At 48.3% G+C, this 57,671-nt stretch carries 51 protein-coding genes, 1 pseudogene and 1 other annotated feature (2 of these 53 only partly in view); of the genes and pseudogenes, 3 read left to right on the forward strand and 49 right to left on the reverse strand.

Annotated elements, in window-relative coordinates; translation table 11 throughout:
* The 24 genes and pseudogenes from FYJ39_RS09870 to FYJ39_RS09985 all read right to left on the reverse strand — a co-directional run.
* On the reverse strand, positions 1–812 hold the 5' portion of the coding sequence (locus FYJ39_RS09870; RefSeq protein ID WP_154472297.1) for an ABC transporter permease. Its footprint begins 118 nt before the window's first position; the window shows 812 of its 930 coding nt (coding positions 1–812); the start codon lies at positions 810–812; its stop codon lies beyond the left edge, outside the window.
* Positions 813–876: 64 nt separating this feature from the next.
* A complete protein-coding gene (locus FYJ39_RS09875) occupies positions 877–1,824 on the reverse strand; it encodes an ABC transporter permease (protein ID WP_154472298.1) in 948 nt (315 codons plus the stop codon).
* A 1-nt stretch (position 1,825) separates the two neighbouring features.
* Positions 1,826–2,839, reverse strand: a complete 1,014-nt coding sequence (locus FYJ39_RS09880; RefSeq protein WP_154472299.1) for an ABC transporter ATP-binding protein — start codon at positions 2,837–2,839, stop codon at positions 1,826–1,828.
* Positions 2,832–3,812 carry an ABC transporter ATP-binding protein gene (locus FYJ39_RS09885; RefSeq protein WP_154472300.1) on the reverse strand — a complete coding sequence of 327 codons (981 nt, stop codon included), beginning with the start codon at positions 3,810–3,812 and terminating at the stop codon, positions 2,832–2,834. Before FYJ39_RS09885 ends, FYJ39_RS09880 begins: the two co-directional genes overlap by 8 nt.
* A 110-nt stretch (positions 3,813–3,922) precedes the next feature.
* Positions 3,923–5,575 carry an ABC transporter substrate-binding protein gene (locus FYJ39_RS09890; RefSeq protein ID WP_154472301.1) on the reverse strand — a complete coding sequence of 551 codons (1,653 nt, stop codon included), beginning with the start codon at positions 5,573–5,575 and terminating at the stop codon, positions 3,923–3,925.
* Between the two features lie 103 nt (positions 5,576–5,678).
* Complete coding sequence (locus tag FYJ39_RS09895) at positions 5,679–6,413, reverse strand: precorrin-2 C(20)-methyltransferase (RefSeq protein WP_154472302.1); 735 nt, start codon at positions 6,411–6,413, stop codon at positions 5,679–5,681.
* Between the two features lie 182 nt (positions 6,414–6,595).
* Complete coding sequence (gene rpsR / locus FYJ39_RS09900) at positions 6,596–6,865, reverse strand: 30S ribosomal protein S18 (RefSeq protein WP_154472303.1); 270 nt, start codon at positions 6,863–6,865, stop codon at positions 6,596–6,598.
* Positions 6,866–6,903: 38 nt separating this feature from the next.
* A complete protein-coding gene (locus FYJ39_RS09905) occupies positions 6,904–7,365 on the reverse strand; it encodes a single-stranded DNA-binding protein (RefSeq protein WP_154472304.1) in 462 nt (153 codons plus the stop codon).
* Positions 7,366–7,411: 46 nt separating this feature from the next.
* The gene (rpsF, locus tag FYJ39_RS09910; RefSeq protein WP_154472305.1) at positions 7,412–7,699 is read right to left on the reverse strand and encodes a 30S ribosomal protein S6; all 288 of its coding nucleotides are present in this window, start codon (positions 7,697–7,699) and stop codon (positions 7,412–7,414) included.
* 129 nt (positions 7,700–7,828) lie between these two features.
* A complete protein-coding gene (locus FYJ39_RS09915; RefSeq protein ID WP_154472306.1) occupies positions 7,829–8,026 on the reverse strand; it encodes a DUF951 domain-containing protein in 198 nt (65 codons plus the stop codon).
* Between the two features lie 74 nt (positions 8,027–8,100).
* Entirely contained in the window at positions 8,101–9,090 is a 990-nt protein-coding gene (locus tag FYJ39_RS09920; protein WP_154472307.1) for an aldo/keto reductase, read from the reverse strand.
* Between the two features lie 40 nt (positions 9,091–9,130).
* Positions 9,131–9,856 carry an NAD-dependent protein deacylase gene (locus tag FYJ39_RS09925; protein ID WP_154472308.1) on the reverse strand — a complete coding sequence of 242 codons (726 nt, stop codon included), beginning with the start codon at positions 9,854–9,856 and terminating at the stop codon, positions 9,131–9,133.
* Positions 9,857–9,890: 34 nt separating this feature from the next.
* On the reverse strand, positions 9,891–11,030 hold the full coding sequence (locus FYJ39_RS09930; RefSeq protein ID WP_154472309.1) for a GNAT family N-acetyltransferase: 1,140 nt from the start codon (positions 11,028–11,030) through the stop codon (positions 9,891–9,893).
* Positions 11,027–11,938, reverse strand: coding sequence for a DUF2156 domain-containing protein (locus FYJ39_RS09935; RefSeq protein ID WP_154472310.1), 912 nt, complete (start codon positions 11,936–11,938; stop codon positions 11,027–11,029). Before FYJ39_RS09935 ends, FYJ39_RS09930 begins: the two co-directional genes overlap by 4 nt.
* A 138-nt stretch (positions 11,939–12,076) precedes the next feature.
* Positions 12,077–13,240, reverse strand: coding sequence for a glycerate kinase family protein (locus FYJ39_RS09940; RefSeq protein ID WP_154472311.1), 1,164 nt, complete (start codon positions 13,238–13,240; stop codon positions 12,077–12,079).
* A 418-nt stretch (positions 13,241–13,658) separates the two neighbouring features.
* Positions 13,659–15,272, reverse strand: a complete 1,614-nt coding sequence (locus tag FYJ39_RS09945; RefSeq protein WP_154472312.1) for a DUF3794 and LysM peptidoglycan-binding domain-containing protein — start codon at positions 15,270–15,272, stop codon at positions 13,659–13,661.
* A gap of 130 nt (positions 15,273–15,402) precedes the next feature.
* A complete protein-coding gene (cysE, locus tag FYJ39_RS09950) occupies positions 15,403–16,104 on the reverse strand; it encodes a serine O-acetyltransferase (RefSeq protein ID WP_154472313.1) in 702 nt (233 codons plus the stop codon).
* Positions 16,105–16,234: 130 nt separating this feature from the next.
* Positions 16,235–16,663 (reverse strand): protease complex subunit PrcB family protein, encoded by a 429-nt coding sequence (locus tag FYJ39_RS09955; protein WP_154472314.1) that lies wholly within the window; start codon positions 16,661–16,663, stop codon positions 16,235–16,237.
* A gap of 69 nt (positions 16,664–16,732) precedes the next feature.
* Positions 16,733–17,761 (reverse strand): branched-chain amino acid aminotransferase, encoded by a 1,029-nt coding sequence (locus FYJ39_RS09960; protein ID WP_353954572.1) that lies wholly within the window; start codon positions 17,759–17,761, stop codon positions 16,733–16,735.
* A 418-nt stretch (positions 17,762–18,179) separates the two neighbouring features.
* Positions 18,180–18,363, reverse strand: a pseudogene (locus FYJ39_RS09965) (IS5/IS1182 family transposase); the annotation flags it as partial.
* 278 nt (positions 18,364–18,641) lie between these two features.
* Entirely contained in the window at positions 18,642–18,920 is a 279-nt protein-coding gene (gene spoIIID / locus FYJ39_RS09970; RefSeq protein WP_154472316.1) for a sporulation transcriptional regulator SpoIIID, read from the reverse strand.
* 133 nt (positions 18,921–19,053) lie between these two features.
* Positions 19,054–20,460, reverse strand: a complete 1,407-nt coding sequence (locus tag FYJ39_RS09975; RefSeq protein ID WP_154472317.1) for a deoxyguanosinetriphosphate triphosphohydrolase — start codon at positions 20,458–20,460, stop codon at positions 19,054–19,056.
* 113 nt (positions 20,461–20,573) lie between these two features.
* Positions 20,574–21,908 carry an MATE family efflux transporter gene (locus tag FYJ39_RS09980; protein ID WP_154472318.1) on the reverse strand — a complete coding sequence of 445 codons (1,335 nt, stop codon included), beginning with the start codon at positions 21,906–21,908 and terminating at the stop codon, positions 20,574–20,576.
* 57 nt (positions 21,909–21,965) lie between these two features.
* Complete coding sequence (locus FYJ39_RS09985; protein ID WP_154472319.1) at positions 21,966–22,778, reverse strand: arginase family protein; 813 nt, start codon at positions 22,776–22,778, stop codon at positions 21,966–21,968.
* Positions 22,779–22,933: 155 nt separating this feature from the next.
* Here FYJ39_RS09985 and FYJ39_RS09990 point away from each other — a divergent pair, with 155 nt between their 5' ends.
* Positions 22,934–23,563 carry a flavin reductase gene (locus tag FYJ39_RS09990; protein ID WP_154472320.1) on the forward strand — a complete coding sequence of 210 codons (630 nt, stop codon included), beginning with the start codon at positions 22,934–22,936 and terminating at the stop codon, positions 23,561–23,563.
* 481 nt (positions 23,564–24,044) lie between these two features.
* Here FYJ39_RS09990 and FYJ39_RS09995 read toward each other — a convergent pair whose 3' ends face one another.
* The 6 genes from FYJ39_RS09995 to FYJ39_RS10020 all read right to left on the reverse strand — a co-directional run bounded on the left by FYJ39_RS09995 (position 24,045) and on the right by FYJ39_RS10020 (position 32,537).
* Positions 24,045–24,419, reverse strand: coding sequence for a RidA family protein (locus FYJ39_RS09995; RefSeq protein ID WP_154472321.1), 375 nt, complete (start codon positions 24,417–24,419; stop codon positions 24,045–24,047).
* A gap of 178 nt (positions 24,420–24,597) precedes the next feature.
* Positions 24,598–25,908 (reverse strand): CCA tRNA nucleotidyltransferase, encoded by a 1,311-nt coding sequence (locus FYJ39_RS10000; protein ID WP_154472322.1) that lies wholly within the window; start codon positions 25,906–25,908, stop codon positions 24,598–24,600.
* Between the two features lie 21 nt (positions 25,909–25,929).
* A complete protein-coding gene (gene proS, locus FYJ39_RS10005) occupies positions 25,930–27,369 on the reverse strand; it encodes a proline--tRNA ligase (protein ID WP_154472323.1) in 1,440 nt (479 codons plus the stop codon).
* Between the two features lie 105 nt (positions 27,370–27,474).
* Positions 27,475–27,689 (reverse strand) — a binding site (T-box leader).
* 183 nt (positions 27,690–27,872) lie between these two features.
* Positions 27,873–28,940, reverse strand: a complete 1,068-nt coding sequence (locus tag FYJ39_RS10010) for an AI-2E family transporter (protein ID WP_154472324.1) — start codon at positions 28,938–28,940, stop codon at positions 27,873–27,875.
* A gap of 228 nt (positions 28,941–29,168) precedes the next feature.
* Complete coding sequence (locus FYJ39_RS10015) at positions 29,169–29,756, reverse strand: cytidylate kinase-like family protein (RefSeq protein ID WP_154472325.1); 588 nt, start codon at positions 29,754–29,756, stop codon at positions 29,169–29,171.
* Between the two features lie 171 nt (positions 29,757–29,927).
* Positions 29,928–32,537: a cation-translocating P-type ATPase gene (locus tag FYJ39_RS10020; protein WP_154472326.1), complete on the reverse strand. Its 2,610-nt coding sequence runs from the start codon at positions 32,535–32,537 to the stop codon at positions 29,928–29,930.
* A 492-nt stretch (positions 32,538–33,029) separates the two neighbouring features.
* Between FYJ39_RS10020 and FYJ39_RS10025 the strand changes: the two genes are divergently transcribed.
* Positions 33,030–34,586: an ABC-F family ATP-binding cassette domain-containing protein gene (locus FYJ39_RS10025; protein ID WP_154472327.1), complete on the forward strand. Its 1,557-nt coding sequence runs from the start codon at positions 33,030–33,032 to the stop codon at positions 34,584–34,586.
* A 238-nt stretch (positions 34,587–34,824) separates the two neighbouring features.
* Here FYJ39_RS10025 and FYJ39_RS10030 read toward each other — a convergent pair whose 3' ends face one another.
* Positions 34,825–36,015, reverse strand: a complete 1,191-nt coding sequence (locus FYJ39_RS10030) for a phosphopentomutase (RefSeq protein ID WP_154472328.1) — start codon at positions 36,013–36,015, stop codon at positions 34,825–34,827.
* A 218-nt stretch (positions 36,016–36,233) separates the two neighbouring features.
* Positions 36,234–36,995, reverse strand: coding sequence for an RluA family pseudouridine synthase (locus FYJ39_RS10035; protein ID WP_154472329.1), 762 nt, complete (start codon positions 36,993–36,995; stop codon positions 36,234–36,236).
* Between the two features lie 381 nt (positions 36,996–37,376).
* Here FYJ39_RS10035 and trhA point away from each other — a divergent pair, with 381 nt between their 5' ends.
* On the forward strand, positions 37,377–38,048 hold the full coding sequence (trhA, locus tag FYJ39_RS10040; protein ID WP_154472330.1) for a PAQR family membrane homeostasis protein TrhA: 672 nt from the start codon (positions 37,377–37,379) through the stop codon (positions 38,046–38,048).
* An 85-nt stretch (positions 38,049–38,133) separates the two neighbouring features.
* On the opposite strand, the gene FYJ39_RS10045 is transcribed toward trhA, so the two are convergent.
* The 17 genes from FYJ39_RS10045 to FYJ39_RS10125 form a co-directional block, all read right to left on the reverse strand.
* Entirely contained in the window at positions 38,134–38,400 is a 267-nt protein-coding gene (locus tag FYJ39_RS10045) for a GIY-YIG nuclease family protein (RefSeq protein WP_154472331.1), read from the reverse strand.
* Between the two features lie 212 nt (positions 38,401–38,612).
* Complete coding sequence (locus FYJ39_RS10050) at positions 38,613–39,596, reverse strand: ABC transporter permease (protein WP_154472332.1); 984 nt, start codon at positions 39,594–39,596, stop codon at positions 38,613–38,615.
* A complete protein-coding gene (locus FYJ39_RS10055; RefSeq protein WP_154472333.1) occupies positions 39,574–40,536 on the reverse strand; it encodes an ABC transporter ATP-binding protein in 963 nt (320 codons plus the stop codon). Before FYJ39_RS10055 ends, FYJ39_RS10050 begins: the two co-directional genes overlap by 23 nt.
* Positions 40,536–43,052, reverse strand: a complete 2,517-nt coding sequence (locus tag FYJ39_RS10060) for a hypothetical protein (protein ID WP_235919788.1) — start codon at positions 43,050–43,052, stop codon at positions 40,536–40,538. Before FYJ39_RS10060 ends, FYJ39_RS10055 begins: the two co-directional genes overlap by 1 nt.
* Before the next feature lie 38 nt (positions 43,053–43,090).
* A complete protein-coding gene (locus FYJ39_RS10065) occupies positions 43,091–44,227 on the reverse strand; it encodes a sensor histidine kinase (protein ID WP_154472335.1) in 1,137 nt (378 codons plus the stop codon).
* Positions 44,217–44,921, reverse strand: coding sequence for a response regulator transcription factor (locus FYJ39_RS10070; protein ID WP_154472336.1), 705 nt, complete (start codon positions 44,919–44,921; stop codon positions 44,217–44,219). The genes FYJ39_RS10065 and FYJ39_RS10070 overlap by 11 nt, the downstream gene beginning before the upstream one ends.
* 332 nt (positions 44,922–45,253) lie before the next feature.
* Positions 45,254–47,479 carry an RNA degradosome polyphosphate kinase gene (locus tag FYJ39_RS10075; protein WP_154472337.1) on the reverse strand — a complete coding sequence of 742 codons (2,226 nt, stop codon included), beginning with the start codon at positions 47,477–47,479 and terminating at the stop codon, positions 45,254–45,256.
* A gap of 2 nt (positions 47,480–47,481) precedes the next feature.
* A complete protein-coding gene (locus FYJ39_RS10080; protein ID WP_287847534.1) occupies positions 47,482–49,047 on the reverse strand; it encodes a Ppx/GppA phosphatase family protein in 1,566 nt (521 codons plus the stop codon).
* A 181-nt stretch (positions 49,048–49,228) separates the two neighbouring features.
* A complete protein-coding gene (locus FYJ39_RS10085; RefSeq protein ID WP_154472338.1) occupies positions 49,229–50,497 on the reverse strand; it encodes an ATP-binding protein in 1,269 nt (422 codons plus the stop codon).
* Positions 50,498–50,510: 13 nt separating this feature from the next.
* Positions 50,511–51,647: a bifunctional chorismate mutase/prephenate dehydratase gene (locus tag FYJ39_RS10090; protein WP_154472339.1), complete on the reverse strand. Its 1,137-nt coding sequence runs from the start codon at positions 51,645–51,647 to the stop codon at positions 50,511–50,513.
* A gap of 49 nt (positions 51,648–51,696) precedes the next feature.
* Positions 51,697–52,443, reverse strand: coding sequence for a lysophospholipid acyltransferase family protein (locus tag FYJ39_RS10095; protein ID WP_154472340.1), 747 nt, complete (start codon positions 52,441–52,443; stop codon positions 51,697–51,699).
* A 151-nt stretch (positions 52,444–52,594) separates the two neighbouring features.
* Positions 52,595–53,143, reverse strand: a complete 549-nt coding sequence (locus FYJ39_RS10100) for a putative ABC transporter permease (RefSeq protein ID WP_353954583.1) — start codon at positions 53,141–53,143, stop codon at positions 52,595–52,597.
* An 89-nt stretch (positions 53,144–53,232) separates the two neighbouring features.
* Positions 53,233–54,765: a cardiolipin synthase gene (cls, locus tag FYJ39_RS10105; protein WP_154472341.1), complete on the reverse strand. Its 1,533-nt coding sequence runs from the start codon at positions 54,763–54,765 to the stop codon at positions 53,233–53,235.
* Between the two features lie 33 nt (positions 54,766–54,798).
* Positions 54,799–55,245, reverse strand: coding sequence for a type IV pilin protein (locus tag FYJ39_RS10110; RefSeq protein WP_154472342.1), 447 nt, complete (start codon positions 55,243–55,245; stop codon positions 54,799–54,801).
* A 46-nt stretch (positions 55,246–55,291) separates the two neighbouring features.
* The gene (locus tag FYJ39_RS10115) at positions 55,292–55,651 is read right to left on the reverse strand and encodes a type IV pilin protein (protein WP_154472343.1); all 360 of its coding nucleotides are present in this window, start codon (positions 55,649–55,651) and stop codon (positions 55,292–55,294) included.
* Between the two features lie 34 nt (positions 55,652–55,685).
* The gene (locus tag FYJ39_RS10120) at positions 55,686–57,377 is read right to left on the reverse strand and encodes a GspE/PulE family protein (RefSeq protein ID WP_154472344.1); all 1,692 of its coding nucleotides are present in this window, start codon (positions 57,375–57,377) and stop codon (positions 55,686–55,688) included.
* Positions 57,378–57,393: 16 nt separating this feature from the next.
* Positions 57,394–57,671, reverse strand: partial view of a hypothetical protein gene (locus FYJ39_RS10125; protein ID WP_154472345.1) — the 3' portion only. It continues 442 nt past the right edge of the window; 278 of the gene's 720 nt are visible here — the last part of the coding sequence; the start codon falls outside the window, past its right edge; it ends in the stop codon at positions 57,394–57,396.

A 57,671-nucleotide genomic window follows, 5' to 3' on the forward strand; every position in this document is an offset into this window, starting at 1 on the left:
ATCAAGAGCCCCGGAGGAATCCACAGCCAGGGCTGCCTGGTGAGGATAGTCAGGGACTGGGCGCTGCCCAGCATGTTACCCAGGCTGGCCGCAGGCGGCTGCACTCCCATACCCAGGAAGCTTAAGGAAGCCTCGTCCAGCATGGAAAGCGCCATAACGGAAGTGGCATACACCAGGATGGGCGCAACCGTATTAGGCAGGATCTCAGAAAAAAGAATATACCTGGACGGCATGCCCGCCACAATGCTGCTCTTTACAAAATTTGTCTCTCTCAGGCTTAAAACATTCCCCCTAACCAGACGGGCAATGCCTGGCCAGTCTACAAGTCCAAGTATCAGAATGATACTCCAAAGTCCAGGCTCAAAAATTGCCGCCGCCACCAAAACCAGAAGGATATAAGGAAATGACATGACCATATCTGTAAACCGCATGATGGCTATATCCAGCCACCCTCCGAAGTAGCCGCCCATCAATCCCAGAACCACTCCGATTGCTGTGGAGATCAGGGTCGATAGTGCACCTACCATCAGAGAGACGCGGGTGGCATAGAGGAGCCGGCTTAACATATCCCGGCCTATCTGATCCGTTCCCAGCAGGAACTTGAGGCTTGGGGCCGCGCCGAAGGGCCCCACAATCTCCTCCGGATCGTAGGGTGCGATAAGCGGAGCTAAAAGGGAGGCCAGACAGATAACAGCCAGCGCCCCCAGTCCCGCCAGAGCCAGACGATGGCGGCAAAACCTGCGCCATACCGTCTGACAATAGCGTTCCGTTTCTATGGTATTTTTATACAAAAGTTCTCTCTTTATTTTCATTGTAAATTTTACTCCTCTGGGCCGGGTCTGCCTGCCGGCATATGGGCGAAGCTCCCCACGCTTTCTATTGGAACTCGATGGCTGGATTTATGATAGCATAGAATATATCAGTCACCAGATTTGCCAGAAGCACTACAACGGCAGACAGCAGGCAGACGCCCATAATCACCGGATAATCCCTGTTTAAAATAGCGCTCATGGTCAAAAGCCCCAGTCCCGGCCAGGAAAAAAGCTGCTCCACGATCACAGCTCCGCCAAACAGCGTTGGAATCTGCATTCCGATTACAGTCACAATGGGCACTAGGGCATTTTTAAGTGCATGCCTGTAAATAACCCTCCGGCTGCCAATGCCTTTGGCCCGGGCTGTACGAAGGTAGTCCGCCTGGAGAATTTCCAGCATGGCGCTGCGGATGTAACGAATATTGGCTCCCGCCATGGATACAGACAGTACCAACACAGGCATCACCATGTGAGCTGCCACATCCGCCGCCCCTCCTGAGGTTCCAAGCGTCGTCATGCCTCCTGAGGGCAGCCACCCTAAATTGACGGTAAATAGATACACCAGCAGCAGGGACAGAAAAAAGCCGGGTATACTGCTTCCAAAAAAGGAGGCCGTTACCACCGCATAATCCCCCTTGGAATACTGGTGGATAGCGCTGTAGATTCCTGCAGGAACAGACATCAGCAGGCTTATAATCAGAGATACTCCCATAAGCAGGAGGGTAGGGCCAATATGGCTTCCTATCATACCGCTAACCGCCTGGTAGGATTTGATGGAATAACCCATATTTCCCTGGAACAGCTGACCCAGCCATATAAAATACTGGATGTAAAAGGGCTTATCCAGACCCATGGCAGCCTCCTTGGCCGCTACGGCAGCCTGGGAGATTCTGGCTCCCTGGAGCATCTCAAGAGGGCTTCCTGCAAAGCACATAATGGCATAGTCGATAATGGTAATGCCAATAAGGGTCGGAATGGCTATGAGAAGCCGTTTTATTATATACTTTACCATATCATCCTTCCCCTCCCTGAAGCTCTTTATAACGGATACAGGCCGTCAGATGCCGGCTTCCCGGCTCAGCTGGCTTTAACTCCATGTCTGCCTGGAGGCAGGCTTGCCTGCGGTAAGAGCATCTGGGATAAAAGAGGCAGCCCTGGCTGCTGCCGCTTATGAACTGGGCCTCCCCCTCCAGAGCCTTGCTGCTTCTCCTTCTTACCGCTCTTGGTTCTGCCACAGGAACCGCAGCAACCAAAGCCTTGGAATACGGATGCAACGGATTCTCAAAAAGCTCTCGATTGTCTGCCAGTTCTACGATCTTACCCAAATACATGACTGCAATTCGGTGGCTTACATAGTTGACTGCTCCCAGGCCGTGGCCTATGAAAATACAGGTCAGATCCAGCTCCTTTTGAAGGGATCGGAGCAGGTTTAATATCTGAGCCTGGACAGACACGTCCAGAGCGCTTACAGGCTCGTCGCAAACCAACAGGCTGGGATTCAGGGACAATGCTCTTGCAATTCCGATCCTCTGCCTCTGACCTCCAGAAAGCTCATGTGGGTATCGCCCCATGGCGGCATAGGGAAGGCCCACCATATCCAAAAGTCTCTTCACCTTTTGACTGGCTGTATGCCTGTCTGCCAGCTTGTGGTATAGCATGGGCTCTGAAAGGATTTCAAATATATGCTTTCTTGGGTTTAAAGAGGAATAGGAATCCTGAAAAACCATCTGAATCTGGGTGCGGATCGGCCTCCTGGCAGTGGAGGACATCGCAGTAAAGTCCATTCCCTCATACAGCACCCGGCCTGCTGTGGGGCGCTCCAGTCCTACAATCTGACGGCCAAGGGTGGACTTACCGCAGCCGGATTCTCCTACCAGTCCCAAGGTTTCTCCCCTGTAAAGCTGAAAGGTTACGCCGTCCACAGCAGCCACCCGGCCTCTTTTTCTTCCCAATATTCCTTTTTTAACAACATAATGCTTTTTCAAGCGCTCCACCTTAAGAAGCGGCATTTCTAAGACTTTATCCATTCAGCTCCACCTCCTTTGCCCTGCAGCAGCGGACCTTATGTTCAGGCCCCAGTTCCATCTCAGGCTGGGGAGCCCTACAGACCTCCCGGCAAAAGGGACAGCGGCCCGCAAACCGGCAGCCCTTTATTTTATCATATCGCTCCGGCGCCATTCCCTGGATAGACGACAGCACCCGCTCCCTGTCATCACCGATTCCGGGAACAGCCCCCAGCAAAGCCTTGGTATAGGGATGAGAGGGGTGATCAAAAATCTCCAATACAGAGGCTTGCTCTATCAGCTGGCCTGCGTACATCACCAGAACCCGATCCGCCATCTGAGCTACAAGACCCATGTCGTGGGTGATGAGCAGCACCGCCATCCCCACCTCTCTTCTAAGCTCCAGCAGCAGCTCCATGATCTGAGCCTGAATGGTTACATCCAAGGCGGTAGTAGGTTCATCTGCCACCAGAAGGGAGGGGTGGCAGGACAGCGCCATGGCAATCATCACTCTCTGACGCATGCCGCCCGAAAGCAGATGAGGGTACTTCTTCATAACAGCAGAAGCATCAGAAAGGCCTGCCTTTCTGAGAAGCTCCGCAGCTCTTTTCCGGGCCTCCTGTCTGGAAAGCCCCATATGAACGCGGATGCTTTCCTGCATCTGACTTCCAATGGTAAAGACAGGATTCAAAGAGCTTAAAGGGTCCTGAAATATCATTGTAAGCCGATCGCCCCTTATTTGATCCAGCTCCTTTTCCGTCATTGACAGAAGATCCCTGCCTTCAAACAGGACTCTCCCTTTTGTGACTGAACCTCCCCGGCCCAAAAGTCCCATAATAGACAGAGAGGTGACGCTTTTACCGCAGCCTGACTCCCCTACGATGCAAACCACCTCTCCCGGATCTACATGAAAGCTCACATCCTCCACACTTATACTTTTTCCTCCGTCACCGGTAAAGGTGACCTCCAGTCCCTTTACGTCTAGGATATGCGACATATGTTCCCCCATTTCTTCTAAATCCTGTATATACAAGGATTCCCAGAGAGCATTTGCCCTCCGGGATTTGGCTGCGCAGTTTTTATTTTTCCGTTTAGATCAGGCTGTATTTACTGGGCCATATCCCACTGCTCCACATGATTAAAGAAGCCGTATACGCTTGGCTCTGCCCCTGTAAGACGTTTATTCACAGCCGCAAGACTCTTTATTACATAGGCTGAAAACATAGGAACGTCCTCCTGTACCCTCCTGTCCACCACAGAATACAGCTTTCTCAGCTCCTCCCTGTCTGCAGAGAGCTGTACCTTAGCCAGAGCATCCCTGACCTCCTGGCTTTCGTAGCCGGTCCAGCTTCCCTCTCCGCCTAACAGCCAGGCCATATCCGCATATGGATCTACCGGAGGATATGTGTATTGAACAGCCAGAACATCGAAATCTCCTGAGCCCGCCCTGCTCATAAGAGTATTAATATCCATCGTCTGGATATCCGCCTTAATTCCCGCTGCCGCCCACTGAGCCGCAATCACAGAGGCCGCATTTACAAAGGCGCTGTCTCCGGAATCAATGCAGAATTTAATGGTGCGGCTGGTGTCCCACCCGCTTTCTGCAATCAGAGCTTTCGCCTTCTCAGGAGCGTATGGAAGGGGCTGGAGGGAAGGGTCAAAATAAGGACTGGCTGAGGACAGAAATCCATCTACCACCTCGCCGCTGCCCTTTAACAGCTGCTGCAGCAGCTGCTGTCTGTCAATGGCGTATACCATAGCCTGCCGCACCCTGGGGTCAGTAATATGCTCTGTCTTAACAAACACAGAAAGATTGGTAATAGGCGCCCCAAAGGAGGTCCTTACATGCTCCAGAGACTGGATGCTTTCATAATCTTCCAACGGAATGGCGCTCATGGTATTTTGAGTAATATCAATCTCTCCTGATTTAAGGCCCGCATATAACTGGCTGCCTTCTACGATTTTGATGTTAAGCCGGTCAATCCTGGGCGCGCCTCTCCAGTAGTTTCTGTTAGCCTCATAGGACACAAAGTGATCCCGGTCAAACTCCGTAACCTGGTAAGGGCCGCTCACAACATCCGGCCTATTAAACCATGGATTGGATGTAAGCTCCTCCTCGCTGATATTCTCAATTACATGCTTGGGCAGTGTCATCAGGTAACGGGCGTAGGAGTTCTGAAAGGTGATCAGAGACATAGGGGCTTTTGTTGTAAAGCGTACGGTCTTATTATCCACCTTTGTAATGCCGCTTATATGATCAGCGCCGGCCTCTACAAATCCGTCGTCTCCCACTCCTTCAAATACATAGTACATCATAGCGGTATTGGCTACCACAGGACTGCACAAGCGGAGAGCCGTATACACCACGTCATCCGCTGTAACAGGAGTGCCGTCCGACCAGCTGGCCCTGTCGTCGATGTGCACCAGGAAATTCCTTTCGTCCTCAGCCTGAATGGAATCTGCCAGCATGGGTTCAAAATTCATGTCCTTGTCCAGCTCTATAAGAGGCAGAAACATCAGGCCAGTAGCATATTTGTTTATTTCCACTCCATCCATAAGCAAAGGATTCAGAGTGTTCAGCGAACTGGTCACGCCGATGTTGACAATTTTATTTCCTAAAGCTCCGGCCTCCGCCTGCTCCTTAACAGAAGCACCTGCTGTTTTAGCTGTTCTGCCCCCGCAGCCTGCCAGCGATAATGCTATCATTGCAGGCAGGGCCCTTGACAGAAGCCGTTTTACCATTTGCTTTCTCTTTTTCATTCCTTCTCCTCCTCATTATCAACGGTAGTATAAACAGGACAATCTTCCGTCCTCTTGATGACCAGTTCCTTTGCCTGCGAATCGGATATTGACAACATAAATGTCAATCTCTTTCTTTTACAATTAAGAGGGTATAATATCCAGCTTCTTCGTCTAATTCCGCCGCTGAAGGGTACACCTTCTCCCCCTTCATTCCACAGCGCTGCACCCCCTTCGCTTCAAAGCCCTGTTCCGTCAAAAGCTTTTTCACCTGCGAAAGGCGGCTACCTGCCTTCATCAGAACCTTTGTGCCAGGGCAAGCCAGAGCCTCCTCTATCCGGTAAGAGGAAGGGAGGATATGCAGCTGTTGGGAACCGCTGACCAGAGGCTCCCCCAGTCTGGCTGCCGCCGCGCAGAAGGAAGGGACACCGCTGATAAGCTCAACCTGATAGCCCCCTTCCTTTACCAGCCTCGCCGCATACAGAGAACTGGCATAAATGGTGGTATCTCCAAGGGTCAGCCAGGCCACGGATATTCCCTGACTCAGATACTCTATAATGCGGTCTGCAGCCTGTCTGTGACTTGCAGACAGAACCTCCTTATCCTTTGTCATAGGCATAGACAAAAACAGATGCTCCTTGCCCTCTATTCCCTTCACAACGGGCGCCGCTATCTGATAAGCTGCGCAGTTCTCCCTAAGACTCTTTGTATCCTTCTTTCCACAGCTTTTATCACGCCTTGTAAAGTCCACAGAAAGAGCCACTACGGGACACTGCTCCGTCACCTGTACGGCCTTTAATGTCATAAGCATGGGATCCCCCGGGCCCGTACTTACACAGTATAAGCTTCCTCTTTCCATTGGTTCTCTCTCCTTGGACATAATGGTTAATTGTATCATACCTTGGCCTGAATAACAAGAATGCACTGCGTTCTCCCCTATTGAAAAATCCCCCCGCATCCAGCATGCGAAGGGATTCCTGTTTCAGTACCGTTTGAGTAAAACTGCCTCTTTCTACACGCCAGCCTTTATAAAGCAAAGGCTTACTCCATTGTATAAGGCATCAGGGCAATGTGGCGCGCCCGCTTGATGGCTACTGTTAAAGCTCTCTGATGCTTTGCGCAGTTGCCTGTGATACGGCGGGGAAGGATCTTGCCTCTCTCGGATACGTATCGCTTTAACTTGTTTACATCCTTGTAGTCGATCACGCCGTTTTTATCGCCGCAGAATACGCAAACCTTTTTTCTTCTGCGGATTCCGCCCGGTCTTCTCATCTTAGCGCCATCTGGTCTATCTGTTTTATTAAATGCCATTGGTGTTGTCCTCCTTTATTATTCAACCACGGAACATCCTAATTGAATGGAAGCCCTTCGTCCTCCACTCCGTCCGGAATGTTCATAAACCCATCACCAATCGCACTGGTAGGAGCCGGTCTCTGAGAGGGGGCTGACTGTCCGTAGCCGCCCATATCAGATGCTGCGCCCTTACTGTCTGCGAATTCCTGATCATCCAGGATGACCTCGGTGGTGTATACTTTCTGACCTTCTTTATTTACATAGCTACCTGTCTGAATTCTCCCGGACACAAGGACACGCATACCCTGGCGGAAATATTTCTCCGCAAATTCAGCCGCGCGGTCAAATGCAACACAGGTAATAAAGTCAGCCTGCTGTTCCATAGAACCCTCCTGGCCTCTGCGGCCTCTTCTGTCCACTGCAAGGGTATACCTGGCAATGGCCATGGAACGCTCTCCCTGTGAATATCTGACTTCCGGGTCTCTTGTCAATCTTCCCATTAAGATAACTCTGTTCATACGGTCACTCTTCCTTTTCATCCCCGCTTAAGGGGCTGGGCATCTCTTATGCTTCTAGCTTCACGCATAAGTATCTGATAACTGGTTCCATAATACGAATGTGCGCCTCTACTTCGTTCGGACACACGGAATCAGACTCGAACTGGATAAAGTAGTAGAAGGCTTCATGCATCTTCTGTATCTCATATGCAAGTCTTTTCTTCCCCCACTCATCTACGTTGGTTACGGTTCCGCCGAAACGGGTGATATAACCCTTTACCTTTTCGAGCGCTGCCGCGCGCTGCTCGTCGTCAAGCTTCACATTCAGAACAACGGTTAATTCGTACTTGTTCATCTTGTTTTACCTCCTTGTGGTCTCTGGCCCCCGCTTTCAGTGACAGGAGCAAGGATTTAATATGTCACGAATTATTATTCTACCAAAGAAACCGGACAAATGCAAGGGATTTTTGATTATTATTTGTCCTTAAATTCCCTTCTTCCTCAATCCCCTAGCATTCTTCTCCACCAACTTTCGCGAAACCATAATCTGATGGCCGCAGCCTGTACATTTCAGCCGGAAGTCTGCCCCCACGCGAAGGATTTCCCATTCGCTGCTTCCGCAGGGATGAGGCTTTTTTAATTTGACAACGTCTCCGATTTCATAGCACTGCTTTTCGTTCATCGCTTCATTACTCCCATTTGATCAGCCCCGGCTGATGCTTCGGGGCAGGTTAGAGCTTCCAATACTTATGGCTGTCAGGACAAAATCCTGTCAATCTGATCCAGCTCTTCCTGGCTGAAATCCAGGCCTTTAAGAGCAGCCGTATTGTCCATCAGCTGCTCTGGACTGCTGGCGCCGATCAGGACGCTGGTTACCTCTTTGCGGCGCAGCGCCCAGGCAAGGGCCATCTGGGCCAAGGACTGCCCCCGGCTTTCAGCCAGGCTATTCAAAGCTTTGATTTTCACCAGCCGTTCCGGTGACAGATAGCGCGCTCCTACGGTGGTTCCCGTTCTGGAAGCTCTGGAGCCCTGGGGAATACCATAAAGGTATTTGCCGGTCAGCGCTCCCTGTGCCAGCGGGCTGAAGCAGATACATCCGACTCCCTCTCTGTCCAGGACATCCAAAAGTCCATCCTCCACCCAACGCTCCAGCATATTGTAACGGGGCTGGTGAAGCAGACAGGGCGTGCCGTTGGCTGCCAGAATTTTAATCGCTTTCTCCGCTTCATCTGCCTGATAATTGGAAATGCCTATATACAGGGCCTTCCCCTGCTTTACAAGGTCGGAAAGAGCGCCCATGGTCTCTTCCAGGGGTGTCTCCGGATCCGGACGGTGGTGGTAATACACATCCACATAATCCAGCCCCATACGCCTAAGACTGGCGTCCAAACTGCCTATGAGATATTTTCTGGAGCCCCAGTTTCCATAGGGTCCAGGCCAAAAGTCAAAGCCGGCCTTGGTAGATATAAAAAGCTCCTCCCTATACTGCCCCAGATCCGATTTCAGAACAGAGCCGAAGTTTTCCTCTGCCAGTCCCAGATTGGGCGCTCCATAGTTGTTGGCCAAATCAAAGTGGGTAATTCCCAGGTCAAAGGCCTTAAAAAGAATGGCTTTTTGCTCCTCCAAGGTCTTATCTGTCCCAAAATTCTGCCACAGCCCAAGAGAAATCCTGGGCAGGAAGATACCGCTTCTCCCGCTTCTCTTATATTCCATTTTCTCATATCTGTCACTTGCTGCCTGATACATTCACGTTCCCTTCCTTCTGCATTGCTGTCATTATTGTGGATCAGATTCCGGCTACGGTCTCAAGAACCGCCCCAATGCTGCCGCTTATCACCAAATCTGCCTGGGAGTCTTTCGAGGTAGCCTCCTTATTGATTAAAACTAGCCTGTTCCCCCTGTAATAATCAATCAGTCCCGCCGCAGGATAGACCACAAGTGAGGTTCCACCGACTATCAGCATATCCGCATTTCTTATATATGCTACAGCCTTTCTTATAATCCGGTCGTCCAGCCCCTCCTGGTAAAGCACCACATCCGGCTTAATCATTCCGCCGCAGCTGCACCGGGGTATACCTTCACTTTTTACCACATAGTCCAGATCATAGAATGCTTTGCACCTGGTACAGTAGTTCCTATGTACGGAGCCGTGAAGCTCCAGCACCTCTTTGCTTCCCGCCATCTGGTGAAGGCCGTCAATGTTTTGAGTTATCACCGCCCTTAGCTTCCCCTTCGCCTCCAGCCTTGCCAGCGCCCTGTGGGCTGCATTTGGCCTGGCATTGACATAGAGCATACGATCCTTGTAAAAGCGGTAGAACTCTTCAGGATAGCGGATATAAAAGCTATGGCTGATAATGGTCTCCGGCGGATACTTATACTGCTGGCTATAAAGCCCGTCCACACTTCTAAAATCAGGAATTCCGCTTTCTGTAGACACACCTGCGCCTCCGAAAAATACAATGCTGCCGCACTCCAAAATCCAGTCCCTTAGCTGCCGCAGCTTCTCCTCCATATCCGCATTCCCTCCTTTCTCCAGCAAATGAGCCCTACACAACCTCATCTAGGAAAAGCCTCTCAATCGGCTCTACAAACCTGCACCACCAGGGCGGAGCTTCTTGCTGTGCTCCCGCCAGATTCTCCAGCCTTTCATATCCAAAAAGCCAGGATGCAAGAGCAGCCACGTCTATATCAAGCACCTCTGTAGAAAACAGAGGACTGCCTGCAAGCCCTACAGGCTCCGGCGTCAGACAAGAGCCCTTTCCATTCAGCTTCCATCTCCAAAGCCCCTGATTTCCAGGAATCAGTTTATCCCGGATTCTTATGAGCACCTCCATCTCACTACACGGAGCCTCCTCATTAAGACTAATGGCCTCCATCATCCGGGCCGCGTTCGTAATTCGGGCCATGATGGCCGGCCGGAGGGAGCCGCTCCTTCCTTCGGTCTTATCTGCCTTTGCCGGTTCCAACCAATCCGGTTCCATAGAATACAGGAATCTCTGCTCCCTTTTTCCGATTCCCCAGAAGGCCTGAAGGGCTTTCAGCTCTCCATTTCCATCATACCAACCATACACCCGGCCTGCCTCGCTGTCAAGCTCCTCTTCCAGCCGCTCCATATACTCCCTGTCTCTTACTGCATAGACCTGAAAACGTTCATCCAGCCACCGGTTCACCCAGGAGGCCAGGCAATCCCGCGTCTTTCCCTCAGATCTGAACGCAGCCGTACCCGACCCTTCGCTTAACTGAAGCTTTAGCCTCCTTGTTTCCTCCGGCAACCTCTCCTTTATCTGCCAGAGAGGCTGATTAAACACAAACCGAAATCCAAAGGGCAGGTAAATCCCTTCTGAAGCAGGCATAAGATAGCAAAAGGGAGCTCCCTCATCATGCAGATCCAGCAGCAGCCTCCCAAGCATATCTCTCATATGCCCCTGGCGCCGGCTGTCTGCGGCTGTGGCTACTCCCACGATATAATTCAGCTCCCAAAGCCGGCCCTTCACCATCACATGGTAGGGATTGAGATGAGCCATGGATAGAAGCCTTCCCTCTTCATCCTCCTTCACCAGCACCCGGTTGTCTGCGGTTTTCCTCTTATAATAGTAGTCTATAAAGCCTTGTGAATCTTCAGGAAATGCCTCCTGCCAGAGCCATCTGCTTGTCTGCTTTTCTTCCCCTGTCAAATATCGTATCATCGTTTCCTCACCGAATATTTCCTTGCAAATCCAATGGGATTGTAGCTCATCTTAGCCTTTCTCAATCCCTCCATTCCCAAATCATCCTCCCGGTTCACCAAAGCTGCATCAGGGAATTCATGAATTAAAAACTGCTGGTTTATAAATTGATACAGCCCTTTGATGGATTGATTCGCCTTTTCAATATGAATCACCGCCATATTTTCCAGTTCATTTAAGCTGCCTATGGTAAAGGCCTCCAGCTTTTTATCCACATATACGCCTGCCATGGGCACACGGAGGCTGGAGCAGTTTTTTAAAATATCGTGAATCCCCGCAACCTCATAATCCAGAGAAGCGTCCATGGCGTTGGCGTCAACCTTATTCTGCCTCCATTCCTCCATAAATCTCCAGACCTCATGGCGGTCAGAGCAGCAAAGCCTGCGGTACTCATATCTGCCCTCATATTCCCTTAAAAATCCGTTTAAATGGTTCTTTTTTTTATGAAGCTTTTTCCCTGACAAAGTGCGCATGGCCTCTCCGTCATAAAGATAATCCTTTAAGTCCGCCTGCTCCTCCACCTCATATACCTTTGGGTCCAGCTTCAAATACTCCACAGCCTCTTCATCTGCCAGGGCAATATAAAAGGGCTTGTGAAGAACCTGTTCAAAATACTCCACCAGCTGATTAAAAAAGTAGGGCAGATCCTCTTCCTTGCACATAGGCATGGCTGTGGAGACCTGTCCATCCTTTTCCATCAGGCACAAAGCCGCCCGGTTTTCACTGACCGCACACTGGACCTGGTAGTAATCCTTCCACAAAAAGCAATCCAGAAACACGCTGTCGCAGGCCTTATTAGGCCGCAGGCCATAAAAAGGCCGCAGCTTGTCAATATCCTCAGCTACTACAGGCTTAAACTCTAAATTCATGGTATACCTCTTTTCTTTAGGATCATACTGCATATGCATAGTATACCATAATTTCAATTTCTATAACAGTTTTTTTCAACCTCTCATACGACAATCCCATGAATGAACCAGCCGTACGCAGGATACTGACAAAGCATTTCATACCTCATCCCTTTCTCCATTTGCTCCCAGCCCCATTCCCACATGCAATAGCCGGAACATTCGAACAGCGCCATTGTAATATAGCTCCTCTGCATTGTGCAATGCTTCCTCCAGACCCATTACTCCGTTAATCGTTGTGACCATAGAGCAGATTCCATAATCAAATATCTGCTCAGCGCCATCCCCCATGGAGCCTACCAATGCTATGACGGGAATCCCATGGCTTTTGCAGCGGCAGCCAACTCCCTGTATCACTTTTCCAAAGCAGGACTGCCAGTCGGTCTGTCCTTCCCCGGTAATCACCAGAGAAACTCCCTCCAGCTGTTTATCAAAGTCAATCAGATCCAGCACCGTTTCAATGCCGGACTTTAGCACGGCACGGCAGAACACCAGCAATGCGGCTCCAAGTCCTCCGGCTGCACCAGAGCCAGGTATTTTATCTGGATTAATTCCCAACTCCCGGATTAGCACATCCCGGTAATTTTGCATGCCTGCTTCTAACTCATCCAGCGCCTTGGGGGAGCCGCCCTTTTGTTTGCCAAAGGTATAGGTAGCTCCATTTTTGCCGCACAGCGGATTATTCACATCACACATAACGGTGAATTTCGCCTGAGCAATGCGTTTATCCATGCCCGAACAGTCGATATGAACTACTCTTGCCAGATCCGCTCCTCTGCCCTCCAGCTCGATTCCATCCGCGTCCAGAAAGCGTACCCCCAATGCGCGCATACACCCCATGCCTCCGTCATTGGTAGCAGAACCTCCAATGGCAATCGATATATCAGTAAAGCCATGATCCAGGGCATCTTTTAAAAGCTCTCCCGTGCCATAGGTAGTTGTATTTCTCGGTTCCCGCAGCTCCAAGGGAACCATGGGCAGCCCGGAGGCTGCCGCCATTTCCAGAATCGCCCGCCTTTCATCCAGCTTTCCGTAATACGCCTCCCGTCTCTCCATTAACGGGCCGTGCACCGGCACCTGGAGCCGTTTCCCCTGGTTGGCAGCTATCACCGCGTCAATGGTTCCCTCCCCTCCGTCTGCCACCAAAACTCCGGCACATTCACAAGAACCGAACACCTCCCTGGCTGCTTTCGTCAGCAATTCAATGGTCTGCCTGCTTGAAAGCGTTCCCTTAAAAGAATCCGACGCAAATAACAATTTCATAGAAAGAACCCCTTTCTTCTCATAACAATTTTCAGCACATCAACGGAACAGGATTGGCAGGATAAATAGTATCTTCTTAAGAAACGATTTTAGGTCTTATCAATATGTGATTGAATTCATTTTCCTAAAAGCAGCATAAAAAGCAGCAGGCATCCAGCCGATTTGGAAGCCTGCTGTTATAATAATGACTAATACGGCAAAATGTATCAAACAAACAAAGCAATTATAGATAAATACCTAAAACTTATGGCGAATCCTCCTATCTACTACAATAAAAGGGTTAACTGTCACTCATAACATGGCCCTGTTTATACAATCAAGTTATCATAAATTACAATACATGTCAACATTGTATAAATATACTTTGCACAACTCCCTATCTGGGCGCGCTCTGACATTTTGAGTAAAGAAAAAGCGGCTAAAATCCCTGGGCAATCTCCTTCACCAAAAGCAGCCTCTGTCCCTTCTTAACCTGATCGTCTGCCAGTTCATTGGTGGAAATAATCGTACCCACTGTGGTGTGAAATTTCTTCGCAATACTCCAAAGGCTGTCATCAGGCTGTACAATATAGCCCACAATTCCAGGCAGCTCCTGCAGCCTCTGAAAATCCATAGGCTTTACCACAGCTCCGGTTATAACCTGCTCACACACAGGCTGGAGCACCAGGAAATCCAGAGCAACCACAGCCTTTACCTCCACCATATCGCCGCCCATCATCACTGCGCTCAGCTGCTCCAGGCCCGCGTCCAGCTGGTAAATGCTGTCCTCCCTGATACCTCTGGCTTCAGCTACGCAGTGAAACGGCACCTGCTCCACCCAGGACTGGACCGGGGAGGTATCATCGCTGGTTAGATACAGAAGGCTAACCTCCAAAACGCCGTCAATTTCCAGACAGTCCTGACCAATTCCCACATCATCTAGCTTTATAGCCCCTGCATTGTGGCAAATCTGAAGTATACGCTCTGCCTGAGGCAGCTTAAGCTTTTCAGAGATCTTAGACTTGCATACATTCCTGGTAAGAATCTGATCAAAGCAAGCCTCCGTCTGAGTCAGCTCAATCTCCCTCATATTGGAGTACATATCGCTTAAAAGCTCCACCTCCTGCTCCTCGTAAAGCTTGATATCCAACTCCAGGACAGCCTCCACATCCATTTCCCGCATCTCGCCATCATAATCCGGCTTAGCCTGAATATCCTTGTGGGCCAGGCGAACAATAACCATGGGGATCTGCTCCTCCTTTACGTCATTCATCTCCATTTCACCAGAAAAGGAAAGCGTATCCTCTAACCACTGAACCGGCATATTTTCATCCTCAGCCATATAAATCACAAACACGGTCATTTCTCCATCCAGATGAAGGCGGCCGTCCAGGGGCTTTACGCTAACATCCCGAAGCCGCATCTCCCGCCAAAGAAGCTGCCCCATATTAGGCTTTCCGCCTGTGAGACTGAGTTCTTCCTTGATCCGGTATGTATCCTTCCTGCGCACTGCAATGGAAGCCGCATTTGCCGTACGCTTCAAAGTTTCCACCTGGATAGCTCCGCCGGCGTCTCCCTCCGAGAGGCCGGCCCCTGCCGCCGGGCTTCCCCCTTCCATGTCCACATCCACCGCAGCCTCCGCATCCCTGAGAGTTTCCACCCGAACCTGAAGAGTAATGATGGACTGAACCCCCAGCTTTCTGGAATTGATCATTTCTGTATTCAGATCCTCCAGCATCCAGTTTAAGCCAACGTAGTCTTTCTCCTCCAAATTGGGGACGTTCACAGTTTCCTCAAAAGGAATGCTGCCCCCCAAGGTCTGAAGCCCGCCTGCCTCCCTGCGGTAAAGCACCTGGAACTCAAGCCTTCCCTTCACAGCCACCTTATCTCCCTGATTCTTTACACTCTCTATCTGGACCTCCCCTGTGTCCAGCATCACCTGCTCCATATCATCCATGGTATCCGGCACAATAAAATCGTCATCCAGCGTTATCTGGGTGGCTACATTTCCCTTCCACTGGTTCATATGTATCTGCTTCTTTATTAATTCCATAAAAACACCTGCCATCTCTCATAATCCTTTAGAAGAATTTATGCGGACAGCAGGCTCTTTATGCGTATATCTTATAATTCACATGTATTCACTACATCCAGCTATCTGATGAAATTTTTATTACCAGGCATCAAGACTTCTCTGCTTCTCCAGCCTGTACAGCCGTCTCTGGCCCAGCTCCGGCTTCCGATGCCTTCTGGGAATCCAGAGCTTCCTTTAAGTATGAAATCTCCCTCTCCATCTGTGCCATACGCTCCTTCATGCTTTCATACTCCTCCAGAGTCAGAGTTCTCTTATTCTTAGGCAGTGAAACTCCATCCTTTTTTACCGGGCGGGCCGGAATGCCGACAGCAGTCACGTTATCCTCCAGAGGCTTTAAGAGAACTGCATTGGCTGCAATATAACAATTATCGCCCACCTCAAAGGCTCCCAGAATCTTAGCTCCCGCGCCAACCATTACATTATTTCCCAGGGTAGGATGACGTTTCCCCTTCTGAGTTCCCACACCCCCCAGAGTCACCCCCTGGTAAATCGTACAATTATCACCAACCACCGCAGTCTCGCCGATAACCACACCGGCACCATGATCAATCAAAATCCCATGTCCCAGCTGAGCTCCTGGATGAATCTCAATCATCGTAAAGAACCTGGCAACCTGCGATATAAGCCTTGCTATAAAAAACATCCTATGCCTGTAAAACCAGTGCGCAAAACGATGCCATATGAGGGCATGAACCCCTTGGTACAAAAGCAGCGCCTCCAGGACATTACGTGCCGCCGGATCTCTCTCTTTCACTGCTTTAACATCCAGCCAAATATCCTTGAATATCATATATTCTCCCCTTTACTTTAACAAGTTAATACAACAATACTGTAGCACCACACTATCCCAAAATATTTTATATAGTATAGCATATGATATTCAATCCTGCAATAACACAGCCGCAGCCTGCTGTGAATAGTTATTGAAATACCACCGGATTTTCCAAATACTCCGTTTTAATTACTATATAAGGAAAGGACTGCTCTTTTCCTGCGTTCTCTCCCTTCTCCGGTCCCTTAAGCTCTGTGTTGATAACGACGGAATTTTCTGTCAGATACAAATCATTGACACTGATGCTGTACCCTCCGGTAGGCTGTACACCATATCCTACGGCAATAAAAAGATTCTGATCATCACTGTATGTAAGCTTAAAGGGCTGCTGCTGTTTCTCAGCAATGAGCTTCTTTAGTTCCTCCGGAATATCCATATTCCCTGCTACTGTAAAGTCCAAATCCCTCACCTTATCTTTGCTTTCCTTGGAAGCCGAACAGCCCATAAGCGTCCATCCCATCATAGCCATTAGCATGGCAAGGGTCAACCACACCTTTCCCTTATAAATAATTTTCATGAAAAAACCTCCCGAACTATATGATGCAATTACTATCAATATATTCCAAGAGGCGCTGATTATTCTTCCTTATACAATTTTACGAATCCAGCCTTCAGGGGCCTTTATAGTTCCCATTTGAATCCCTGTCAGGGTATCATAAAGCTTTCTGGTAACATCACCCATCTCCTCCATGCCGCTTGGGAAGCAAATCTCGTTTCCATGATCCACAATCTTCCCCACAGGAGAGATAACTGCCGCAGTGCCGCAAAGCCCGCACTCCGCAAACTCTGAAAGCTCTGAAAGCTTAACCGGACGCTCCTTTACCTTAAGCCCCAGATAATGCTCCGCCACATACATCAGGGATCGTCTCGTAATGGAGGGCAGGATGGAGGAAGATTGAGGAGTAACCACTTCCCCAGTCCTGGTAACAAACAGGAAGTTGGCTCCTCCCGTCTCCTCCACACAGCTTCTGGTTGCCGGATCCACAAATACGTTCTCATCATAGCCGGCAGAATGGGCTGTTACAGAAGCATATAAGCTCATGGCATAATTCAGGCCCGCCTTTACATGCCCTGTTCCCCTGGGAGCTGCCCGGTCAAAATCGCTAACGCATAAGGTAAGGGGCTTGGCCCCTCCTTTAAAGTAAGGGCCTACCGGTGTACAGAACAGCCTGAACTGATACTCCTCCGAAGGTTTCACTCCAATGACAGGGCCAGAAGCGAACATATATGGCCGCAGATAAAGAGTAGCTCCGCTTCCAAAGGGAGGCACCCAGGCCGCATTGGCCTTTACCACCTGATCCACTGCCTCTAAAAACCGCTCCTTGGGAAAGGCTGGCATTTTAAGCTGTTCTGCCGAATCCATCATGCGCTCCGCATTCAGATCTGGACGAAAGGTTACGATGCTTCCATCCTCTGTTGTATAGGCTTTCAGTCCTTCAAAGCACTCCTGACAATATTGCAGAATCCCTGCACATTCATTAATCACTACATTGGAATCTGAGGTTAGGCAGCCCTCGTCCCATGCTCCGCCTTTGTAATTTGAAACATAACGCTTGTCTGTAGCCATATACGTAAATCCAATATTGCCCCAGTCCAGGTCTTTCTTTTCCATGATCGTTTCCTCCGTTCCAGCCGATATAAAAGTAATCTGGACACAATTATAATCCCATCAATCTGTAAAATCAATCATTTCACGGGAAATCTCCCATACAATTCGTGCATAGCTTCCATAACCGCCCTCCACAGGCTGATCCGCTTCCACAGGGACGGGAAGTCCCCGGCACTTTCTCACTTTACATGATTAGCATATTGCTAAAGTCAAGACGGAAATGCTATAATGTCCCCATTGTTATATTCTTGACTGCGCAAACGAAGGAGGGTTCATACGATCATCCCCCCTCCCCCCCATAAGGTATGGAGTCCATACCACCCTTTATTGATTATAAATTGCTTTTAATCATATTAAGTGATACAAAAAAAGCTATCGGATATGTGGCAGTGCTAAGCACTGTAATACCTAATCTCCTGATCTACTTTTGCATCTTTTTATTGTTGGCTCTTGCTTTTACATGAGTTACATCTACAAAAACTTCGCTGGGATCTATCAGCTTAATTTATAACACGTAGTATGTGTGAAAATATATGCTCAAAGCGGTCGGTATCCTTAAAACGTCAGGTATAGTTTTTGCCAAAAGTTGAGAAATGGGGAACCATATCACCCTTGCAGAATATTTGTTCTGTTCTCTTTTCTAGTCTGCATTCTGGGCCATCATAGGAGCATACCACCTTTCTTTGGTACTTCCATTATACCAGAAAAAGCCAAAGAGTCCCGAAAGCAAGAGATTTTCCAGCTCTTTTAAAAGCAAAATCCGAGACGTATGCCTCACACCTTGTCTTCAATCTGAGGGGAACGGCGAAGAAAAAGCTTCGCCGTTCCCCAAAACAATTTTAACAATACTGTTTTATTGAGCCGCCCCATATGGCTTCCATTTTATTTACTCCTGTGTCTCCTGGCTGCACATTTGAAGCCTGTGCTGATACTTTTCTCTGGTAGCCAGACCGCCCCTGATGTGACGTTCAGATTTGTTCACATCCAGCACCACCCTGGCCCTGGCTGCCAGGGTGGGATTGATATTCTCCAGGCGTTCCGTTACATCTTTATGTACAGTAGATTTGCTTATTCCAAATTTTTTCGCCGTCTGCCTTACAGTGGCATTCTGGTCTATGATGTAATTGGCGATGGCTACCGCACGCTCTTCAATATACTCCTTCAAAATGAGTCTCCTGAGGATTTTTTTATATCTTATGCAGACAGCAGCCGTGGCATGCCTGACAACCTCAAAGAAATTATAAGAACCTCACTGAGAACCCTTTCTCATTACTTAAGCATTATGCTCTGTCAAGCTCTCAGACAATACCATTCAGCTCCTGATACATGTCCTTGGCATAGGAATCCGTCATACCGCAAATATAATCTGTTACCAAAAGAAGCCTCAGGTACAGCTTCTCACTCTCGCTTTTTCCTCTGGAGCAAATGGAATAAATCTTTTTATAATTATCTGAAATCAGGGCCACCATCTTTTTCTGAACCTGGGTCATAGGCAGATCCGTATCATAGGGAATGACAGCATTTATAAACTGATCCAGCAGAAAGTTAAAAATGGTCTGAGCTGCTATCTCCAGCTTCAAAATGGGCCTTGTGCAGAAAGCGTACCTGTAAGCAATATCTCCCAGAGCATCCGTCAGAAGCTCTACTTCTGTTCCCGCAAACAAATCATCCTTGTAGGCTCCTTCCATAATCTGATTATAATTCCTGGTAAAGCAACCAGTCACCCCTGAGATCAACTGTCCCTGAACGCTGATAATCCAATTCTGAACCGCGTACAAATCCGGGCGGCTGTACTCCCGCTCCACCCCCTTCCGGTAACGCTCCTCCAGCCAGGATACCAGATTTTGATAGTATTCCGTCTGCCGCACCCTCTCAAAGCTTCGCAGCTCCTCCAGCAGCTTCTCATAGGAGATACATCCCTTTTTTACGGAATCCTCAATATCGGCCGTTTTATAAGCAATGTCGTCTGCGGCCTCCAAAAGGAACGCCAGAGGATGGCGCTTACCGTTTGTTCCTGTAGCTTCCTGGACATTCTGGAAGTTTTCTTTATCTCCATAGAAATATCCCATTTTTTTTGTGCGGATATCTCCGCTTCCCCTGTTTATTTCCAAAGAGGATACCGGATATTTGATGATGGTTCCCAGCAAAGCCTTGGTCAGATTCATGCCATGCTCATCCACCAGAAAATGAAGCCGGGTCACTACCCTGAAGGCCTGAGTATTTCCCTCAAAGTTGTAAAAATCCTGAAGCATCTGAGGGTTAAGCAAGTTCTTAAGCGGCTCACCCTTAAACTGAAGCCTGCCCAGATTCTGCTTAAACCAGTCCTGTATGGAGGTTTCGCCAAAATGCCCAAAGGGAGGATTTCCAATGTCATGAATCAAGCCTGCGCATTGAAGAATATCGCAGACAGCCCCTTTATGCTCCTGTGTAAAGCTTTCATCCTTTATGCTGGTCATAATGCTCTGTGAGATATTCTGACCCAAGGACTTTGCCAGAGACGATACCTCCAGGGAATGGGTCAGCCTGGTTCGGATAAAATCGCTTCGGTCCAAAGGAAAAACCTGGGTTTTGTCCTGAAGACGGCGAAAGGACGCGCTGCCAATAATCCGATGATAATCCTTCTCAAATTCTGTCCGCAGATCCGAGGATGAAGCTTTTCGGAAGCTACGAATCCGGTCGCTGCAAAGAAGTGTATTCCAGTTCATATTCGATCCTCCCCAGAGTGATAATTGTGAAGCGTGATGGAATTATTTTACTATGGTATGCTTTTAAATACAAGCTTTCAGGAGGCTTAAAGCACTCTGCCTAACAGCATATCTCATTTAAAAGCAATGCCTTTTCTCCAATAGTACAGCAGTCCAGTCAGATCCGCCAGAATCCATCCAATGGGTACAGCCGCCCATATTCCCACCAAACCAACCGAAGGAATTGATGATAATACATAAGCCAGCGCTACCCTGGTACCCAGGGAGATTACAGTCAGCGCCACCGACATTCCAGGCATCCGAACAGCCCGGTAAAGTCCGTACAGCAAAAACAGGCAGCCAATCCCCCAGTAGAAAGCACCCTCAATTCTCAAATACCCTACCCCCACAGCCAGTATCTCTGTCTCCTGAGGTTGGACAAAAATAAGCATAAGCTTCTCAGCAAATATCCATACAGCAAAAGAGATAGCCAGACAAAAAAGAACCGATGTCTTTGCGGCGCTTTTGATCCCTTCCTGGATACGGAGCCTTTTCCCCGCCCCGTAGTTCTGGGCAATGAAGGTAGAAAATGCATTTCCAAAATCCTGAACCGGCATATAAGCAAAGGAATCGATCTTTACAGCTGCCGCAAAGGCCGCCATCACAACAGTTCCAAAGCTGTTTACCAGGCCCTGAACCATCAGGATTCCCAGATTCATCACCGACTGCTGAACACAGGTGAGGAAGGAAAACCGGGAGATCTCTGTCAAGATCTGTTTCTGAATCCTGCAATTCCTTCTGGCAGGTCTGAATTCCGGCATTCTAAAAAGGGTATAGACGCAGAGTCCCGCTCCTGACACCAGCTGAGATATTACTGTGGCTGCCGCTGCCCCAGCCGCCCCCCAATGAAGCGCCAGCACAAACCACAAATCCAGCCCTATATTCAAAACAGCCGATACTCCTAAGAACAGCAGCGGGACAAGGGAATTCCCCACTGCTCTCAAAAGGGAAGCGAAGAAGTTATAAAGAAATACGCCTGTGATTCCATAAAAAATCACCCAAAGATATTCCCGCATCATTCCATAAATCACTTCTGGCACCTGCATCAGACTCATAATCGGATCTATCATCAGAAATACCCCTATATTAATGATCAAGGTCACTGCGGCAACCAGAATGAAGGATACAAAAATACTGGTTTTAAGCTCCTCCCAACTTTTCTCCCCATACCGAAGGGAAAATACTGCTCCACTTCCCATACACAGTCCCAGGAGTATCGAGGTTAAAAACGTCATCAGCGCATAGGCAGCGCCTACAGCAGCCAGAGCATTGGCCCCCAGACAGCGGCCTACAATCAGCGTATCCGCTATATTATAAAACTGCTGCAAAAGATTCCCCAATATCATAGGCAACGCAAACCTCAGCATGGTTCCCGTTATGCTTCCTGTTGTCAGATCCTGTCTCACCATACCCCTCCGCTAACCTTCCTTGTATTTTCCTCCTGATACATATTTCCCTCCTGATACTCAGCGCCGGGCCTGCTCCCCTTGCCATAGGGCCTGTCCTTTTCCGGCGCATAGTTCCAGAAAAACTGCAATCAGCGCTCGATTTGTCCTGTCATTTACATTCCGGCTTACCACTTCTTCCTGCTCCCTTTCCTCCGGGTTCTCCCCGCATACATCCATACCAATGATCCGCCGCTTTTTTGCTGCCGCTCTGATAATATCCAGCACAGCATCCAACCGCACGGTTCCCTGATCCCAGTTGGTTCTGGCATCCTCTCGGGAAAGAATATCCTTATCCACAGAAATATACAGCGGAAGGCCGGATTGCCCCAGCCGTTCCTGACAGCGTTCCACGCCTCCCATATCCTCTTCGCAAATACAGATCACACGATCCCCAAAGCCCAGAGCTTTAGCTTCCTTTATTCCTTCCGCAGCAGGACCAATCAGCCACACCCGCTTCAGCCTGGCATTGGTATCCAAAGCTACTTTCAGCCATCCTCCGCAGGACAATATCTTTCCAAATACAGGCTCCTGCATATCTGTATGATGGTCAAAAACCAGCAGCTCAAAATCCTCCTCCACCATATCCAGCCAAAGCTTGCTGGCATAATGATAGTTTCCTGAATCCAGAAAATGCAGTCCTTCCGGCCCCAGCCTTCGGATTCTGTTCCTAAGCTCCTCCTCGGCCTCCTTGTCGCAGTAACCGTTCGTCCCCTGAACCTCCTTCAAATCCAGCCATATAAAATCATGCGCTCTATAAAAGGTCTCCCTCCCATAAACTCCTGTAAAATCCATAATCACCATCTGTTTACTTTGTGTTTCTCCAATTCTCATGCCTTGTCTCCCAGTTCCCTTCGGGAAATAAATTTTTTGTTAATAATAGTAATTATTATTGATTTAATCTACATTCCATGCTATACTGCATCTAACAGCTATAATATCAAATGAATAACCCAAAGGCAAACAAAATGAATGGAGGTATTATATTTATGGATCCAAAAGCGTTTTTTAAATTAAGCTATGGTGTTTATATTGTATCCAGCAGCACCGACGGCAAGGATGGAGGCTGCGTAATCAACACTATGACCCAGGTTACGTCCTCTCCTGCCAGAATATCCATTGCCCTGAACAAAAATAACTTCACCTTGAAGCTGATTGAAACCTCAGGCACCTTCTCCGGAGTTGTATTAGCCGAAGCTGTGGAAATGGATATGATTAAACGATTCGGCTTCCAGAGCGGAAGGGAGGCTTCCAAATATGAAGACATTCCTATGGGCCGGGACAGCCTGTACAACCCTTATCCAACTGAGAATGTCTGTTCCCGCTTCACCTGCAGGGTAATTTCCAGTCTAGATGTTGGAACCCATGTCCTGATTATCGGCGAGGTTGTGGAGGCACAGGTAATGGACGGGACAGCGCAGCCCCTTACCTACGCCAACTACCATCTGAAGAAAAACGGCACTACCCCGCCAAACGCCCCCTCCTATCAGGAAACAACCGAAAAAACCGTAGGATACCGCTGCAGCGTGTGCGGCTATATTCTGGAATCAGACACTTTGCCAGATGACTTTATCTGCCCTGTATGCGGCAAGGACGCCAGCTATTTTTCAAAGCTTTAATTTGCCATTCTTCTTTTTTCTGCTTAATATACAGGTTTCAGGCTTCTTCCCCAAGTTAAGCCTGAAATCAGCGCTGCACTCTCTACCCTTGCAGCGCCTCTGGTTCACTGTAACCAGAAAATACCTCTGTATGCGCCCCTTTTTAGCGGCATTACAGAGGTATCTTTCCCATATTCAAACCGGTATCCTGCTATCTTTCTTTTTCCTCTGAATCCTCTTTTTCCCCTCTCTTTCTTGTCGTTGGTCACATTTCCATCTCCGCTTACTGGTATGCTATAATGATCCACAACGAAATCGGCAGATTAGAATTTGCGCTTCCATTTTTTATAACCAAATCCCAGTTTACAGCAAACAATATTATCTCTAGTCACCAACGAAGTGAACCAGACGAGGCAGCAAAAGTCTCAAGACTTTCCTCAATGACTTCGTACCATCCAATGGCTGGTTCACTTCGATAGCAGGGCGGCCTTCATCTGTCTGATCAGACTTCTTTAACGGCAATCGCCTCGATTTCACACAGCACACCCTTTGGAAGGGTTTTAACCGCTACGCAGCTTCGGGCTGGCTTGGAAGTGAAATATCTGGCATAAACTTCATTAAATGCCCCAAAGTCACCCATATCAGCCAGAAAGCATGTGGTCTTAAATACCTTATCAAAGCCGCTGCCTGCCGCTTCCAGAATTGCACCAACATTCTTACAGCTCTGCTCCGCCTGGGCTTCAATGCCCTCTGCAATACTGCCGTCTGCCGGATTGACAGGAATCTGCCCAGAGGTATAGATCACTGAGTTGACCTCAAATCCCTGAGAATATGGTCCGATTGCTCCTGGCGCTTTTTCTGTACTGATTACGTTCATTTCTGTTTCCTCCTTAAGATAGGGGAAATGCCCGCACTATAGCGGTTCCCCATTATTTAAATTTTCATTCTCTCAGAATTGAAAGATCAAAACATATAAGTAGTTTCTTTCAACACAAACTTTTGCTTTTGGCGGCCTTATCCCACCGTCTCAAGCTAGTGGGATTGCGGCGGCCGCCTTATTTTAAATGCCGCAGCAGGTATTCTCTTGTATTTCGGGACGGCTTTTCAAGAACCAAATCCAGCAGACGGGCAAGACAGGCTCCTACTTCCTTCCCCGGCCGCACCCCTGCCTCTATGACGTCCCGGCCATCTACAGCCAAATCCTTTAGGGTAACGCAATCCCTATCCCTGCGGATTTCCTCTGCCAGGGCCCGGATATGGGCAAGCGTCCGAAAGGTTTCCATCCCTTCCTCCCCGTTTTGCAGCTTCCTCTCTGGGACTTTTGGCCCAGCCTCCAGAAGCTTTAAGGATTCTTCCGAAACCTTCGGGCATTTCTCAGAAGCAGTTAAAGCGTCCCATTCGGCCAGGCACATTTTAAGGGTTATCAAATCGTCAAAAAGCTCCGGCTCCATTCGGCTCATTACCCGGCGTATGGGAGCCTTGTCCTGTTCCAGAAGAACTCCGAACCAGGTAACCAGCGTCTTGACCCTGTAAATGGTATCATTATCCATTTTAAGCTCTTTTAAGACCTTTACTGCATTCTCCGGTGAAGCCAGCCTCAAAAATGCAGCCCAACGCATATGCTTTACAGCCGGAACAGAGGCAGGAACAGAAGGTAATGCCTTCTCCTCCCACAGTCCAGAAAATGCAGGAGATATGTAAGGGCTGATTCCTGCCTCCCATATCAGGGCCATGCGCTCTGGGTGCCTGCTTATCAGAAGCTTTGTCAGCTCTGCCTGAATCCGCTCCTTACTCACATGAACCAGATTCGGGGCAATAGCGCGGATGGCCTCATAGGTTTTTTCCTCCACAGCAAACCCAAGCTGGGCTGAAAACCGGATGGCTCTTAGAATCCTCAGGGCGTCCTCCAAAAACCGATCCTGGGCATTACCGACGCATCGGATTATCCCTGCCTTTAAATCCTCCCTCCCTCCAAACGCATCGACAATACCCTCTCTGCTGTTATATGCCATGGCGTTGATTGTGAAATCCCGCCGCTTCAAATCCTCCCTTAAATCAGGGGTAAAGGATACGGAATCAGGATGGCGCCCGTCCAGATATTCTCCGTCAATGCGGTAGGTGGTCACCTCATATCCGGCCTTTCCCATCAGTACAGTTACAGTTCCGTGCTGGATTCCTGTGTCAACCGTCCGCCTGAATACTTTCTTTACCTGATAGGGCAGGGCGCTGGTGGTAATGTCCCAGTCTCCCGGCTCCCTCCCCAAAAGCATATCCCGCACACAGCCTCCAACAATATACGCTTCATATCCATGCTTATTCAGTTTATCAATAATTTCCGCGGCACTGGCAGGTATTTTTATATCCATATACGCTCAATCCTTTAGCTATTAATAGGCACGTCCCCAGTAAACCATCTTGGCTGCAGGTTTTCCACAGCATACGCACGTATCGGACAGGACTTCCTGCTCAAATGGCATACATCTGGAGGTGGCTCCAGTCTCCTCTTTAATCTGATCCTCACACTCCTGACAGCCGCACCACATGGCCTTTACAAAGCCAGGCTTCGTATTAACGATGTCCTTTAATTCCTCCCAGCCTGTGGCTGTATAGGTATGCGCCTCCCTGTGTGCTCTGGCGCGTTCCAGCATATCCTTTTGGATCCTCTCCAGAAGCTCTGAAACCCTTTCCTCCAGTTCATCCAGAGACACAGGCAGCTTCTCATGGGTATCGCGGCGCACCAGTACTGCCTGATTCTTTTCCATATCCTTAGGTCCGATTTCCACCCGAACAGGAATCCCTCTCATCTCACAGTCCGCAAACTTCCAGCCCGGACTCTTATCAGTATCGTCTGTCTTAACCGCCAGGCCAGCTTGAATCAGGCGATCCTGAAGCTCAAAGGCCTTATCCAGAACGCCTTCCTTCTGCTGCTGTACAGGCACTATCATCACCTGCACCGGCGCGATTCTTGGAGGAAGCACCAGTCCATTGTCATCACCGTGAACCATAATTAAGGCGCCTATCATGCGTGTAGTCATACCCCAGGAGGTTTGGTGTACGAATTTCAGCGTATTGTCTTTGTCCGTAAACTGGATGCCAAATGCCTTTGCGAAGCCGTCTCCAAAGTTATGGCTGGTGCCAGACTGCAGCGCCTTACCATCATGCATCAAGGACTCAATGGTGTAGGTAGCCTCCGCGCCTGCAAACTTCTCCTTATCTGTTTTCTGTCCCTTCACAACAGGAATGGCTAGCACCTCTTCACAGAAATCAGCATATACATTCAGCATCTGAATGGTTCTGGCCTCAGCTTCCTCTGCCGTAGCGTGAGCCGTATGTCCCTCTTGCCATAAAAACTCTCTGGAGCGAAGGAAGGGACGGGTGGTCTTTTCCCATCGCACCACTGAACACCACTGATTATATACCTTCGGGAGATCCCGGTAGGAGTGAATATCCTTTGCATAAAAATCGCAAAACAGTGTTTCAGAGGTAGGTCTTACGCACATACGCTCCTGCAAAGGCTCCAGTCCTCCATGGGTTACCCATGCCACCTCAGGAGCAAAGCCCTCCACATGATCCTTTTCCTTTTGAAGAAGGCCTTCGGGAATGAAAAGGGGCATGTACACATTCTGTACCCCTACAGCCTTAAACCGTCTGTCCAGCTCCTTCTGGATATTCTCCCAGATAGCATAGCCTGCGGGCTTTATGACCATGCAGCCCTTCACACTGGCATAATCGCACAGCTCGGCTTTCTTTACCACATCCGTGTACCACTGCGCGAAGTCCACATCCATTGACGTGATGGCCTCTACCATTTTTTTGTTGTCTGCCATAATTGGTTCTCCTTTACAATGACTTTTCCTTCTGTCCGCCCGGATTGCTTCCGGGGAGCCTTTTAGATGTGAAAAAAGCCATCCAATCCCATACGTTATATTTACGCAAGGGACCGAATGGCTCGGCGGTACCACCCAAGTTAGCCGTTCGGGGCATGTCCCCAAAGGCTCTCTCTCTATCCGTTAACGCCGGAATTACGTTGCATTCCTCATGCAAAGCTCCAGGGCTGGTTGGGCCGGTGCACACGTAAGAGCTTTCCACCTTCAGCTCCCTCTCTGTAACGGACATTCGGCTTACTATTCCCCTTCCACGCTGTCTGTTATCTTAGTTATATAACATCATGGAACGAATGTTTTCTTCATGTATTGTTGATTTTACGCCAGAAAGGGAACTTTGTCAATGCGTTCGCATGATTTTCATCGTCTTTTCATTGCAGCTTTTGCCTTATGCTTTGCCAAGCATAAGACCCATTAGTCATTTGAAGCGCCCTCTGCAGCCTGGCTTATTCCTCCTTCGTCCATACCTCTACCATATCCTCTATCAGCAAGAGTCCCAACGGCCCTAATATAAATCCAAAGAATCCGAAAAGTTCCAATCCTACATATACGGAAGCCAGGGTTTCTAACGGTGACAGCCCCACCTGCCCTCCCATCATCTTCGCCTCCAATATCTGACGTACAAGATAGCACACCAGGTAAAGACCTGCAAGAAGCACTGCCTGACCCCAATCTCCTACCAAAAGCCTGAGCACAGACCAGGGGATCAGCACGGTTCCTGTACCGAATATTGGCAGGGCGTCCAAAATGCCGATTAGCATACCAGCCATAATATAATAGGGATTTCCCATTAAGGCCATACCTCCGATACAAAGACCGGTAGTGATAAAGAGAATCATACCCTGACTTTTAAACCATGCCTTGCCTGTCTGAACCAGTCTGCCTCCAATGAGGTTAAATTCCTTTCGGAAGGCAGACTGATCCCTGCGCACCCTCAAATCCTCCATCTCCTGAAGGCTCAAAACCGCCGCCAAAAATGTAACCAGGCTTACAATCGCTGCCTTTGCAAGTCCGGCCAGCAAACTGACGGAATTGGTCATCAGAAAAGGCACCGCAGTCCTTTTTCCTGTGGCAACCAGATTAAAAAGCATTTCTCCAGCCAAATCCGCAATACAATTCTTTTCAAGCCCCAGCGCTTTCTCCATCTGGTAACAGCTCCCTGTAAGCCACCTATCAACCCTCTCGATCCATAGTGGAAATTCCGCCATAAGCAATTTCCCCTGGGCGCAGAGCTTTACTCCTCCCACATACAAAAGCCCTCCTAATAGGGAAAGGAACATTATAAATTCAATTCCGCCTATGATGCCAATTGGCATATGGAAGCGGCGGCCTCCTACAGTTACCCGCATCCGGTATGCAAGAAACCGGGCTGATGGCCGCAGCAGCAACGCCATCACATAACCCACGAAAAAAGGAGCCACGAGAGGCAGCAGGTATTTAAACCCAATATAGACTGCTCCAGTGGTTCCTGTTATAATTAGTAGTTTCTTCAGTTTTTTACACGGCTTCTCCATGGACTCACCTGTTTCTTGTTTCGTACTTCCTTTGTACTTTCTTAGTATGAGCCGGCAGCTGAAAAATATACGGTGGCTTTTGCCCTAACTGATAAATGATTATAATAAAAAACGAAGCATCAGATCCCACATTGGAAATTTCCTTAACATCAGAAAATCCTTTAAGTACCATTCAGCATTCTCTTTACGACCGATTTTTTACCTTTCTTCACTTTACAAAGGCGCCATTTACTCACCAAGATATGCCAGCACCGCCCTCAGGCAGCCGTCCACACCTGCCAGACCGCTGTCCATGCACAGGTGGTAGTTCTGAGCACGCCCCCAGGAATTACCGGTATAATACTGATAGTATTCCTTGCGCTTACGGTCTACCTCACGGATGCGGCGCTCCATCTCTTTTCCACCGGACTCCTCGTCCGGCTCCAGCTTTAGCATTCTCTTGACGCGGCTCCTCATATCTGCATAGATAAACAGGTTCACACTATCGGACAGAATCATATCCGCGCACCGCCCCACGATAATGCAGGAACCATAGTCAGCCAGCTTGCGAATGACATTGGATTGAGCCACAAATATCTGATCGGACATAGGAACCTTATACACATCGGAAAATGCATGATAAAACTGCCTGTCCAAGGATTTCACAATGTGCTCATCGTAATGCCGGAAAGCTTCCTCCGCAATATTGCTATCCTCCGCAGCCATATGGATCAGCTCTTTGTCATAAAAGGGAATATTCAGGCGCTCTGCCAGCCTTACACCCAGTTCACGGCCCCCGCTTCCAAATTCACGGCTGATTGTAATCACTTTATCCATACTGCGCTCTCCTTTCCTGTATCTGCTTTTTGCCTGCAAAAATGATACCGTATCCTCCGGCTATGGTATCCCTCCGGGGGATGCACATGGTTCGGTTTGGTGTTTTAATATGCTTTCCCGTGTGACCGAACCAGCGCGTAATATCTGGCAATATTATATCATAAATTCCCATTAATTCCTATGTCTAAAATCTCTTAAAATTTTAAACACCTGAATTATAATTGTAGGAATCACAGCCAGCAGGCATACCGCTCCGAACTGCTTAGCTGTAAGAGACGTAACTGAAAACAATCTGTGAAGGAAGGGCGCCAGCATAACCAGTCCCAGCAGCACTGTACCTGCAAAAAACGCACCCACACTGTACCAATTACTGCTAAATCCCAGCTTAAGGATACTGTGCTTGCTTCTGCAGTTAAATCCATGGAATAAACGGGCCAGAGTCAGGGTAGCAAAGGCCATGGTACTTGCAATAGCGGAGCTTCCGCTTCCAAGGCCCATATGGAAAGCAATCATTGTACAGACCGCAATCAATCCGCCCTGAGCCAGTATGCTCAGCAGAAAGTCCCTTGTTAGAATACCCGTTTTGGGATCTCTTGGAGCTTCTGACAGCAAATCCTTTTCTGCCGGCTCCATGCCGATTGCTATCGCAGGCAGGGAATCCGTCAGCAAATTGATAAACAGCAGGTGCACCGGCGCAAAGGGTACTGGCAGGGCCGCCAGAGAGGTGTACAGCACAGACAGGATTCCTGCCATATTTCCTGAAAGAAGGAATTTGATGGCATTTCGTATATTTCTATATACATTTCTTCCATTTGCCACTGCCTTGATAATCGTTGCGAAATTGTCGTCTGTAAGTATCATAGCTGCGGCATCCTTGGAAACCTCCGTTCCGGTAATTCCCATTGCTACGCCTATATCTGCCTTCTTAAGAGCCGGAGCGTCATTCACGCCGTCCCCTGTCATGGCTGTGATACAGCCTCTCCGCTGCCATGCGTCTACAATCCTGATTTTATTTTCAGGCGATACTCTGGCATATACAGAAATATCCCTAACTTTCTGATCCAGCTCTGCCTCAGACATGGCATCCAGCTCCTGTCCTGTCATAGCCAGATCGCCTTCTTCAAAAATACCTATCTGCTTCGCAATGGCAGTGGCAGTGATCTTGTGATCCCCCGTAATCATAACCGGCTTGATTCCCGCACGCTTGGCATCAAAAACAGCCTGTTTGGATTCCTCTCTTGGCGGATCCATCATGGAAATCAGCCCAAGGAAGGTAAAGCCCCTTTCATTATCCAAAGAAAGGGCATAATCTTTAGAAACCTCCTTATAACCAAAGGCCAGCACCCGAAGGCCCTCCTGAGAAAATTCCAGATTCTTTTGAAGAATTTTATCCCTGTCCTTCTGTGTAATATCACGTACTCCGTCTGCCAGGCGGATTTTTACTGTACGATCCAATAGCACATCCAATGCACCCTTAGTAAGTACGGTAGGAACACTGTGAAGCTCATACTTGGTACTCATAAGCTTCCGGTCTGAATCGAAGGGTATTTCTTCCAAACGAGGCATCAGCTCTCTTAAAAGAGTCTCGTCCAATGCAGCCTTTCTTCCCATCTCCACCAACGCATACTCCGTAGGATCGCCGATACCCTTGCCATCTACGATAGAAGAGTCATTGGTAAGAATCGCGTCATAAAGCAGATAACGGTGACTCTGGTTTGTCAGATCGAGCTGGTCGATGGTAAGAACAGTTTCATTGATATAAATGCTCTGGACGGTCATTTTATTCTGTGTGAGAGTACCGGTTTTATCAGAACAGATAACAGACACACAGCCAAGACTTTCCACTGCCTTCAGCTCCTTGATAATGGCATGCTCCCTTGCCATCTTCTGGGTACCCATGGCCTGAACAATCGTTACAATCGAGCTTAATGCCTCAGGAATGGCAGCTACCGCCAAAGCCACAGCAAACATTAGGGAATCAATAACCGGCATCTTTCTATACAGGCTCAGGAGAAATACCATAGCGCAAATTACCATAATCGCCATAGCCAGCCTGCTTCCAAATTGATCCAGGCTCACCTGAAGAGGCGTTTTTTTCTCCTTTGTTGCGTTCATAAGAGCCGCTATCTTGCCAATCTCCGTATCCATTCCCGTACCTGTAACCAGCACAACTGCTCTGCCGTAGGTTACAAGAGCGCTGGAGTAAACCATGTTGGCCCGATCTGCCAGGGCGCAGTCTCCGGTAATCAGCCCGTCGCTTTTATCCACATTGGCGGACTCTCCCGTGAGGGAGCTTTCATTCACCTGCAGAGAAAAACTCTCAAGAATTCTGCCGTCTGCCACTACCAAATCTCCAGCCTCCAGGTACAGGATATCGCCGGGCACTACCCTGGCTGAGGGCAGCTCTATCTTCTGGCCGTCCCGTAGAACCTTTGCACTGGGCGAGGACAGGGACTTTAAGCTGTCCAAAGATTTTTCAGCCTTGGCATGCTGCACGGTACCCAAAATAGCATTCATTACAATGACTGCGATAATTACAATCGTGCTTTCCACATTTCCGGAAACCATGGATATCAGCGCCGCGATTATCAGGATTACTACCAGCAAGTCACAGAACTGCTCAGCGAACACCTGAAACATGCGTTTGCGTTTTCCCTCCTGAAGAACATTCTCTCCCTTCTCCTGTAAAATCTTCTCTGCCTCTTGAGACGTCAAGCCATGCTCCGTCACATGAAAGCTTTCCAGGATTTCCTCTTTTGTCTGCTGATACCATTCTTTCATTGTGCTTCCTCCTTGTTATGGGCGCTTGAGAGCCGTATCCAACCCTGATGCGCGCTACATTTCATCTCCACATTGAGAATGATCCGATCCCCTAGTGGAAAGGCTTAAAAATCAGCTGCAATTCCAATGCCTGCATCTTTCACACCTTAGCACTAAAAAAGACCTTTACAGGCGGCATCCCAGAATATGCATGATATCCGGAAACCACGTATAAAAGTCTTGTAACCGTTTCGGCATATATTGCCAGGTTCTATAAGAACCGGGGTTGTTGACAATATATTTAAACTACTCCCTTTTGAGTTGTTCCTCAACACGTATGAAGTTTAGATGAGTTTATCCTCTTTTACTGCACTTGTCAAGGGGATTTATAAACTTTTACAAAATTAAATGACCAAAGCCGACGGATTTTGCATATTGCCTTCTCACTCTTTCTCATGTAGAATAGAGGTTATCGCAAAATCAGAGTCAGAGTTATTTAAAAGGAGTTATTTTATGAGCATTTTAAACGTGGAACACTTAAGCCATGGCTTTGGAGACCGGGCGATATTTCAGGATGTTTCCTTTCGCCTCCTCAAAGGCGAGCATATCGGGCTTATTGGAGCCAACGGTGAGGGAAAATCCACTTTTATGAATATTATTACTGGAAAGCTGATGCCTGACGAGGGCAAGGTAGAATGGGCCAAGAATGTGCGGGTTGGGTATCTGGATCAGCATACGGTTCTGGAAAAAGGCATGACCATCCGTGATATTTTAAAGAGCGCCTTTGGCTTCCTATTTGAGATGGAGGAGCAAATGAATCAGCTCTGCGACCGTATGGGCAAAGCCGATGAGGAAGAGATGCATTCCATGATGGACGAGCTGGGTACCATCCAGGATCTTCTGATGGCCCACGATTTCTATGTAATTGATTCTAAAGTGGATGAGGTGGGACGGGCTTTGGGATTAAACGAGCTCGGCATGGATAAGGATGTAACCGAGCTTAGCGGCGGTCAGAGAACGAAGGTGCTGCTGGGAAAGCTGCTGCTTCAAAAGCCGGATATCCTTCTTCTGGATGAACCTACCAACTATCTGGATGTAGAGCATATTGAATGGCTGAAACGATATCTTCTGGAGTATGAGAATGCGTTTATCCTCATTTCCCACGATATTCCTTTCCTAAACAGCGTCATCAACCTGATTTACCATATGGAAAACCAGCGCCTGGATCGCTATGTAGGGGATTACAGCAGATTCCAGGAGATCTATGCAGCTAAAAAAGCACAGCTGGAGGCTGCCTATAAGAGGCAGCAGCAGGAAATTGCGGAGCTAGAGGACTTTGTGGCCCGAAATAAAGCCAGGGTGGCCACCCGGAATATGGCCATGTCCAGACAGAAGAAGCTGGACAAAATGGAGGTAATTGAGCTGGCCAAGGAAAAGCCAAAGCCCGAATTTCACTTCCTCACCTCCCGCGCTCCGGGAAAATATATTTTTGAGACTAAAAATCTCATAATCGGCTATGACGAGCCTCTGTCCCGCCCATTGAACCTGAGCATGGAACGGGGCCAGAAAATAGTCCTGGTGGGAGCCAACGGCATTGGAAAAACCACTCTTTTGAAGAGTATTCTTGGCCTTACTCCAGCGTTGGATGGAGCCGCGCAGCTGGGAGATTACCTGTCAATCGGTTACTTTGAGCAGGAAATAGCGCCTGGCAACACCAACACCTGCCTGGATGAGATATGGAGGGAATTCCCCTCCTACACACAGTATCAGGTTCGCTCTGCTTTAGCAAAATGCGGCCTTACCACAAAACACATTGAAAGCCAGGTTCGGGTTCTAAGCGGAGGGGAGCAGGCTAAGGTCAGATTATGTAAGCTGATTAACAGAGAATCCAATGTTCTCCTTCTGGATGAGCCTACCAACCATCTGGATGTGGACGCCAAGGCTGAGCTTCAGCGGGCATTAAAGGAATATAAGGGCAGCATCCTGCTGATTTGTCATGAAGCGGAATTTTATGAAGGACTTGCGACTGATATATGGGATTGCAGGGAATGGGCGCTGAGGCTTTCATAGGCTGGGGGAGCGGTACCGCAGAAAAGCCATCTTCAGGCTGCTTGCTTCCCTATGGGCTTTATATACCATAAAAGGCTTAAAGCAGCTTCGCCTGCAAGCAACGGATGGTTTCATCCATTTCCCTTAGCGCAGTCCACTTCAGCCTTTTTATGGTATTTAACGCTTTTTTCTTTGCCCTAGCTGCGCATATCCGCAGGGAGGGCCACTATACCTGCCTGCGGCTTCCCTGTCCAGTCAATCATTCCAGCTGAGCAAGCACAGAATGTCCGATTGTCCCTTCAGGCATTGCAACCTTAAAATTATCCGCTACTGTAGCCCCGATTACCGCGAATGTATCTGCTTCTCCCAGATCCCCTCCAGATCTCATAGCTGGGGAATAGGCAAGGAAAGGCACCTTTTCTCTGGTATGGTCTGTGCCTGTATAGGTGGGGTCATTTCCGTGATCTGCCGTAAGAATCAGAAGATCATCTTCTTTTAACAGAGGCAGCAGCAATCCCAGCTTTTCATCAAAGCGTTCCAGCTCTCTTCCATATCCCAAAGCATCCCTTCTGTGTCCCCACAGCGCATCAAAATCCACCAGATTCACGAAGCACAGGCCTGTAAAATCCTTTTTGGCATATTCCAGCGTCTGCTCCATCCCATGAACTGAGGACTCCGAATGATTGGACTGGGTAAGTCCCTCACCATCAAATATATCAAAAATTTTTCCGATGGAAATCACATCATACCCACCCTCCTTAAGGGCATCCAGGGCTGTCCTTCCAATGGGCTTTAACGCATAGTCATGGCGGTTGGCTGTACGCTTGAACTCACCCCGCTTTTTGCCTACATAGGGTCTGGCGATAACCCGGCCCACCTTCCATTTATCCTGAAGAGTCAGCTCCCTGGCTATCTCGCAGTAATGGTACAGGTTATCCAGCCCCATGGTCTCTTCATTGCCGCAGATTTGGAGCACCGAGTCAGCGGAGGTATAAACAATCAGATGGCCCTCCCGGATCTCCTCCTCTGCCAGTTCATCCAGAATAGCCGTCCCGCTGGCGCTTTTATTTCCAATAATTTTGCGCCCTGTCCGCTTCTCCAGCTCCTCAATTAAATCTTGAGGAAAGCCCGTCTCTGTAAATGTCTGAAAGGGTGTGGTCACATGAAGGCCCATCATCTCCCAGTGTCCGGTCATGGTATCCTTTCCCGCGCTGGCCTCTGACAGCTTCATATAGCGTCCCATAGGATGCTCCGCAGCTGTAATTCCCTCCAAAGGATGAAGATTTGCCATGCCCAGAGTTACCAGATGGGGGATCTTAAGTCCCTGTACGCTCTGAGCTATATGCCCCAGAGTATCTACTCCCACATCACCAAATGCAGCCGAATCCCCGGCCTCACCGATTCCCAGAGAATCCAGCACAATTACAAATATACGTTTATATAATTTCATATTTTCTTCATTCCTTTCTCCTGGCTTAAGGCATAGCAGGTTATAAAAAATACTATGCCCCCTCCACGCTTTGATTTCTAATTCTTATGTGAAACAGCAATCGGACTCATATTCTTTTGTTATACTATCATGTATTTATCATGATTTCCATTCACAATTATGCACAATCATTTTTCACTTCTAAAAGCAGCAAAGCTAAATACAGCGTCAAACAGATGTTAGCGATTCTTAAAAAACCAGTCAAAGGCTCCGCCGGAGGGCTTCCGCTCAAAAGAACACAGCTTGCCTGACCCAGGATGGGGAAATTCCAATCGGTAAGCCCATAATGCAAGTGAAGCCTGCGCTGGGAATAACAAGCTTCCTGTTCCTTTTTTTTCCCTGTCTGTGGATATCTCAGCTCCATAGCGGCTGTCACCATAAAGAGGCGTGCCATGTCCTGCAAGCTGCACCCTTATCTGGTGGTGACGCCCTGTAAGAAGCTCAATATCTATTAAAGAGTAGCTTTTATCCTCTGGCGTCTCCTTGTGGATAACCTCCAAAACTCTGTAGTTTAAGACCCCCTTTTTGCTGTCCTTCACCGGCTTATCCACAATATGCGATCGGTTGTTTTTCCTGTCCTGGCGCAGATAATCCACATAGGTTCCCTGATTATCCACAGGTTTTCCACAAACCACTGCACGATAGAATTTTTTCATTTTCCCCTCCTGCAATATGGCGCTGAGAGCCGCAGACGACTTCTGGTTTTTTCCATAGACCATAATCCCCCCAACCGGCTTATCCAATCTGTGGATAACTCCAACATACGGTGGTTCTGAGGCAGTCCTGCCTGTGGATAGCCTGTGGATAGCCAGCTTTTGGGTAAGATAACACCGTATCTCACTGACCATATCCGGGGCAAAGCTTCGGGAAGACTGGGAATCTAGACCCGGAGGTTTTTCTACTACTATGATATCTCTGTCCTCGTATAGTATGGAAAGCATATTATTTCTCCTGTTTGTTTAAACGATAAACGGTTGCATGAACATGCCATGTCCTCCGGGGATCGTTGCAGTCTGGTGTTTCGGCCCACATGCTGGCAACGCCAAACCAAGGCAGTATCACCTCTGACAATATTGTACCCTCTCAACTGATGTCTTAATTCGGATATTCGGATTCCCCGAATGGAAGGCTCCTTAAAGTTAATTATACCATTTTTTCTCTATATTAAGTTGATAAATTTAAAACTTTGAATATAAAAGTATAAAAGACTTGCATATTTTTTCTTCTCGGTGTATAGTATATAACACAAAGATACATAGTATTCAAAACTACATGTGATCGTTTTGCAAACATATCCATTATTTGAAAGGAGGCCTAAGCCTATGACAGCAAAAATCAAGAAGAATCTTAAAAAAGTAAAGGACCCCGGCAGCGCTCTTACACATTTTATCGCCCTGGTACTGGCTATACTGGCTGCCACTCCGCTGCTCCTTAAAGGCAGCCGCGACGCGCAGCAGGGGCATTCAGGCTCACTGGCAATCTTCATACTGAGTATGATTGGCTTATATGCGGCCAGCACCATCTATCACACCCTGGACATTTCTCCAAGCATCAACAAGCTGCTGAGGAAGCTAGATCATATGATGATATTCATCCTCATTGCAGGAACCTATACGCCTGTATGTATGATTGTACTGGGAGATAAGACAGGGTGGTTCCTGCTGGCTCTGGTATGGGGCATAGCTATCCTGGGAATCCTTATCAACGCACTGTGGATTACCTGCCCCAAATGGTTTTCCTCCCTTGTCTATATCGCTATGGGCTGGGCCTGCATCCTGGCATTTACAAGGATTCTGGACTCGCTTCCAAAAGCTGGCTTCCTCTGGCTTCTGGCCGGCGGTATTATCTATACGCTGGGAGGCATCCTTTATGCGCTGAAGCTGCCCCTCTTCAACTCCAGGCATAAATACTTTGGATCTCACGAGATTTTCCACCTCTTTGTAATGGGAGGGAGCCTTTGCCATTACGTCATGATGTACCGGTTCGTGGCGTAGGATTGTGAGTGTAGGTTTCTCATCTGTGGATCAGTGACTCTCAACTGACTAAAGCTATAATAACCAAGGGATCGCTTTCCTTCTGTCAGGATTGCGATCCCTTTTTTACCCCGCACTGGTTCAGCAGCGTCTCCTTCTGCTTTCTGGTGAGTCTCTTTACGGCATATTCACGCTTCATAGCCTCCTCTTTGGTCTGAAACGTTTCATAATAGGAAAGAACTACCGGTCTTCTGGTCTTAGTATATCTGGCTCCCCGGCCTTCGTTGTGGGCCTTCAGACGCTTGTCCAGATCGTTAGTCCAGCCACAGTAGAAGGTTCCGTCTGCACAGGTAAGAATATACATATAATTCATTCTCCGGCTCCTTTGGATTCATCTATGTAAACGGCAATAACGATTCATACGTTATTACCGCCCAGGTTGCCCTGTCATCTATTATAAAGCACCAGCTGGATGCGCGACACAACCAGATAGAATCGTTTGCTGTTTCATAGAACTCCAATTCTTCTATACTTTCATTATATCGCACATACCTTTAAAATGTGCATAAAACCTGATTTATATTCTTAATTTTTCCTCAATGCCTTAATATCGCCGCCTGCCTCTGCCGTGTCTGAGCTTTCACCCCTTTTGTTCCTGTTCTTATATTGTCTCGCTCTGCCTTTTACAGGCTCCACACACCAGACTGCCGCCGCAATCATAACACACGCCAAGGCCGCCTGCAGCATAATACTGATGATGACCCAGTTATCCATCACAAAGCCGCTTACATTCATTCCAAAATAACCGCCTAGCTCCGCTACCGCTTTGCTGCCCTCCGCCTGCCGGCTGATAATGGCAAGAAAGGTAGCCGCTGGATTCAGGAGCAGCAGATAAAACATACCGCCGGAGGATGCCTTCAGTCCTGCCTCTGTCCCAAAGACAGCCGCCGTATTGCTGATACGGGTGGAGGATAAAGCCAAACAAAACTTGTTCATAAAATAGGTTCCTGCCACTACTGCAATCATAATTCCATAGGTGATCACTGTAGACATAGTTGAGCGCTTGAACACGGCTGAGCAGCAAATCCCCAGACTCCCTGCAAAAAATGCAGCCGCAAGATAACACAAAAGCAGTGAAAATACATCCCCCCAGGTAATTCCCCCATAGACAAAAACCATGGCTACTGCTGGAAAGCTGGACACAATCAGCAAGAGCATGGTACCAAGTGCGCTCATCAGCTTACCGATCACCACCTGGACAGCTGTCATCTGTGTGGTAAGCATTAAGTCCAAAGTCTGCCTCTCCCTCTCACCGCTGATACTGGCCGCCGTTACTGCCGGAACGATAAACAGCAGAAGTATAAACTCAATGGTGGTGACAAACCGATACATATCCATAAAGCTGCTGTACTGAATCACGGCCGTCTTTTTTACCTGCTCTACTACCGAGTACATATTTAGCAGCGTTACCAGTGAGAGTATACCATTAAACAGTAAAATGATCAGAGGCAGCCTGAAGCTTCTGGAGCTTACCTTCAGCTCCCTGCTACATACCGGATTCCGTATCATAGGATACCACCGTCCTTTCTTCCTCGCGGTCTGTCAGCTGCATAAATACAGATTCCAGACTTCCCTTCTCTCTGGTATAACCGTTCACCAGCACATCACTGTCAATAAGCTGCTGAAGCAAAAGAGCCTCATCCTGAGCATCTCCTGTAAACCGCACACACACCTCCTTCTCACGCAGGGAGATAGTCTGTACGCAGGGATGACTCTTTAAAATAGCTAGGGCCTTTTCCATATTGGCAAAAACGGATATTACCAGAGGATTGGAGGTGTTAACCCTGGACAGGATGTCCATAATATTGCCTTCCAGCACCATATGGCCCTGGTCAATGATGCCAATGTCCGTACATAGCTCTGAAAGCTCTGAAAGCACATGAGAGCTGATGACTATCGTCTTACCGGCTTCATGAAGCTCCTTTAAAATCTCCCTGACCTCAAATCTGGTTCTTGGGTCCAGACCAGAGGTGGGTTCATCCAAAATCAGAACCTCCGGATCATGTATTAAAGCTCTGGCAAGGCAAAGCCTTTGCTTCATTCCCCTGGAAAGGCCATCCACATAGAAATCCAACTTATCCTCCAACCCTACCTGCTCCAAAAGAGCTGTATACCGTTTCCTTGCCACCAGCCCGTCCAGGTGATAGCAAGAGGCAAAAAACTCCATATATTCAGATACGGTCAGATTATCATAAACTCCAAAAAAATCCGGCACATAGCCTATCATAGCCCTGAGCCTTCTGCTGTCTGCCAGAGCGTCAACTCCGTCTACAGCAATGCTGCCCTCCTCTGCTCTGAGCAGACCGGCCATAATCTTAATGGTAGTCGTCTTTCCAGCCCCATTAGGCCCCACAAAGCCGTAGAGAGCTCCTGTCTCCACCCTCATGTCTAGGCCGCTTAATGCATGGTATTTGCCGTATATTTTATGTAGTCCCTTGATTTCCAGCATTACTTGCTCCTTCCCGTAACAGTCAGTGTGGGCAGCATAATATTCCAGTTATATTCCCCTGTGGTGTCATAGACATACTTTATAGTAAGCGTGTTGCCTGGCGAGAGATATGGCTCCAGCTGCTCCTGCGTATACTCTAAAGTGCCTTTATTCATGGAATCGTAATTCCCTGAATTATAATTATAAAAATAAATTTTACCGTCAAAAGGCACCACATAGTAATACCGCATACTATCCTCCATCTGGCGGCTTAGCTGACAAAAATTCAGCTTCTTAATCTCTATATCATTTCCCAGATAGTATTCCAGTATAACGGGAGTCAGACCATACATGGTATTGTTAGGTGGGTAATACTCTCCAGACAGTACATTCGGCTTCTTCTGCATTGCAAAACGGTATACCATCCCGTTCTTTTCATAATTTACATCCACGGAGGAAGTCAGAAGTGTGGAGCCATAGGTTTCATAGCCGCCCTTTTTCAGAAAATCCGTCTCATCTTTTTCCTTGCTAAAGGCTACAACCCTGGCTTCGGAGTGATATCCTGACAGATAGTTGCTCATGTAGAAGGACAGCAGGTTTGTACGCTCCAAAGCCTCCACATACCCCGCATCCTCTATATCACCATCTCTCTTGTATTTGGAAATCCCGGTTATCTGCTCTGCCATTGCATAGCTAAAATTGGAAACTCCGTATATAACCTCCCTGCCGTCCAGCTTGACTGTTTCTCCGGGTCCCATATGGTCAATCAGGATCATCTGGTTGTAAAGGAGGACCGCCACATTTTCCACCTCCTGGTTATAGTGGTTGGTAACACTCCCGCTCACCTGACCGTCAAAGCAGCTAATACTCCCGGTGAATCCTACTCCCTCCTCATTTTTTTTATTTCTCTCCAACTGAAAGAATTTGGGATTAAATGCTCCCACCCCATCCGCCTTGATACGGGTGCTCTCCTCCTCATACCGAATGGTGATAGCCGGATTTTCCTCTCCTGTGAACTTGGGCACAGGGTTCATATCATAGACGGGATTTCCCGTAATCGGATAAAGCATATAGGAGGAATCCAGCTCAACTGCGAAGGGCTTGTTATTGGGCGTCCGCATATTGATAAAGGTAGTCTCGGTAATCTCCTCTCTGTCTGCGTCCCGAATTGCGGCATAGGTAAAAAAGGGGCCTGTAAAGCGAGTGCCCATTCCCATTATAATTACCATGCCTGTACAGCAGGTGGAAAGGGCCGCTACAGACAGCTGATAATACTGCCGCAGCCCCCTCTGCTTTAAGAAAAAGTAAAGGCCCGGCCCGGCCAGCGCCACATAGGAGACAGCCAGCGCCACATAGAGCCCCACCTTAGGAAGCCTGTTAAGATCTCCTGTATTAATCAGGCTCTGCACCGACCAATACTGCTCCGAGGTGCTTCCTCCTTTGGAGCTGGCCAGAAAGTTTACCTCTTCCTCACCCAACAGGCTAAAAAGCAGGTTGTCTATATAGGATATATTATCCTGACAAAAATTCTCGATATCTCCGAAATCATAGATGGACACCGCAACCATTCCCTGGCCTACAGGCACCGAGGATACCACTGACAGCTCATCGCTGGAAAGCACCTCCGTTGCTCCATTTAAGGGAACTTCTGTGCAGATAAGGGGAATGGAGGCTCCCTCCGGCCCATCCACTGCATACTCTACCCCCATATTAACCACATACCGGTCAGGCTGGGGTAGAGGAGCCTCCAGAAGCTGGCTTCCAAATCCCCGAAGAACATCCTCCCCTCTTTCTCCCGTTCCAATGAGAAGCGTTCCGCCCTTCTGGACCCACTCCCACACAGCCTCAATCTGCTGTTTTGACAGCCTTCCTGTGTCAAAATCCGTCATCAGCAGCACATCCAGCTGATCCAGTCCCAGCTCACTATCCGGAAGGCTGTCTGCATTCATTTCAATGGTTCTGGTACGAAGCGTGCTGTAATTGATTCCCACCCCGTTCAGGTACAAAAGCTTAGCCGGATTATCGCTGAGAACACCGATAAACAGCTCCGCAGTCTCCAGATTCAGGTTCAGCTTCAGCCTCTTCTGAGTCACCTCCTTGCCGCTCTCATCCAGAATCCGTACATACATCTGATCCATTCTCGCTCCTAAAGAAATGCTCAGAGCCTTCACCAAGCTGCCGGAGGCCTCCATCTTAAAAGGGTACTCATAGCGGTACATATCGTACTCCTGCTCCATAGAATAGCCTTTCAGCTCCGACTCCATAGCCAATACGCATAAGGTGCCCTTAAAAGCCTGATCCCTTTGATTCTGAATCTCTATGCGCAGAGGCAGAAAACGCCCGCTTTTGGCTATATTCTGATAACCGTATACCACATCCAGAGTAATTGGAGACTCCTCCCTTACCTCTGTCTCCGATACACCTCTCCTCTCTGCTCCCAGCGCCTGCAGGCTTAACACCCCCGCCAGCACTAAACCAAAAAGAGAGCCTTTCAGCACCCTTTTCCTATTGATTGGAACGATACTTCGATTGCTCATCCTCATCTGCCTCTCCGTTCATATGATTGCAGTTCATATCAGCTGATAGTGCCAAAATTCTCTTTATTAACGTCAAAATGCACTTGAAGCTTTACTGTAAACACCGTACCGTTTAAATCACTGGCCACATCAATGGCTCCTCCGTGCATATCCACAATCTCTTTTACAATAGCAAGTCCCAAGCCCGTTCCTCCTGTATGGGCAGAGCGGGACTGCTCCACCCGGTAAAACTTGTTGAATATCAGAGGTAGCTCCTCCGGAGGGATCACATATCCAAAATTCGTCACAGATACAGTAACCACATCCTCTCCTCCCTGAAGCTTAACCACCACCCGCTTGCCGTCCGCACCGTACTTAATGGCATTGCCAATCAGATTATCAAACAGCCTTGCCAGCAGATTTCCGTCTGCTGTAATCATTTTTGCCGGCACATTGCTCTGGAAATCATAGGAAAGATTCTTGTCCACAAAGCTAGGGTAGGCTTCCTCCAAAAGCTGGCTTAATAGCTTTACAATATCAAGCTGAGTCACATGCATGGAAATCCTTCCGTAATTAAGCTTCGTAAACCCAAACAAATCCTCTATGAGCTTCTCCAGCCTCCTGGCCTTTCCATATGCGATTTCTATGTATTTGTGCTGCAGCTTAGGCTCTATCTTTGTATTTCCAGCCAGCAGCTCCAGATAACCGATTATAGAGGTCAGAGGCGTTCTCAGGTCATGGGCCACATTAGTAATCAGCTCATTCTTCGTCCGCTCGGCCTCTCTTTCCTTATCCATCAGCTCCCGTATATCCTCTACCATCTTATTTAGGTTGGATGCCATACTAGAAAATTCATCATCTCCAATAATATCAATGGATGTATTCAGCTTCCCTTCGGAAATGCTCTGAACCGCATCGGATATATGACTGATATACCGGATATAAGGCTCCTGCAAAATCATAAAGGTAACAGAAAACAGGATCAGTCCTAGAATAACATAGGTTAATACCACTGCTGTATGGTACTCTAAAACTGCCTGTACCAGACGTCCCATACGCCCTGACTCCTCCAGATATCTGGCGATCATGGAAACATTGGTCACAAGAAACAGCTCTACCAGGCAGGTGATAATAGCGCTGTAGATGATACTGGTAATTACCCTGGTATGATAACGCCTGTTCATATCACTTTTCAATTTTATATCCTACTCCCCATACCGTTGTAATGATTTTATTCTGTCTGGTGTCTTCCTTCATCTTGCCCCGCAAACGCCTGATATGTACCATAACCGTATTATTGGCTTCGTAAACCTTCTCATTCCAGACCTTCTCGAATATCTCGTCCGTACTAAACACCTTACCTGGATTAGAGGCCAGAAGATACAGGATATCGAACTCAATGGGGGTCAGCTTAATCTCTTCCTCATCCACAATGACCTTATGGTTATCCTTATTGATAACCATTCCCTTAATGGTAATTTCATTGTTAGCCGTCTGGTGGGAAGCGCTGTTGGGGTTTAGCTGGGTGTAGCGGCGAAGCTGTGACTTAACTCTAGCAGTCAGCTCCAGAGGATTAAAGGGCTTCACCACATAGTCGTCGGCTCCCGTTCCCAGACCTAATATTTTATCTAGATCCGTAGACTTGGCGCTGAGCATGATAATGGGGATGTTGTTGCTCTCCCTTATTTTCTTACACATCTCCAAACCATTCATTCCAGGCATCATAATGTCCAGAAGCACCAGATGGATCTCTTCTTTTCCAAGAATTTCTAGACCCTTAGCTGCATTCTCCGCCTTAAACACCTTATAACCGTCACTGACCAGATAAATCTCGATCAGATCGGCAATCTCTTTCTCATCATCTACAACCAGAATGTTAATGTCGGGCATCAATTCCCCTCCTCCTATGCTGCTTATATGTCATCTCAGGCCGTTCATGTCCTAACTCCGGCTTCATACCTATTCTAACACAAGATAACAAGGTTTTCCTTATTTTTTTCTTGAAATATTGTGGGAATTTCTGTTACATCTCCATGGCTTCTGCCTTTTCTGTAAATTTCTCCCTTCTCGATCAATGCTGCATCTAAAATTCCGATCCATAAAAGCGTAAGCAAAGCAAAAATCACGGCTTTCTGCAGCCCAATAAGCGAAGCAGAACACCCCCAGAATGCCTCTGTGATGTCTGGGGGTATTCTGCTGCTATGCTGTCCGGCAGCCCTGTATTAATTGCTTCTCTCTATGGGAGTAAATACTCTGGAGCCGGAGGGAGTCTCCTCCCCTGTATGCGCATTTGCCATCTCTATAGCTTCCCTACAAAACTGCTCCTGGGAATTTACCAGGACCTTACCCCTTTTATCTTCCTTCTCGTAGGTTCCGTCCGGCTGCAGGATGTGGGCCTTCACATTATCCTCCAGTTCTACCTTCAAAATGTGGATCACCTTATTCTTTAAGCCCTCATCCTCTACTGGGAACAGAATCTCCACCCTACGATCCAGATTTCTCGGCATCCAGTCTGCGCTTCCCATATATACCTCAGGGCTGCCGTCATTAAGAAAATAAAAAATCCGGCTGTGCTCCAGGAAATTTCCTACGATTGAACGAACTTCTATATTCTCGCTTAAGCCCGGCACTCCGGCCCGCAGACAGCAGATTCCCCTTATAATCAGCTCGATCCTCACCCCTGCGCAGGAAGCTTCATAAAGGGCTGTGATAATTTCCTTGTCGCAAAGAGAATTCATCTTAGCCATAATGTGGCCCGCTCTGCCTGCCCTTGCATGGTCTGCCTCCCTTCGGATCATCCGGAGGAACCGGCCTCTGAGCCACAGAGGAGCCACCGACAGCTTATTCCAGCCCAAAGGCTCAGAATAGCCTGAAAGCATATTGAACACAGCCGTTGCATCTTCTCCAATCTGAGGATCGCAGGTGAACATACCGCAGTCCGTATAAAGCTTTGCTGTAGAGTCATTGTAGTTGCCTGTCCCCAGATGGACATAGCGCCGGATGCCGTCGTCCTCCATACGCACCACCAGGGTAATCTTGCTGTGGGTCTTAAGTCCCACCAGGCCATAGATTACATGGCAGCCCGCCTTCTCTAGCATCTTAGCCCAGTTAATGTTATTCTCTTCATCAAAGCGGGCCTTTAGCTCCACCAAAACCGATACCTGCTTGCCGTTGTCCGCCGCCTCTGCCAAGGCTGCGATAATCGGAGAATTACCGCTGACACGGTAAAGGGTCTGCTTAATAGCCAGCACCTCAGGATCTCTGGCCGCGCTGCGGACAAAGTCCACCACCGGATCAAAGGTCTGATATGGATGATGAAGAAAAATATCTCCTTTTCGTATATTCGTAAAAACGTCATCCTCATTCATCAAGGCCGGTACAGGCTGGGGCCTGTATCCCGGCGCCTTAAAATGTTCAAATCCATCCATTCCATACAGCTTCATAAGAAAGGTCAAATCCAGGGGTCCATTGATCTCAAATATATCCTGACTGCTTATGGAAAGCTCTCTTTTAAGGATTTTTAAAAGACGCTTATCCACATTATCCTCAATTTCCAGACGGATGGCCTCGCCCCACTGACGCTTCTTAAGCTGCTTTTTAATCTCCTCCAAAAGATCCACCGCCTCCTCCTCGTCAATGGTAAGATCCGCGTTTCTCATAATGCGGAAGGGATGAGCCGCAATCACGTCGTAGTTCAAAAACAGCGACGGCATGTTTCGCTCGATTATTTCCTCCAGAAGCAACATTCCACGCTGCTCCTTCCCGTCCTTATCCACCTCCCGCGGCAGCTCCACAATTCTGGGAATAACAGAAGGCACCTGAACCATAGCAAACTCCAGCTCTTTATCTTTCCCATCTTTCTTTTGAAGCAGGGCCGCAATATTCAAGGTTTTATTTCGGATTAAGGGGAAGGGCCTGGAAGAGTCGAAGGCCATGGGAGTAAGCACCGGATACACATTCTTTCTGAAATACTCATCCACAAATTCCGCTTCCTCTTTCGTCAGCTCCTCATGGGCCATAATCACTCGAAGACCATTGTTCTTCAGGGCAGGAATCAGGGATCGGTTGTAGGTAGAATACTGCATTTCCACCAGCTGGTGGGTTCGCTGGCTGATTTTATCCAGCTGCTCCTGAGGTGTGAGCCCGGCAATGTCAGGCTTTGTGTATTTGGCGTGAACCATATCCTTTAAGGAAGCCACACGTACCATATAAAATTCATCCAGGTTGGAGGCTGTAATGCTTAAAAATTTCAGACGTTCAAATAGCTGGAGGCTCTTATCTCTGGCCTCGCTGAGCACCCTGTAATTGAACTCCAGCCAGCTTAGCTCCCGATTTACATAATTCGAAGGCTTCGCGGCAAAATCCGCAGAAGCCCAAGGCTCCTTGGCATCCCTCCCTTTGGCTGTCTTTGCCTTCACAGCCTGGCTTTTCCCAATCGTTTCTGCCATGATTACACCTTCCTTTTCTGCCTTAGTACAGGCCTTACTCCGAATATTTCCTCAAAGAAATCTGCCTTCTGCTCAAAAGACGCAGCCTCTAACGCCATATCGCCCTGATAGCCGGTGGTAATTATCAGCTCCTTGTCCCTCACTGCCATCCTGCTGTCCGCCAGCTTTCCCCTATGGCTTCTGTCCATGGAGTTTGCCAGGCGGAGGATAGCTGTAAGCTTTGCAATCAAAATGGTAATGGAGCTGCGGCTTAGGCCGGAATCGTGATACAGATGAATCTGGGTTTCCAGCTGCACCTTGTCGTAATCAAAATCCCTGATGTTATAGCGAACTACATTGGCAATCACTTCACGCTCCAGATGGCTTAAGCCTATAATCTCTGTTGACATGATGATATTGTAAGAGCACTCATTGGAATTTTTAATGCTGATAAATTTACCGCAGGCATGGAGGAGCACTGCAATCTGAAGCATCAGCCGCTCTCTGGAGCCAAGGCCGTGGTATTTGCGCATGCTGTCAAACATATTTAAAGCATATTGTTCCAGCACCTGGGTGTGGCTGGTATGACATTTGTACCTCTTAGCCATATTCCTGGACGCAGCCAGAATGTCATTTTCAAAATTGTGGGAGAATTTCACCAGCTTGTTGTCATTCCCGTATTCAGCTGCAATGCCGTCGCAAAGCCGGATTCCGGGAATCCAAAACATCTCTGCGCCGGTCAGCTCCAGAATCCGCTTGTAGACCACCGCGCCAGGAAGAAGAAGAGACCCATATTCGCTGTTGACGCCGAAGCGTTCCTCTATCTGATCGGTGGTCATCTGGCAGAGGCGGTCGTAGAACCGTCCCATAGTAGCTGCGTCTATTTTGTCCCCCAAGGCAGCCATATCCATCCGACGGGTCATGTAGAGAATATTCTCCCCAATACCAATAAGATGGCTGATCTCCCGCTCCTTCAGATACATCTTCCGAAAGGTAAAAAGCTCCTTATCCACAATCTCCTCAATCTGTTCCCTGCGATCCCTCACGGTTGCCGGGATCTTAGACAGAAGGCCGCGAATACGCAGCGTTCCCAGAGGCAGGTTCTGAGTTGAAACCAGAGCGTCCTTATCAAAAAGAGACAGCTGAGCGCTTCCAAAGCCCACATCAATGATAGCCGTTCCCTTCTGGATAATTTTGTTAAACTCAGCTGCCTTGGCTGCTATGGCCTTATAGCTTATAAACCGCTGCTCCGAGTTGCTGATGATACGCACCTTAATCCCGGTTCTGACCCGTATCTGCTCCAGAATAATCTGCTTATTCTGAGCCTCCCTTATGGCGCTGGTTGCATAGGCCCTGTAATCCTTTACACGGTAGGCTTTCATAATCTGGACAAATTCCCCCAGCACCCGGCACATTTCCTCTACCAAACCAAAGCTGATTTTACCCAGGCTGTAGGTGTCCTTTCCAAGGGCAATCACATGGCGGATATGATCCACGCACCGGATACCGGTTTTATATGATATCTCATATATTCCCAGCTCCAGCTCAAAGGAACCCACATCAATCGCCGCAAATATCCGAACCGCCACTGCTTCTCCTCCTTATGAGCACTTAGCTCCTGTCTTTCAGGAGCTTACGTGCGATAGATACCACTTCCACTTAGCAAGGTCTTTCACGCGCTTAGTGGAATGGTTCCTTATGAGCACTTAGCTCCTGTCTTCCAGGAGCTTACGTGCTTTGTAAATTTACCGTAAAATATAGGCAAGTCCCTTACCCTCTGCCACGCAGCCGGGTGATAAACTGGGCTGCCGTCCTCCCTGACAGGCCTCCGTGGCTCAACTCCCACTTGTTAGCTTCTGCAAGCAGCTCCTCCTCCCTCATATCCAGCTTATACCTCTTAGCCAGCGCCTTCACAATCTGTTCAAACTGATGCTTATCGGGAGAGCCAAAATAGATCCTCACTCCGAACCTAGAAGCCAGGGAAAGCTTCTCCTGTACTGTATCATTGTTATGAAGCTCATCCTCCAGCTGTCTCTTGTCACTGAACCTTTCCCGAATCAAGTGTCTCCGGTTGGAGGTTGCGTATATCAGGACATTGTCCGGCCGCCTGCCTAAGCCTCCCTCCAGAATCGCCTTCAGATATTTGTATTCCAGCTCATAGTCCTCAAAGGACAAATCATCCATATAGATAATGAACTTATAATTCCGATCCTTAATCTGCTCCAGTACATAGCTTAAGGCTCTGAACTGGTGCTTATACACCTCAATGATACGCAGCCCTCTTCCATAATATTCATTGAGCGCCGCCTTTACGCTGGAGGACTTACCTGTTCCCGCATCTCCAAACAAAAGAACATTATTGGCCTCCCTTCCGGCCAAAAAGCTCTCCGTATTCTCTATAAGCTTCTGCTTCTGAAGCTCATAGCCTACTATGTCCTTAAAGTATACGTGCTCCACATTGGCAACTGGTTCAATGACAACCTTCTGTCCCTGCTCCCTCTCCACGATGCGAAATGCCTTATTAAGGCCAAATTTACCTACCCCAAACTCCTTGTAAAACTCCACCATGTATCTCTGGAATTCCTCCACATCTGCGGCCTGCTTAAGCTGCACAGCCAGATTCACAATACGGTCCCTGATCCGTTTATTAAATACCTGACTGTCTGTCTTTGCAGGCCTGAAATCTGCCAGAGTCCTCCAAAGCCCCTCAGGCTGCAGCTTTGTTATATCCGCGTCAAACAAAGCCTTGAATATTTTGTAATCCTCCTTCGCAAGCTCGTCTAGGGAGCCGTGTGCCGCCCCCATAAGCTCACAGGTGGTTGTATAGGCGTTTTCATGGTTTGCAAGACAAAAGGACAGAAAGCAGTGCCACAGATTTCCCTCAAAGCCATACTGAACAGCCAGCTCCGTAAGTCTTCCGCCACAGAAGAAGGGATTTGCCTCCCGCTCCATACGGGCATAGCCCAAAAGACAGGCCAGCTCCTCAAACAGATCCTGGTGCTCCAAATTTCTATAGATAATAAGTTCGCTTATATCCATTTCTTTCTGCCTCCTAGTAATTTCCCAGAATCCGCATGCTCACTGCCTCCTCTGAAATTCCCGTCAATGCATTCTGGATCGCTTCATCCCTTAAGGATCCCTCCACATCCACAAAAAACCGGTATTCCCAGCTGCGGCCCTCAATAGGCCTGGACTCAATCATCACCATATTTACATCATTATAAATGAAATTTCCCAGCATATTGTAGAGGGAACCACTTTTATGTAAGCCTTCAAAGCAGATGCTCACCTTACCTGCATCCTTCCGGTACACAGGATCTCTGGCCAGGATAATGAACCTGGTTACATTGTCCTTGTTATGGTTAATCCCCCTCTTAAGTACCTGAAGGCCGTAAAGCTTTGCGGAAATCTCACTGGCCACTGCCGCATGGGATCTATCCCTCTCCTCCAAAATCTCCTTTGCGGCTACTGCCGTATTGACCGAGCTAATCTGCCTCCACTCTCTGTGACTGTTCAGATATTCCGAGCTTTGCATCAGCGCCTGGGGATGAGAGCAAACCTGCCGGATGTCCGAAAGCCTGGCTCCAGGCAGTCCCAAAAGACAATGATTCACTGCCACCTGCGTCTCAGCTACAATATACAGGTTATGTTTTACCAGGTTATCATAATTATCGCTGACAGCTCCCGCAGAGGAATTTTCAATCGGAAGAACCGCATAGTCAGCCCGTCCCTTCTCAACCTCAATAAGAGCGTCCTCGAACAGGGAAACATTGTATACATCCGCCGTCTCTCCAAAATACTGCAGGGCCGCGCAGTGGCTGTAGGCTCCCTCCGCTCCCTGATACACGATTTTCACTCCATCCCGCTTTAGGCTCTCCACCATGGTAAAACCCATATCCAAACACATCCCATGCTCCCCAAGAAGCCGGTACTGATACCTGCGGCTCATGATCATAAGCTGGGTAAAAAGCTCATAGACTCCCTGACTGTTAAAGGCCCCGTGGGCTTGCGTCCTCACTGCCTCCAGCTTCTGCTTCTCCCGCTCTCCATCATAAACCGGTTTTCCTGTGGAGATCTTAAACTCAGCCACATCCCTGCACAGAACCATTCTTTCCTCGAACAGCTGCACCAGCCGGGCGTCAATTTCGTCCAGCTTATTTCTGATTTCCTGTAAATCCAACTTCTTCATTCCTTATGTCTGCTCCATCCTGTACGATTATTCCCGCTGCGCCAAGCCCTTATAAATGCTGCTCCTCCCGCATTTGTCCAAGCATGCCAGCAATCACCTCCCTGGTATAAGCGCCAGGGAACTTTCTCTGTTCCAGCGAAAGCTCCTTTAACATAATTGGCTCGCCGTACCGAATAACTACATGGCTGGGCTTCACCAGAGGAAACTGCCGCTCAAAAATCTCCGCTGTCCCTGTAATCGCTACCGGGATAACCGGGCAGCCGCTTTTCTCCGCAATTTTCAGGCTTCCCTCATGAAAGGTGAGAAGCTCTGTTACATCCTGGCTTTCATTGCGGGTACCCTCAGGAAATATCCAGATTGAAATGCCGCTTCTGACCTTTTCAATCCCTTCCAAAATGGTCTTAAGGCCCTCCTTAATATCCACTCTGTCCAAAAACAGGCAATTAACCCGCCGCATCCAGTCTCTGAGAAGCGGAATTTTGAGCATTTCCTTCTTTGCCACAAAGCCTGTAAGCCCAGGCACTGTCACATAGCCCACCAATATATCAAAATAGCTTCTGTGATTCCCCACATAAAGGACAGCCCGATCAGACGGTATATGCTCCAGCCCCTGAACCTCGTATGTAACACCTGCTAATCTAAGTATCAGCCGGAATACCCACTGAACCAGCCGCAGGCTTCTTTTCTGAACGCCTTCAGCGTCCTTTTTTTCTTTTAGCTTAAACACCCCCAGCGCCGGTATGCTAAAAATAAGGAAAAGCACTACTGTCAGAGCCACGAAAGTAATCCGTATCATGTCCTGTCTCCTTTAAAATGTTCATTTAAACATCCATTCTCCCAGCCTGCTCTGGCATACTATAAGCCCTCGCCTCCCAGGAGTCCTCCGTTATCCTTCATTATAATGAAAGAGCGGCGCAAATACAATACCTTTCATCCAGGTTTTGTACTCAAAGCCCGCTCCTTTTTTTTGTTAAATATTCAAATAAAAGGCCCGTTCCAAACCACAGGGGTGCAAATTTAAGGCGTATAACGCCTCCTACATTATCCGGACATTCCGAATAATCCCATGGACAGATACCAATACTGGTAAGCCACATACCGGTAATATACTCCGCAATAAATATCAGAACCATATAAATAAGGCCATGGCGGATCATCCGGCTTAAAGCTCCCCTTCTTCCTCCCGGACCTTCAGGAATACCTGGAAGCCCGGTAAGCCATCCATCGATCCGCTGGCTCACGGGCAGAAGAAATGCACCCATTCCATAAATAGGGAACATAAGCAGCGAGGTTCTTCCCATCAGTCTCCAGTCTCCTGCCATGATGGAATCTACCGAGGTAAACATAACCTCCAGACACCACCCCGCAATGCCGCAGCGAAAGAAATGAATCACAAGCTCATTGATGCTGTTTCGATAATTAGTTTCATGTGTTTGCGCTCTCATAACCCTTAGTATAAGCGCCGCCGCCGCTTTTTTATTCTCTCGTGAAAGCATTTCCAGAACTTTCCGTAAAATACCCGGACAAGGCCCAAGCTCTCGGCTTGTGCCTTGCCTGCCAAGCGCCTCGGGCAGGCCGGGTCATTTTACAGAAGCGGAGATAAAAGGCGGCTGGACTGCTCCCTCACTCGCATCCATAGATTCCGTTTCTTATAATCTTCCCTTGTCAGTTCCCTGCAATGGGGAAGATCGTTAATAAATGCCTCCTCCAGCTCTCCCGTCACATCCTCATCATAAATTGTAGCATTGACCTCGAAGTTTAGTTCAAAGCTTCGTATGTCCATATTGGCTGTACCGTAGCAGCTAACCATTCCATCCACCATGATTCCCTTAGAATGGAGAAAACCGTTTTCATAGATGTAAACTCTGGCTCCGTAATCCAAAAGCTCCCCCGCATAGGAACAAGTAGCCCAATATACAAAGGGATGATCCGGTTTACAGGGAATCATCAACCGCACATCCACACCTGAGAGAGCCGCTATCTTCAGAGCGGATAAAATGGCGTCATCCGGGATAAAATAGGGCGTCTGTATATAAATATTATGCTTTGCCTTGTGGAACAGCTCTAAATAATTGTTTCTGATATGTGGTTCCCTGGTATCAGGACCGCTGGTTATAATTTGCATGCTCACCAGCTCGCTGGCCCCTTTCAGTCCCGTCCCTACAGGAGAGGCCCCCTTAGCCGGCTGCTGTTTGGTAGGCTCCCCTTCCCCGCCAAAGTACTGCATATCCTTAAACAGATTCTCCCCTGTGGCATAGTTCCAGTCCAGGGCAAACCGAAGCTGAAGACTAATGGCCGCTTCCCCCAGTATTTTTAAGTGAGTATCTCTCCAGTAGCCGAATTTGGGCTCCTTGGAAATATACTCCCTGCCAATATTAAAGCCGCCTACAAAGCCTACACAGCCGTCTATCACCACGATCTTTCTGTGATTGCGGTAGTTTACACGAAGGTTTAGCCAGCCCAGAATGGGAGGAAAGAATACTCCCACCTTGATGCCGGCAGCCCGCATTTGCTCCCACCGCCTAGCCGGCATAAATCTGCCTCCCATTCCGTCATAGAGAATCCTGACCTCCACCCCCTCCTTAACCTTTTCCAAAAGAATAGGAACAATGGAATCAAAAAGCTCGTCATTTTTAATAATATAGTATTGGATATGGATGAACTCTCTGGCCTTCTGAAGCTCCTGCCTTAGAGCCTCAAATTTGGCTTTGCCGTCTGTAAATACCTGAACCCTGTTGTTGACTGTGAGAACGGAGCCGGAGGTTTCCAGATTATAAAGAATCAGACTTTTAAAATCTCTGAATAAGGGATCCATCTGCTCCTCAGGCATTTCAGCGGAACGAATCATCTCCTCCTGGCTCTTTACCGGCAGCTGCAGGCGGTCTCCCACCTCCTTTACACGGAACATACGGCTCTTTTTTAAATCCTGGCCAAACAGCAGGTAAAACAGGATTCCAAACATGGGAATAAAGTTTAAGGCCAGCAGCCAGGTCCATACCGTTTTTGGGTCTCTTCGCTGAAAGAATATAATCACCACTGACAGCAGCAGATTAATATAAAGCAGATGCTCCATCAGCCATTCCCATGTGGTTAGTATCCCATTCCAGATTAACTCCATACATCGTCCTCTCTCACCGGCCTTCCGGCTCCTCTAGTTTATTATCTCATCCGTCAGTGTTCTGTTCCCATCCTCGTCGATTGTAATACTAACTCTGCAGTATTTTGTCTCATATACAAGGCTCTTTAACTGACCGCTGGTAATATCTGCGCTGACCGACACGATTCTTGCTTCCTGGTGTCCTCCGGCAATGTAATCCTTAATCAGATTATCAGCTCCATTTATATCCAAGTTCATCAGCTTCCACACCGTTTTCGGGCCAAGGGAGCCCTCCTCTTTCTTATCATAAAAGTACCGCTGCACCGCGTCCGCCACGACCTGTGCTTCCGTCGTTGCCGATACCCTTTGGGCGGCCCATGTATAGCTTATCATCTGGGGAACAGCAACTGCCATCAGGATGGAAAGGATAGCGATCACCGACACCAGCTCTATCATAGTAAAACCGCCTCTTCTCCAATCCCTGCCTTTACATCTCTTCATTTGGATCACTCCGTCTGCCTACAGCCTATTTTACCATGGCTTGTCATCATTCGCCAGTCTCAATCTCTCCTTCCCCACTTTTGCCGGGGTAAATCGCCCGATAGATCTTGCCCTTTACCTTTCCTTCCCAGTGGGCGCAGTCTTGCTTAGCATCATAATTATAATCCTTGGTCTCCGATTTCTTGATCACGCCTGCCTCCAGCATTTCCTGCTGAGCCCTGCCCAGTGTATAATTGGATCTGGCATTGGAAATTGCTACCTGCCGGGCAGATTTGTCCTGTATCCCTTGATAGGATGGAACTGCGATGGCAGTCAAAATTCCCATAATGGCTATGACGCAAATTAGCTCTACCAGAGTAAAGCCTTCTATGGCGTTTTTCTTGCTCCTTGTCACCAGTGCTCTCATATTATGCTTCCTCATTTCTGTTGTATTTATATCCTTACTCTACCGAATAAATAATTTTTTCAGCTTCTTCCAAACTGGTCTCTCCCCTAACTGCCCTCATAAGAGCAAAATCTCTTAGAGATTGAAAGCCTCTCCTTTTCTGGCGGCTCCGTATCTCATAGGGAGGCGTATTATCCAGTATCATATTTTTTAGAGTATCATCCATAGCCATTATCTCATAGACCGCCTTCCTCCCGCTGTATCCTGTGTGGTTACAGGCTGGACAGCCCACCGGCTTCCAAAGCCGCTCTACCTCCTGGACATCCAGGTACGTCAAAAGCGCCCTCTCCTTTCCATCCGGTATATAGGACATACGGCAGGCTGGACACAATACCTTTATCAGGCGCTGTGCTATAATACCGGAAAGAGAAGCCGCGGCTATGTAGGAGGGTACTCTCATATTTCTTAACCGGCTGATGGTGGAGGCACAATCACTGGTATGAAGCGTTGACAGCACCTGATGACCTGTAATAGCGGCTCTTACACCTATAGAAACGGTTTCTTCATCACGCATTTCTCCCACCATAATAACATCCGGGTCCTGGCGAAGTATGGAACGAAGGGCAGCGGCAAAGGTCAGGCCTGACTTAGGATTGATCTGAACCTGAGTCATCCCCTCTATTATCTTCTCTACAGGGTCCTCCACCGTTACTACATTGACCTTCTTTTTCACAATGCGGCTTAGCATTGCATACAGGGTGGTCGTCTTTCCACTGCCTGTAGGTCCTGTCACCAGCACCATACCATGAGGAGCCCTCAGAATCTTCTCAAATACCTCCCGCTGATCCTCTTCCATCCCCAAACGCCGGATGTCCATCAGAAAATTATCACGATCATTTCCCAGAAGACGAATCACCACCTTCTCTCCAAAAATAGAGGGAAGGGTTGAAATCCGCAAATCTGTGGAGACAGCTCCCCTCTCATAGCGGTATTTTCCGTCCTGGGGCAGTCTCTTTTCTGCAATATCCATACCAGACATAAGCTTCAGTCTTGTAACCATCGGCTTATGAACCTCCATGGCCAGGGTGCTGTGAAGAATCAGATCGCCGTTAATCCTAACACGGATAAGCAGCTGGTTCTTTCCCGGCTCCACATGGATATCACTTGCATTTTTAACATAGGCATCCTCAATGATGGAATTTACCAGCCGCACTACAGGTGTGCTCTCCACCCGCTCCCTAAAGGCTTTCTCACCCTGGTTATCCGTTATATAGCCGAAAGCATATCCTGAGCCTTTGTCCCCTTGCAGCTCTCCATCTCTTCCGTATGCTTTCTCTATGGCACGATCCACCTCCAGTTTGAGAGCCAGTACCGGTTTCACCTCCATACCTGAAATAGTGGCTGTCTCGTCCATCACATCTGGATGGAAAGGATAGGGAGATGCCACTACCAGTCTATCATCCTCAAGGTCTATGGGTATAATCCGGTTCATCCTGGCAAAGGCTGCCGGGAGCATGGCAGCCGCTTTTTCATCTATCCTGTATCCATCCAGCCCGATTACCGGAATATGTTCACGAATGCCTGAACATTCCAACAGGGCAGCTTCTGTCACATATCCCAGATACAGCAGAGTCTCCTCCACCCCCGCCTCACTGTTCCTGGCAACTTGCAGCGCCCGCTCCAGCTGGCTTCTGGTCAGATATCCATAATCAATTAGCAATTCCTCGATTGGTATTTTACCAGGCATTGTCTTTCTCCTCCAATCACTGGCTCCGAGAATCCTCATCCTCATAATAGCGGTAAACTCCATTACCCTCCAGATACACCTTTCCAGCCTTCCAAAAAGCCCGGCTTCTGCTTCTTACCGGAGCAATCACCGCCCCATCGCTGTTATCAAATACAATATCCGCTTTCATAGAGAAGTGGTAGCCGTTGCATGTGACCTTAGTATGGACATAGGCCGTCTCCTCTAAAGGCTTTGTCTTTAATATAATTTCCAGCTTCGGGGCGTTCTCATCCTCGCCAGAGGAAGCGCCGCGGA

Origin of the sequence: Clostridium porci (assembly GCF_009696375.1) — a bacterium.
In the GTDB taxonomy this organism is placed as follows: Bacteria; Bacillota; Clostridia; order Lachnospirales; family Lachnospiraceae; genus Enterocloster; species Enterocloster porci.

Bases quoted from the DNA above. Each gene is read 5' to 3' on its own strand.
- FYJ39_RS09875 (WP_154472298.1), bottom strand. From the start codon at position 1,824: ATGGTAAAGTATATAATAAAACGGCTTCTCATAGCCATTCCGACCCTT.
- FYJ39_RS09880 (WP_154472299.1), bottom strand. From the start codon at position 2,839: ATGGATAAAGTCTTAGAAATGCCGCTTCTTAAGGTGGAGCGCTTGAAA.
- FYJ39_RS09885 (WP_154472300.1), bottom strand. From the start codon at position 3,812: ATGTCGCATATCCTAGACGTAAAGGGACTGGAGGTCACCTTTACCGGT.
- FYJ39_RS09890 (WP_154472301.1), bottom strand. From the start codon at position 5,575: ATGAAAAAGAGAAAGCAAATGGTAAAACGGCTTCTGTCAAGGGCCCTG.
- FYJ39_RS09895 (WP_154472302.1), bottom strand. From the start codon at position 6,413: ATGGAAAGAGGAAGCTTATACTGTGTAAGTACGGGCCCGGGGGATCCC.
- rpsR (WP_154472303.1), bottom strand. From the start codon at position 6,865: ATGGCATTTAATAAAACAGATAGACCAGATGGCGCTAAGATGAGAAGA.
- FYJ39_RS09905 (WP_154472304.1), bottom strand. From the start codon at position 7,365: ATGAACAGAGTTATCTTAATGGGAAGATTGACAAGAGACCCGGAAGTC.
- rpsF (WP_154472305.1), bottom strand. From the start codon at position 7,699: ATGAACAAGTACGAATTAACCGTTGTTCTGAATGTGAAGCTTGACGAC.
- FYJ39_RS09915 (WP_154472306.1), bottom strand. From the start codon at position 8,026: ATGAACGAAAAGCAGTGCTATGAAATCGGAGACGTTGTCAAATTAAAA.
- FYJ39_RS09920 (WP_154472307.1), bottom strand. From the start codon at position 9,090: ATGTATCAGGCAGCAAGTGACAGATATGAGAAAATGGAATATAAGAGA.
- FYJ39_RS09925 (WP_154472308.1), bottom strand. From the start codon at position 9,856: ATGGAGGAGAAGCTGCGGCAGCTAAGGGACTGGATTTTGGAGTGCGGC.
- FYJ39_RS09930 (WP_154472309.1), bottom strand. From the start codon at position 11,030: ATGATACGATATTTGACAGGGGAAGAAAAGCAGACAAGCAGATGGCTC.
- FYJ39_RS09935 (WP_154472310.1), bottom strand. From the start codon at position 11,938: ATGAATTTAGAGTTTAAGCCTGTAGTAGCTGAGGATATTGACAAGCTG.
- FYJ39_RS09940 (WP_154472311.1), bottom strand. From the start codon at position 13,240: ATGAAATTGTTATTTGCGTCGGATTCTTTTAAGGGAACGCTTTCAAGC.
- FYJ39_RS09945 (WP_154472312.1), bottom strand. From the start codon at position 15,272: ATGGAATTAATAAAGAAGCAGATACATATGAACCAGTGGAAGGGAAAT.
- cysE (WP_154472313.1), bottom strand. From the start codon at position 16,104: ATGATATTCAAGGATATTTGGCTGGATGTTAAAGCAGTGAAAGAGAGA.
- FYJ39_RS09955 (WP_154472314.1), bottom strand. From the start codon at position 16,663: ATGAAAATTATTTATAAGGGAAAGGTGTGGTTGACCCTTGCCATGCTA.
- FYJ39_RS09975 (WP_154472317.1), bottom strand. From the start codon at position 20,460: ATGAACTGGAATACACTTCTTTGCAGCGACCGGATTCGTAGCTTCCGA.
- FYJ39_RS09980 (WP_154472318.1), bottom strand. From the start codon at position 21,908: ATGGTGAGACAGGATCTGACAACAGGAAGCATAACGGGAACCATGCTG.
- FYJ39_RS09985 (WP_154472319.1), bottom strand. From the start codon at position 22,778: ATGAGAATTGGAGAAACACAAAGTAAACAGATGGTGATTATGGATTTT.
- FYJ39_RS09990 (WP_154472320.1), top strand. From the start codon at position 22,934: ATGGATCCAAAAGCGTTTTTTAAATTAAGCTATGGTGTTTATATTGTA.
- FYJ39_RS09995 (WP_154472321.1), bottom strand. From the start codon at position 24,419: ATGAACGTAATCAGTACAGAAAAAGCGCCAGGAGCAATCGGACCATAT.
- FYJ39_RS10000 (WP_154472322.1), bottom strand. From the start codon at position 25,908: ATGGATATAAAAATACCTGCCAGTGCCGCGGAAATTATTGATAAACTG.
- proS (WP_154472323.1), bottom strand. From the start codon at position 27,369: ATGGCAGACAACAAAAAAATGGTAGAGGCCATCACGTCAATGGATGTG.
- FYJ39_RS10010 (WP_154472324.1), bottom strand. From the start codon at position 28,940: ATGGAGAAGCCGTGTAAAAAACTGAAGAAACTACTAATTATAACAGGA.
- FYJ39_RS10015 (WP_154472325.1), bottom strand. From the start codon at position 29,756: ATGGATAAAGTGATTACAATCAGCCGTGAATTTGGAAGCGGGGGCCGT.
- FYJ39_RS10020 (WP_154472326.1), bottom strand. From the start codon at position 32,537: ATGAAAGAATGGTATCAGCAGACAAAAGAGGAAATCCTGGAAAGCTTT.
- FYJ39_RS10025 (WP_154472327.1), top strand. From the start codon at position 33,030: ATGAGCATTTTAAACGTGGAACACTTAAGCCATGGCTTTGGAGACCGG.
- FYJ39_RS10030 (WP_154472328.1), bottom strand. From the start codon at position 36,015: ATGAAATTATATAAACGTATATTTGTAATTGTGCTGGATTCTCTGGGA.
- FYJ39_RS10035 (WP_154472329.1), bottom strand. From the start codon at position 36,995: ATGCTTTCCATACTATACGAGGACAGAGATATCATAGTAGTAGAAAAA.
- trhA (WP_154472330.1), top strand. From the start codon at position 37,377: ATGACAGCAAAAATCAAGAAGAATCTTAAAAAAGTAAAGGACCCCGGC.
- FYJ39_RS10045 (WP_154472331.1), bottom strand. From the start codon at position 38,400: ATGAATTATATGTATATTCTTACCTGTGCAGACGGAACCTTCTACTGT.
- FYJ39_RS10050 (WP_154472332.1), bottom strand. From the start codon at position 39,596: ATGATACGGAATCCGGTATGTAGCAGGGAGCTGAAGGTAAGCTCCAGA.
- FYJ39_RS10055 (WP_154472333.1), bottom strand. From the start codon at position 40,536: ATGCTGGAAATCAAGGGACTACATAAAATATACGGCAAATACCATGCA.
- FYJ39_RS10060 (WP_235919788.1), bottom strand. From the start codon at position 43,052: ATGAGCAATCGAAGTATCGTTCCAATCAATAGGAAAAGGGTGCTGAAA.
- FYJ39_RS10070 (WP_154472336.1), bottom strand. From the start codon at position 44,921: ATGCCCGACATTAACATTCTGGTTGTAGATGATGAGAAAGAGATTGCC.
- FYJ39_RS10075 (WP_154472337.1), bottom strand. From the start codon at position 47,479: ATGGCAGAAACGATTGGGAAAAGCCAGGCTGTGAAGGCAAAGACAGCC.
- FYJ39_RS10085 (WP_154472338.1), bottom strand. From the start codon at position 50,497: ATGGATATAAGCGAACTTATTATCTATAGAAATTTGGAGCACCAGGAT.
- FYJ39_RS10090 (WP_154472339.1), bottom strand. From the start codon at position 51,647: ATGAAGAAGTTGGATTTACAGGAAATCAGAAATAAGCTGGACGAAATT.
- FYJ39_RS10095 (WP_154472340.1), bottom strand. From the start codon at position 52,443: ATGATACGGATTACTTTCGTGGCTCTGACAGTAGTGCTTTTCCTTATT.
- FYJ39_RS10100 (WP_353954583.1), bottom strand. From the start codon at position 53,143: ATGCTTTCACGAGAGAATAAAAAAGCGGCGGCGGCGCTTATACTAAGG.
- cls (WP_154472341.1), bottom strand. From the start codon at position 54,765: ATGGAGTTAATCTGGAATGGGATACTAACCACATGGGAATGGCTGATG.
- FYJ39_RS10110 (WP_154472342.1), bottom strand. From the start codon at position 55,245: ATGAAGAGATGTAAAGGCAGGGATTGGAGAAGAGGCGGTTTTACTATG.
- FYJ39_RS10115 (WP_154472343.1), bottom strand. From the start codon at position 55,651: ATGAGAGCACTGGTGACAAGGAGCAAGAAAAACGCCATAGAAGGCTTT.
- FYJ39_RS10120 (WP_154472344.1), bottom strand. From the start codon at position 57,377: ATGCCTGGTAAAATACCAATCGAGGAATTGCTAATTGATTATGGATAT.